Origin of the sequence: Pedobacter cryoconitis (genome assembly GCF_001590605.1) — a bacterium.
GTDB classification, from domain to species: domain Bacteria; phylum Bacteroidota; class Bacteroidia; order Sphingobacteriales; family Sphingobacteriaceae; genus Pedobacter; species Pedobacter cryoconitis_A.
In genome coordinates, this window is sequence record NZ_CP014504.1 from 5304825 (window position 1) to 5362495 (window position 57671).

General features: G+C 40.1%; 43 protein-coding genes and 1 pseudogene (2 of these 44 cut by a window edge). 33 read left to right on the forward strand and 11 right to left on the reverse strand.

The window, feature by feature from the left end; all coding sequences use genetic code 11:
- Window positions 1-435, reverse strand: the start of a protein-coding gene (locus AY601_RS22555; RefSeq protein WP_068405477.1) for a sensor histidine kinase. 738 nt of this gene lie to the left of the window's left edge; 435 of the gene's 1173 nt are visible here — the first part of the coding sequence; its start codon is at window positions 433-435; its stop codon lies beyond the left edge, outside the window.
- 260 nt (window positions 436-695) lie between these two features.
- Here AY601_RS22555 and AY601_RS22560 point away from each other — a divergent pair, with 260 nt between their 5' ends.
- The 6 genes from AY601_RS22560 (at window position 696) to AY601_RS22585 (ending at window position 8502) form a co-directional block, all read left to right on the forward strand.
- The gene (locus AY601_RS22560; RefSeq protein WP_068405480.1) at window positions 696-2204 is read left to right on the forward strand and encodes a sensor histidine kinase; all 1509 of its coding nucleotides are present in this window, start codon (window positions 696-698) and stop codon (window positions 2202-2204) included.
- Window positions 2204-2593 carry a response regulator gene (locus tag AY601_RS22565; protein WP_068405483.1) on the forward strand — a complete coding sequence of 130 codons (390 nt, stop codon included), beginning with the start codon at window positions 2204-2206 and terminating at the stop codon, window positions 2591-2593. The genes AY601_RS22560 and AY601_RS22565 overlap by 1 nt, the downstream gene beginning before the upstream one ends.
- 9 nt (window positions 2594-2602) lie before the next feature.
- Window positions 2603-3772 (forward strand): pyridoxal phosphate-dependent aminotransferase, encoded by a 1170-nt coding sequence (locus AY601_RS22570; RefSeq protein ID WP_068405486.1) that lies wholly within the window; start codon window positions 2603-2605, stop codon window positions 3770-3772.
- Entirely contained in the window at window positions 3769-4872 is a 1104-nt protein-coding gene (locus AY601_RS22575; protein WP_068405489.1) for an FAD-dependent monooxygenase, read from the forward strand. The genes AY601_RS22570 and AY601_RS22575 overlap by 4 nt, the downstream gene beginning before the upstream one ends.
- Window positions 4873-4999: 127 nt before the next feature.
- Window positions 5000-5605: a LuxR C-terminal-related transcriptional regulator gene (locus AY601_RS22580; RefSeq protein WP_068405492.1), complete on the forward strand. Its 606-nt coding sequence runs from the start codon at window positions 5000-5002 to the stop codon at window positions 5603-5605.
- 53 nt (window positions 5606-5658) lie between these two features.
- Entirely contained in the window at window positions 5659-8502 is a 2844-nt protein-coding gene (locus tag AY601_RS22585) for an MSCRAMM family protein (RefSeq protein ID WP_068405495.1), read from the forward strand.
- Here AY601_RS22585 and AY601_RS22590 read toward each other — a convergent pair whose 3' ends face one another.
- The 6 genes from AY601_RS22590 to AY601_RS22615 all read right to left on the reverse strand — a co-directional run bounded on the left by AY601_RS22590 (window position 8503) and on the right by AY601_RS22615 (window position 13621).
- The gene (locus AY601_RS22590) at window positions 8503-9900 is read right to left on the reverse strand and encodes a hypothetical protein (RefSeq protein ID WP_068405498.1); all 1398 of its coding nucleotides are present in this window, start codon (window positions 9898-9900) and stop codon (window positions 8503-8505) included.
- Window positions 9869-10681 carry a hypothetical protein gene (locus AY601_RS22595; RefSeq protein ID WP_157288068.1) on the reverse strand — a complete coding sequence of 271 codons (813 nt, stop codon included), beginning with the start codon at window positions 10679-10681 and terminating at the stop codon, window positions 9869-9871. Before AY601_RS22595 ends, AY601_RS22590 begins: the two co-directional genes overlap by 32 nt.
- 8 nt (window positions 10682-10689) lie before the next feature.
- Window positions 10690-11220: a hypothetical protein gene (locus AY601_RS22600; protein ID WP_068405503.1), complete on the reverse strand. Its 531-nt coding sequence runs from the start codon at window positions 11218-11220 to the stop codon at window positions 10690-10692.
- A gap of 91 nt (window positions 11221-11311) precedes the next feature.
- Entirely contained in the window at window positions 11312-12109 is a 798-nt protein-coding gene (locus tag AY601_RS22605; protein WP_068405506.1) for a sensor histidine kinase, read from the reverse strand.
- A gap of 221 nt (window positions 12110-12330) precedes the next feature.
- Entirely contained in the window at window positions 12331-13026 is a 696-nt protein-coding gene (locus AY601_RS22610; protein WP_068405509.1) for a PRC-barrel domain-containing protein, read from the reverse strand.
- A gap of 283 nt (window positions 13027-13309) precedes the next feature.
- Window positions 13310-13621 (reverse strand): hypothetical protein, encoded by a 312-nt coding sequence (locus AY601_RS22615; protein WP_068405511.1) that lies wholly within the window; start codon window positions 13619-13621, stop codon window positions 13310-13312.
- Window positions 13622-13978: 357 nt separating this feature from the next.
- Between AY601_RS22615 and glmS the strand changes: the two genes are divergently transcribed.
- A complete protein-coding gene (gene glmS / locus AY601_RS22620) occupies window positions 13979-15817 on the forward strand; it encodes a glutamine--fructose-6-phosphate transaminase (isomerizing) (protein WP_068405514.1) in 1839 nt (612 codons plus the stop codon).
- Between the two features lie 71 nt (window positions 15818-15888).
- On the opposite strand, the gene dxs is transcribed toward glmS, so the two are convergent.
- Entirely contained in the window at window positions 15889-17817 is a 1929-nt protein-coding gene (dxs, locus tag AY601_RS22625; protein ID WP_068405517.1) for a 1-deoxy-D-xylulose-5-phosphate synthase, read from the reverse strand.
- A gap of 251 nt (window positions 17818-18068) precedes the next feature.
- Here dxs and glyA point away from each other — a divergent pair, with 251 nt between their 5' ends.
- Both glyA and AY601_RS22635 read left to right on the forward strand, forming a co-directional pair.
- Window positions 18069-19340, forward strand: coding sequence for a serine hydroxymethyltransferase (glyA, locus tag AY601_RS22630; RefSeq protein WP_068405520.1), 1272 nt, complete (start codon window positions 18069-18071; stop codon window positions 19338-19340).
- A gap of 20 nt (window positions 19341-19360) precedes the next feature.
- Window positions 19361-22135, forward strand: coding sequence for a PAS domain S-box protein (locus AY601_RS22635; RefSeq protein WP_068405523.1), 2775 nt, complete (start codon window positions 19361-19363; stop codon window positions 22133-22135).
- 273 nt (window positions 22136-22408) lie between these two features.
- On the opposite strand, the gene AY601_RS22640 is transcribed toward AY601_RS22635, so the two are convergent.
- The 3 genes from AY601_RS22640 to rluF form a co-directional block, all read right to left on the reverse strand.
- A complete protein-coding gene (locus AY601_RS22640; RefSeq protein WP_068405526.1) occupies window positions 22409-23101 on the reverse strand; it encodes a ComF family protein in 693 nt (230 codons plus the stop codon).
- A gap of 28 nt (window positions 23102-23129) precedes the next feature.
- Window positions 23130-24200, reverse strand: a complete 1071-nt coding sequence (gene rlmN / locus AY601_RS22645; RefSeq protein ID WP_068405529.1) for a 23S rRNA (adenine(2503)-C(2))-methyltransferase RlmN — start codon at window positions 24198-24200, stop codon at window positions 23130-23132.
- A gap of 138 nt (window positions 24201-24338) precedes the next feature.
- Window positions 24339-25406, reverse strand: coding sequence for a 23S rRNA pseudouridine(2604) synthase RluF (gene rluF, locus AY601_RS22650; protein WP_068405532.1), 1068 nt, complete (start codon window positions 25404-25406; stop codon window positions 24339-24341).
- A 639-nt stretch (window positions 25407-26045) separates the two neighbouring features.
- On the opposite strand from rluF, the gene AY601_RS22655 reads away from it, so the two are divergent.
- The 24 genes and pseudogenes from AY601_RS22655 to AY601_RS22770 all read left to right on the forward strand — a co-directional run.
- Entirely contained in the window at window positions 26046-26291 is a 246-nt protein-coding gene (locus AY601_RS22655) for a hypothetical protein (RefSeq protein WP_068405535.1), read from the forward strand.
- Window positions 26288-26659: a transposase gene (locus AY601_RS22660; protein WP_068402455.1), complete on the forward strand. Its 372-nt coding sequence runs from the start codon at window positions 26288-26290 to the stop codon at window positions 26657-26659. The genes AY601_RS22655 and AY601_RS22660 overlap by 4 nt, the downstream gene beginning before the upstream one ends.
- Entirely contained in the window at window positions 26656-27081 is a 426-nt protein-coding gene (locus AY601_RS22665; protein ID WP_068405538.1) for a hypothetical protein, read from the forward strand. Before AY601_RS22660 ends, AY601_RS22665 begins: the two co-directional genes overlap by 4 nt.
- Window positions 27082-27140: 59 nt before the next feature.
- On the forward strand, window positions 27141-28397 hold the full coding sequence (locus AY601_RS22670; protein WP_068399459.1) for an IS256 family transposase: 1257 nt from the start codon (window positions 27141-27143) through the stop codon (window positions 28395-28397).
- 53 nt (window positions 28398-28450) lie between these two features.
- A pseudogene (locus AY601_RS22675) lies at window positions 28451-28951 on the forward strand (transposase); the annotation flags it as partial.
- A gap of 302 nt (window positions 28952-29253) precedes the next feature.
- Window positions 29254-30429 carry an amidohydrolase family protein gene (locus AY601_RS22680; RefSeq protein WP_068405541.1) on the forward strand — a complete coding sequence of 392 codons (1176 nt, stop codon included), beginning with the start codon at window positions 29254-29256 and terminating at the stop codon, window positions 30427-30429.
- An 8-nt stretch (window positions 30430-30437) separates the two neighbouring features.
- Window positions 30438-31379 carry an NAD(P)H-dependent flavin oxidoreductase gene (locus AY601_RS22685; RefSeq protein ID WP_068405544.1) on the forward strand — a complete coding sequence of 314 codons (942 nt, stop codon included), beginning with the start codon at window positions 30438-30440 and terminating at the stop codon, window positions 31377-31379.
- 87 nt (window positions 31380-31466) lie between these two features.
- Entirely contained in the window at window positions 31467-31739 is a 273-nt protein-coding gene (locus tag AY601_RS22690; RefSeq protein WP_068405547.1) for an acylphosphatase, read from the forward strand.
- A 30-nt stretch (window positions 31740-31769) separates the two neighbouring features.
- The gene (locus tag AY601_RS22695; protein WP_084359409.1) at window positions 31770-33278 is read left to right on the forward strand and encodes a lipopolysaccharide biosynthesis protein; all 1509 of its coding nucleotides are present in this window, start codon (window positions 31770-31772) and stop codon (window positions 33276-33278) included.
- Window positions 33279-33388: 110 nt separating this feature from the next.
- Window positions 33389-33820 carry a dUTP diphosphatase gene (gene dut / locus AY601_RS22700; protein ID WP_068405550.1) on the forward strand — a complete coding sequence of 144 codons (432 nt, stop codon included), beginning with the start codon at window positions 33389-33391 and terminating at the stop codon, window positions 33818-33820.
- 11 nt (window positions 33821-33831) lie between these two features.
- The gene (locus AY601_RS22705; protein WP_068405553.1) at window positions 33832-35280 is read left to right on the forward strand and encodes a tetratricopeptide repeat protein; all 1449 of its coding nucleotides are present in this window, start codon (window positions 33832-33834) and stop codon (window positions 35278-35280) included.
- Window positions 35255-36046 (forward strand): DUF4292 domain-containing protein, encoded by a 792-nt coding sequence (locus AY601_RS22710; RefSeq protein ID WP_068405556.1) that lies wholly within the window; start codon window positions 35255-35257, stop codon window positions 36044-36046. Before AY601_RS22705 ends, AY601_RS22710 begins: the two co-directional genes overlap by 26 nt.
- Before the next feature lie 22 nt (window positions 36047-36068).
- Window positions 36069-37325 (forward strand): murein hydrolase activator EnvC family protein, encoded by a 1257-nt coding sequence (locus tag AY601_RS22715; RefSeq protein WP_068405559.1) that lies wholly within the window; start codon window positions 36069-36071, stop codon window positions 37323-37325.
- A 133-nt stretch (window positions 37326-37458) separates the two neighbouring features.
- Window positions 37459-37944 carry a twin-arginine translocase TatA/TatE family subunit gene (gene tatA / locus AY601_RS26245; protein WP_269465582.1) on the forward strand — a complete coding sequence of 162 codons (486 nt, stop codon included), beginning with the start codon at window positions 37459-37461 and terminating at the stop codon, window positions 37942-37944.
- Between the two features lie 10 nt (window positions 37945-37954).
- A complete protein-coding gene (locus tag AY601_RS22725) occupies window positions 37955-38152 on the forward strand; it encodes a Sec-independent protein translocase subunit TatA/TatB (RefSeq protein WP_068405561.1) in 198 nt (65 codons plus the stop codon).
- Window positions 38153-38191: 39 nt separating this feature from the next.
- Window positions 38192-39622, forward strand: coding sequence for an Asp-tRNA(Asn)/Glu-tRNA(Gln) amidotransferase subunit GatA (gene gatA, locus AY601_RS22730; RefSeq protein WP_068405563.1), 1431 nt, complete (start codon window positions 38192-38194; stop codon window positions 39620-39622).
- 44 nt (window positions 39623-39666) lie between these two features.
- Window positions 39667-40995, forward strand: coding sequence for a lytic transglycosylase domain-containing protein (locus tag AY601_RS22735; protein WP_084359411.1), 1329 nt, complete (start codon window positions 39667-39669; stop codon window positions 40993-40995).
- A 247-nt stretch (window positions 40996-41242) separates the two neighbouring features.
- On the forward strand, window positions 41243-43552 hold the full coding sequence (locus tag AY601_RS22740; RefSeq protein WP_068405565.1) for an NADP-dependent malic enzyme: 2310 nt from the start codon (window positions 41243-41245) through the stop codon (window positions 43550-43552).
- A 13-nt stretch (window positions 43553-43565) separates the two neighbouring features.
- Window positions 43566-44150: a Holliday junction branch migration protein RuvA gene (gene ruvA, locus AY601_RS22745; protein ID WP_068405567.1), complete on the forward strand. Its 585-nt coding sequence runs from the start codon at window positions 43566-43568 to the stop codon at window positions 44148-44150.
- 30 nt (window positions 44151-44180) lie between these two features.
- Entirely contained in the window at window positions 44181-51347 is a 7167-nt protein-coding gene (sprA, locus tag AY601_RS22750; protein ID WP_068405570.1) for a cell surface protein SprA, read from the forward strand.
- A gap of 147 nt (window positions 51348-51494) precedes the next feature.
- Window positions 51495-51875, forward strand: a complete 381-nt coding sequence (gcvH, locus tag AY601_RS22755) for a glycine cleavage system protein GcvH (RefSeq protein WP_068405573.1) — start codon at window positions 51495-51497, stop codon at window positions 51873-51875.
- Between the two features lie 3 nt (window positions 51876-51878).
- The gene (locus AY601_RS22760) at window positions 51879-52283 is read left to right on the forward strand and encodes a VanZ family protein (RefSeq protein ID WP_068405576.1); all 405 of its coding nucleotides are present in this window, start codon (window positions 51879-51881) and stop codon (window positions 52281-52283) included.
- A 274-nt stretch (window positions 52284-52557) separates the two neighbouring features.
- Entirely contained in the window at window positions 52558-55401 is a 2844-nt protein-coding gene (locus tag AY601_RS22765; RefSeq protein WP_232324651.1) for an outer membrane beta-barrel family protein, read from the forward strand.
- A 408-nt stretch (window positions 55402-55809) separates the two neighbouring features.
- Window positions 55810-57671, forward strand: the 5' portion of a protein-coding gene (locus AY601_RS22770) for a TonB-dependent receptor (RefSeq protein ID WP_068405581.1). 562 nt of this gene lie beyond the right edge of the window; 1862 of the gene's 2424 nt are visible here — the first part of the coding sequence; it begins with the start codon at window positions 55810-55812; its stop codon lies off the right edge, out of view.

A 57671-nucleotide genomic window follows, 5' to 3' on the forward strand; every position in this document is an offset into this window, starting at 1 on the left:
TGCTTGTTCATTTTCACTATTTACCCGATCCGTACTATCATTAAATCTGAACATCAGCGACTGCATACTGTCATCAAGCAAGTTAGTCATTACACCTTCTATCCAGCGGTATTCGCTCTGCTTGGTCCGGCTTCTGAATTTTAGATTGATGTTAGCTCCGGAAGAAGAAACGACCAGTTGAAGTCTTTCTTTGGTGTGATCCAGATCTTCCGGATGTACAGTATCTAAGATGTTGAATCCAAGGTACTCTTCGTTGCTAAAACCAAATAGTTGTTCAGTAGAGGTGGTAACATGAATGAAGTCACCATTTTTTTTTATAAAGAATATTAGTTCGTTGCATTTTTCAATGATCGTGAGAAAGTTTTTATTCTTTTCAGCGTACCCCATCCTATGCGCAGTATTGTGTCTTTCCTGCCACCTAAAGTTTTGTCTCATAACCATTTAAAACACTAAAATATTCAAACATCCTGACAATTTCTCAATTTTTTTAAAGATAATGAACAAAATGAGCGAGCTTTATTCACATAATTATTGAAATGGTGAATAAAAAGAACGGCTGTTTACTTTAGAGCAGGATTGAATGTGGAGAAAAAATTCTATCTTGGATAAATGATCACAAGGCTTTTTCTTTTTAATAAAAGATTCAATCTAATAACTAGCTTTGTATCGTCAAAATTGTTGACTGAAACCTGCATATGATTAATATCCCATCACTTAGGAATGAAGCTGACAGAATTGCTGCGCTTTATGTGTTGGAAATTTTGGATACTGGTGAAGAACAGGAGTTTGATAATATCGTCAAACTTGCTGCTATTATTACACAGGCACCGGTTTCGGCTATCACTTTTGTGGATGAAAACCGGATATGGTATAAAGCAAAACTGGGTATTGACCTGACTGAAACTCCCAGAGACAATTCAATCAGCGACATATTCCCATTTTTGATCGCTATACCAGTAGTCGTGAATAAGAATCTGGTTATTGGACATTTAAGTGTGGCCGGCCCGAAGCAGCTTACACTAAATCAGGAACAGCATAAAGGACTTGCGCTGCTTGCACAGCAGGTGGCTAGTTTGTTACAGCTAAAACTTCCGGTAATCAATAATAGTATTAAAGAATTTTATGAGAGTATTCTCAATAATATCCCACAGGATATTGTCGTATTTGATGCAAACCACAAATATCTTTTCGCTAATCCAATGGCGATTAAGAACGAAGAATACAGGAAATTTATTATAGGAAAAGACGACTTTGAATATGCTGCCTACAGAAACCGTGGTCCTGAGATAGCCAAAGCACGCAGAGCACAGTTTCTGGAAGTAAAGAATACGGGAAAGGCAATAGGCTGGGAAGAAAGTCAAAAGGATCCCAATGGAAATAATATCACCTTTTTAAGAAGGATGTTTCCTATGCATGATGAAAAAGGTAATTTCATTATGGTCATTGGTTTTGGAATAGATATTACTGAGCGTAAACTGCTGGAAGAAAAGCAAACGCTCATTATGGAGCAACTGGCTATTCAGAATACACAATTGATAGATTTCTGTAATGTAGTTTCCCATAATTTACGCGGGCCGTTAATCAATATGGCTATGCTGGCAGAGTTTATACAAGAAGCAGAAGACGCTGAAGAACAAAAAATGCTGGTTTCAAAACTTGAACCTGTTATAGAAAATCTGAAAAGTACATTTAACGAGCTGGTCGAATCTATACAGATCAGGTTAGACAGAGATATTAAACTGGACAGGCTGAACTTTAGTACCTGTCTTCAGGAAGCACTTGACGGGCTCTACGTGGAGATCCAGAAAGCAAAAGCCAAGATCCGGGTTGACTTTGAAGATGCACCAGCAGTATTATATCCGCATAAATATCTGGCAAGCATTTTTTATAACCTGATCAGTAATGCAATTAAATATCAATCGCCAGAAAGACAGCTATCCTTGAATCTCGCCTCTAAAATGAAAGAGGGGAATATTGTGCTGACTGTTCAGGACAATGGATTGGGTATAGACCTTGTTAAACATAAAGATAATATCTTTAAAATTGGAAAGGTATTTCACCGTCACCCTGATGCGAAAGGCCTTGGACTATTTATGACAAAAACCCAGGTGGAAGCGATGGGCGGTAAAATTTGGGTGGAGAGTTTTCCAGACCAGGGTTCTATTTTTTCAATAGAATTTGTAAATCAAAATATGAATTGGTAATGAAAAAAGTGTACCTCATCGATGATGATGATATTTTTGTATTTCTTACAAAAAAAACAATGCTGAAAGTGTCTGAAAATGTTGATGTTGAAGTTTTTTCAGACGGACTCCAAGCGATTACTCATCTAAAAGAAATACAGGATAAGAAGGAATTGTTGCCTGATGTTATTTTTCTGGATCTGAATATGCCAGTCATGGACGGATGGGAATTCTTAGCTGAATATCAGGAATTATATCCTTCTTTTGTGAAGAGAAACGAACTCTATATTGTGTCATCCTCCATCTCTCCGCATGAGATGGAAAGATCAAAAAATATAGAAGAAGTTTGTGAATTTATAATCAAGCCCTTAGTGAAAGAAAAGTTTCTTGAAATTCTAGAAAATTTATAGTTTTAGAGGATGTTTCAATCCCAATCTGTCAATCTGGATATTCTAAAGAAGAGAGCGTTTAACTTAAGATGGGCCACTGTGCCTGAAGGAGTTATTCCGCTTACTGCTGCAGATCCGGACTTTCCAAGTGCGCCCGAAATTGCAGAATCAATTATCCGTTTTACACAAGATAGGTATCTTTCTTACGGCCCTGCTGCAGGATTACCTGAATTTAAAGAAAGTTTAGCTAATTATTATACTGTGAAGCGGAATATTCCAGCGGTTCCCGGATTTATATTTCCAGTAGATAGTGCAGCTTTTGGTATTTATTTAACCTGTAAAGCATTCCTTTCACCAGGTGACGAAGCCATTATTTTTGATCCCGTAGATTTCCTTTTCAGGTACTCAACTGAGGCCGTTGGCGGAGTTGCTGTTCCATTTGCTATTCCTCCAGGGATTGATACTGTTGATTTTGATAATCTTGAACGACTGATTACGCCTAAAACACGTATGATCTGTCTTTGTAATCCATTGAACCCAACAGGAAAGGTCTTTAAAAAAGAAGAATTGCTTCAGCTGGGAGAAATAGCCTGTAAACATGGACTGATTATTTTATCAGATGAAATATGGAGTGATATTGTTTATACACCAAATTTATATACAAGTATAGCTTCCATCAACGAAGAAATCAGGAACCAGACTATAACTGTAACAGGTTTCAGTAAATCTTATGGCCTTGCAGGCCTGCGGATCGGAGCAGTTATGGCATCCAATCAGGTACACTATGACCGTCTGTTTGAAGTTTCCCTTCATGGATCTACTATTCATGGCGCTAATATACTTTCGCAGGTAGCAGCGACCACAGCACTCAATGACTGCGGATATTGGTTAGATGAATTCCTGGTACATCTTCAGAAAATGAGAGATCTGACTGTTAGAGAACTCAACGCGACGCAGGGATTTAAATGTATTTCTCCAGAAGGATGTTATGTCGCATTTACCAATATAACAGGGACGGGGAAAAGCAGTAAAGAAATCCATCAGCTTCTACTCGACAAGGCAAAGGTTGCTGTAGTTCCCGGTGCTAAAGAATGGTTTGGAGAAGGTGCAGAAGGATTTATCAGAATGAGTTTTGCGACTTCAGAAGATATTCTCAACGAAGCATTATACAACATCAAAACTACGGTAAATACTTTATGAAAGTAGTAGTTTTAGGCGGTGGGATCGCTGGGTTGTGCATGGGGATTTATATGCATCAGCATGCCATTGAAGTGTGTGTAAACGAAAGACAAATTTTCTCTGCCGTAGGCGGACATGCCTTTCTGATGCATCATGACGGAATTGCTGTATTGAATGAACTTGCAACTGAAAGTAATTTTTCACTTCCCGGTAAAGCAGTACACACCTTTATGCTGAAGGATTCAACTGGGTTAATTGTGAATGAAAAAGCACTCGAAGACTGGCAATGCTTCAAACGTACAGACCTGCTGGCTTGTTTAAATCGATTCCTGCCTGCATACAGCTTAAAAAACAACCGTGTATTTTCTCATTTTATAACGGAAGAGGATCAGGTTATAGCCGCAGTATTTTTGAATGGAGAGGTGGAGTATGGAGATGTTTTTATTGGTGCAGACGGCGCAAACTCAATGGTCCGGCAGCAGCTATTTGGTGAAGTAAAATTTGAACCGGGTAAAGTAAAAGAAGTAGTTGGCATTGTACAACATGCTGAACTCGCTGGCTCACTACAAGGGAAGTTTACCAAGTTTCAGCAAAAAGACCAGGGTCTTTCCTTCGGTCTTATTCCAACATCAGGAACAGAAATGGTGTGGTTTATGCAATATGACCCATTATTAGCTGACATCCCTGAAGGTATTCATCCGCGTTCTGTTCAATACCACGAACTGTTGCGTGAGTTATGTTTCAAGCTGTTGAAAGACTTTCCCATTGAAGTACAGGAGGTTTTAGGAAGCAATGATTTTAAGACCAGTTATATCTGGAATACCAGGGATTTTGACCTTTTGCCAAGCTTTCATCATCAAAATGTAGTCTTGATTGGCGATGCAGCGCACGTTGCGCTCCCATTTACAAGCGCAGGAACTACAAATGCCATGCTCGATGCGAAAACACTATCCTATTGTTTACTCCATTACCCAAATTTGAATACAGCATTCTCAGCTTACTATCAATTAAGAGCTGAAAGTATCAATGAACATGTAAACCTGGGCAGAAGCTTAAGAGATTCCTTCCTGAGTTCTACTTCGTTAAGTGTTATTCCGCTCATTAGCAGTGTATTAAAGTAATGTATATTTCATTCAGGCCCCTCCTTGTTGAATGAACGGAATGAATACTTAAGCGCTTAAAGTATTTATTAACTTTATTTCATATCATTTCAAGTTATTTACTGAATGAGATTAAGGAGGGGAAAATATGATAAAAGTTGGAATTATTGATACCAATCAACAGAGCAGAAATAGGATGCGTGTGCTGCTAAATCATCAGCATCAGCATAATCTAAAGGTAACGCTCGACATTGGATCTATGGGGGAATGTAAGAAAGTACAGCCCTCTCAGGAGCCCAATGTTACCCTGCTCGACATTGAGGTTAACGGAATTGAGGTCATCCCTGACATTTATCGGAAATTTCCGAATACAAACGTAGTAGTTTACAGCAATATTCAAGACCATACCAGTGTTCTGGCCTGTGTAAAGGCTGGAGCTATGGGATATCTCACCAAAGATACCTGTGTAGATGATGTGATCTCAACTATTGTAACTACTTATCGCGGAGGTTCTGTTTTCAGTCCCTCTATCTCGCGGAATGTAATTCAGCAAGTACAGTATACCATAGACTATCAATCCAAACTAAGTTATAGAGAACGCCAGATCGTAGAAGGCCTTCAACATGGCCTGAGTTATAAATTGATAGGTTATAAATATGGAATCTCCTTAGATACTGTCCGTCAGTATATTAAAAGAACCTATAAAAAACTGAATATTAACAGTAAAGGTGAGCTGCTTGCTCAATTCAAATAAAGATCAATTGGCTTTTCCTTGTCCAGCAGGGCAGCTACGTTTTATCATGAACTATGATGCATAAAATCGGCTATTTGAAAGTATTTTATTTGATTCTTTGCTTTCTGGCCGGGTTTAATACATCAGCTCAGGTAAAATATGCCTTTACCCGGGATACGCTGGAAATCAAGGGTGGTGAAACCTTCTCCAATCTGCTGAAGATTACAAACTTTGAAAAAGAAACTGTAACGCTGCTGCAAGACAAAAAAGAAAAGTTCCTGACTAAAGGATTAATCTCCCTGCCAGACAGCCTCGTGCTGAAAGCAGGGGAGAGCAAACTTTTCCCATTAAAGTATATCGCAGACCGGCAAACGATTAACAATAACAGCCAGCTCTTTACAGTTCACCTCACCACTTTAAAAGGAAGTGTTGAGGTACAAAAATCTGCGGCATTCATAACCCAGTTAACTGACGTCGGTGGGCTGACAATTGGTACAGAAGAAAATGAAGTTTATCTGGGGCAACTGAGTAATCAGGCCCAGGTAGTGGTACGTTGTTCAAATAATGGCTTTGTTCCCATTACCTTCAGACTACTCCTTTCGGGTATTCCCGACGGACTGGAATTTACAGGACAAACTATGAACCTTACCCTGCAGCCCGGAACCCAGCAATTGTTGCCTTTCTTAGCCAGGAATAAAATAAATAACCGTGTTCCAGCAGATTTTACCGTGACAATTCAGGCAGTAGATGCCGGTAATCATCCATTGGCTGTTAAAATAATCAGGATTATCAATGTAACCAACGCAAGAAGACTAAGCATGAGCGGAGATCAGTACACAGGTACACTGTCTAATACGATTGCCCTGCGCTATGCAAGTCTGAGCAGCAATTCTTCTTTTTATCAATTACAAGCAAATGGAAAAGTTAAGACAGGAGATAACGGATCGCTCGAATACCGGTTAAATGCTGACCAGTACCATCAGCAAAATGTGAATGGAATTAATATTTATAACACCTTTGTAGATTACCAGGCAAAAGGCTGGGGAGTTAAAGTGGGTAATATATACGAAAATATAGACTTTTCTTTAGGTGGCCGGGGAATTAAAGCAAGCTTGAAACTGAAAGACAATGGCGTATTGTCCGTTTATGGCATTCAGAATAATTTTCTGTTGTACGATCAGATCAATACCACAATCCCGGGGGCAAAAATTCTGGCGGTTGATTATAACCTGAGTACTCCCGACACTAAAGGTAACCGGAGGCTGACCTATGTGCACAGCCGCGACCCTTTTACTGGGGTTGATGCCAATCAATTGAGTGTAAAGACAGGATTGAACCTGGGCAAAGGGCAGCTTTTAGACTTTGAAGCGGGCTACTCATTAGAAGCACAGCAAAAAACAAACTCTTCACAACAGCAGGGCGTCTCAGCCGGGATGAATTACGCCTTGAATACCAATACTTATCAATTTGCAGGAAGCGGATATTACAGCAGCCCATATTTTACAGGATTAAGACGCGGTCTGCTACTGACAGACCTTCGTCTGACCCGAAAATTTGAAAACTCCAATAGCCTTGCAGCTCACTTTAGTATGCAGGTTAATAACCCGAAGTATCAATATGAGCTCAATAATCTCTTTAATACCGGGCTCAATAAAAATGCGATATATATTTATGAATTGGGATTCAATACCAGGGCTGGGAATGTTTTTCTTGGTTTCGGGCCTTATTTCATGGATCAGCATCTAATTACTTCTGCCGTTACAACTCAATTTGGAGCTAACGCGGATTGGAGATCCTCAGCAATGCGTTTTAGTGCAAACATGGCTTATAGTGGACGCATACATAGCTTTTCCATAACCGCCGATTACGGTTATACTTATGTGAATACCTCAAAAAGGCCGCTCGCCCCCTTTCATTCCATTAAAATCAATACCAGTTACAACCTGCCGGTTTTTGGATTCAGCAGTTACATTCAATTGAACCCTTTTTATATTTCGGACATACTGTCTTCGAGCGGTACTAACAAATACAGACTATATTCTTTTGGTCCTAACGTTCACTTTGAAGCGTTACAGAATAACCTTACTTTCCGCCTGGGTGGGATGTATAATTATTATGGTTTCACGCACAGTAATAACTACTCCGTGAACAGCAATATAAGATATCTGCTGAAAGGAAACTGGGCGCTCACCAGTGACCTGCAATACACCATAACCAGGCAAAAGCAACCAATCTCACTTTATAATCCTATCCCAAACACAGTAAATAGCCTCGACAATTTATATTTTGAAAACAGACAACTAAGATTTGGTGTAGAAAAGCAATTTGGTGCACAAGGCAAATCAGGATCAAAAAGACTGCTGCTTACCTATTATGAAGACCACAACAGCAATGGGCAGCGCGATCCCGGAGAAGCACCAGTTGCCGGTGTATTAGTTAAAATCAATGGAGACGCCGCCCTGACCAACAGTAAAGGAGCCGTAGAATTCAAGGATATGAAAAAAGAAGCTTATACTGTTTCTGTGACGAATACCAGAGGATGGAGCCTGCAAGATCCGACAGTTGTCTTTTTGGATAAAAGTAAGAAACTGGAAATTCCATTAGTTAAAACACAAGCCCTCAATGGTTGCCTGAAACTGAAAGCTGAAAAATATGGAGATGGGGCCCCAGTACTTGCAGGCATAAGAATTAATGCTGTAGATTTAAATGGCCGTATACATAAGACCTTAACAGATGATCAGGGGAACTTCTGTTTCTACCTGCCAAGAAATAAATATACAGTTTATATTGAGACCACCGGGATGCCATTTTCTATTGAGAATGAAAAAGAAGAAGTTTCTCTTCAGGGAGTTCCGGTTGGCATGCTGACCTTTCTCTACCACGACCAGCGCCGGAAAGTTACCGTAAGCAGATTTTAATTAAGGTGCGACAATCGTATAAGTAATCGTGGTATTATAACTTCCTGCTGTTTTATTCAATAGATTAGAAGTCTGTGCTGAAGGAATGCGATACTGCAGGTTCAGCAGCCTGTCTACGATAGGATTAGCTGAACTAATGATAGTCTGCGGGTTCGCAGAGAGTACCACTGGCGTGATCCCGGTTTGTCCAGTCATCCCTTCAATAGTGATTACCCCAACAGGTATCTGTATGCCGCCAGAAGAGCTTAAAACACTGCTGCTTGCCTTCACCGTTACATTATAAGGAACCGTACTGCTCACTTTAACATGATTTGGCTTTGTTGTAGTTACGCCTTGCTGATAGTTTGCAGTAGTATTGACAGTTAAAGTTACACTAGGATCCTGAACAATCAATTCCATAAGGTTGCTTACATTAACCTGTACAGAACTATTCATCGTTTGTGAAGCCAAAGTTGCAGGGAAGGAAGACGCTGTTTTTGAAACCGTATAAACTACTGGTACCGTATAGGTTCCTGCTTGTACAAAATTGCTTTTAAGATTGGCTCCGCTGATACTTAAAGTAGAAGACAATATACTTTTATTCGTTATAATGACAGGGATCCCGGTAGCAGCCGTCAACAGCTGGTCACTTGCAGAAAGGTTAATCGCAGCGCCTGCATATGTGCCTGAAAGAACTGCACCCATTAAATTTACGCTATTTGCTGCTGGCAATTGATTATAAGGCTGCGTAGTAGTAAAAGCGAAAGTACCACTGCTGGCCCTGAGACTTAATAGAGTAGGGACAGTTGTAAAATAATCGCTGCCAGATACTGCGCTGACACCAGCTACACTTCTGAAAATGGCAAACGAATTGACATTCAATGTCGTTGTAGCCGGAACCAGTGTATTTAAGGTAATATATGCGGGAACATTAAGTGTGAGTGTGGGTGTCGGTGGAGTAATGCTTCCGGTAAAGGTTAATGTTGTCGCATAACTTCCAGCGGCCCAGGCTACGCCTATCGGTGAAACAGTATAATCAACAAGCATAGTACCACTCAATAAACCAACTGCTACATAATAGATATTTTGTGATACACTGGAAAGTATAATCGGATTTGCTCCTGAAAGTATATTTACGCCTCCAATAGAAGTTACCTTCATATTGATCAGGTTTGGGGCGAGCGCAAGCGCAGGTAAAGTAGCGGGGGTTGGTGTTAATGTTGTGCTGGCCGCCTTTACATTTACGGATGACAAAAGGCTTAGCGCGGGAGATGCACCACTATTCAGATTGACTACATAACCCATTTGTCCTGAAATATTGGCTTCGGGCAGATTGATAATCAATTGCGCATTGGCATTCCCGACTGTAAAACAGCAAAAAATAACCCTAAGGGCGGTATATAATCTCTTTTTCAGCAACTTTCAAATCATAAGAAGTACCAGCATCCAATAAAGCAACAGCCAGGAATTTTCCTTTTAAATCTGTTGGTAAATCAACCATCACCCATTGGGTAGCATCCGGCAACATGGCCAGCACTTCAGGTTTAATTTTTATTTCCTCTCCCGTTTCTTTATTTGTTAATTCAAAACGGATAAATGCATCTTTATTCAGGTTTCCCTTATTGTGTATTTTTAAAGCCAGTCTTCTGCTTTTCGCTTTTCCGTTATCATGAATCCCCCGGTCCTCAAAAGATAGAAACTCAAGCTCTCCAGGATTTAATCCCCGCGGCACATAATAAACTTGTATCCCAACCTCCATTAACACATTAATACCAATCTTGGCTGCATTTTTTTGCTGTGCTTCTTGTTCTTTGACCTGCGTAAAAAAGAGCATGCTCGTTGTTAACTTATCCGCATGCGCAGGAATAGTCATCGATACATTGACTTGCTTATTCTCACCAGGCTGCACAGCGATATTATTTGACGAAAGCGTAAGCCAGCTGGAGTTCGATAGAGGCAATGTATTACTATCATAATAGATTTTGATACCGAGCGAATCCCTCTTCCAGTCTTGTATCCTGGTGACAAAAGACAATACACCCGCCGACGTATTCCCAAAGGTAACTATTTGGCTAACCGTCTCTCCCGGATTTCCACTAAAGAAAATCCTGGCTGGTGAAATTGAAAAGCCCTGTCCTTTCGCTAAGTCTGGTAGCGTCATGACAAGGCATAGGATGAATAAACCAGTAAGTACCCTCATCAAGCAGATTAAGGTTGTGTAATCGTGTAAACAACATTTGTGGCATAAGTCCCTACCGCCTTACCAATCAGGCCAGCAGCCGTAGGAATTGTATAATTTATATTATAAGCCGTTGCAAGTGTTGGTGAAGCAGTGGTAACCAGTGCCTGGTTAGTCGTTGTTAAAGCTGGTGCAGCATAAGTAGCGCCGGTAGTTGGTGTACTTGGGTCAATACTTACCTGTACAACACTTAAGGAGACCGGGGTTGCATTACCTGCAATTACATTGAACTCTGTCGCAGCTTTTACAGCAACACTGTAAGGCTTGTTACTCACCACTGTAAAATGGTTTGCTTTCGCGACTGTTTTGCTACCTGCATAATCCGTAGCTAATGCATAATTAAAAACTACATCTGGAGTTGGACCCAGTGTAATAGAGAAGGCATCAGAAAGTACGATGCTAAGCGGTACGTTACCACTTACAGTCTGAGCATTAGCTTTCAGGTTGAAAATGGTGCCAACTACTAATAGTGCGGCGATGATGAGTAAGGTCTTTTTCATGTTCTGTGGAATACGTTAACTACAAAACTAGAAGTAAAGTCGTACTAAATCGCTAAAATAATGACACATATTGATGTCACATAACTCCACATTATTTGAACGTAACAATGAAGGTACAGCCTTTGTCCAGCTCACTTTCAACTGCTATTTTTCCTCCCATAGAAGTAATCTGGGTTTTTGTAATAAACAGCCCTACACCACTTCCGTTAACATGACTGTGAAAGCGTTGATTTAAACCGAAGATCCTGTCTTTGTGTTTGTTCAGATCGATTCCTATGCCGTTATCAGAGAAGATCATGGTGACCTTTCCATCCTCATTGAGCCTGGTTGTGATGTCAATTCTAAGTGGTCTGCTGGCAGAATGGTACTTCATTGAATTCGACATTAAATTCATCAATATACTTTCCAGGTAACTTTTGGGGAAAGGAACCGTTTCACATTGGAAATCAGTGTGTATATAAATTCCCAGTTTGTGGATTTGTTTATTAAAATAATTACATACTTTTTTGAAAATACTGCCAATACTTACATTTTCGATATTCAGTTTTTTATCACTTTTAATACTCAGCATCTGCGTCAGATCATAAATAGTCTCATTCAGTTTAAAAGCCGAGTCTCTGAACATATCTACAATTGTCTTATTATACTCATCCAGTACGTCATAATCCAGGATATCAATTAATCCTATTAAATTCGATAAAGGTGCGCGGAGATTATGAGAAGTGATATAAGCAAATTGATTCAGGTCCTGATTACGTGAAGTTAAATCCTCTATCAGCTGATCTCTTTCTTCTTCGATCTTATTTTGGGTAATATATTCGCGGAAATTAGCAGCCAACGCACTGATGTCAGAGTTTTTAATCATATTATCTTTAAGTTGATTTGACATGAGTATAAATTCATTGGAGATTACTTACATCAGGCAAACACCTTGCCATATTGTAACAAAAAAGCTTATTTGGATACCCATTGTTATTCTTTTCGGGAATAATTAATTCTGATTGTTTAAGATAAGGTGATTTTAATGATTTATTTGGTATAGTACTGATAACTAATATTATATGTGACTTTTTTTTAAGGAATTATACTAAAACAGCTGTTTATTACAAGCTAAATTGTATTATTTAAAAGCTGTTGTGCAAGTACCGCGTCCAGTGCCGAACTGGCTGCCAGACTCAGGATAAATTCATCCCGTGAACCATCACCTAAATACTGAGTGTTTGTATTTCCCTGGAGATCTGTGACACTATTTAGTGGATTGTAAGGCGTGATTTTAATATCGCTTTCTGCGAAGCCCCTTTTAACTAATAATCTAAAAGCATTTTCTGCTTCGCTTTCCTCCTGATATACCCTGGTGATCACCTGAAAAGGGATACGTTCTGTATAACTGCCATGCGCTTCCTTTGCAGCTTTGCTGGTTTCATCAAAATCTTTATGGCCATATATTTCCGAATCTGTTGAAATGACTGGCTGTCCCTGAATATAATCAGGTAAAACTGAAATCTGCTGCGCGGTAATATTGGGGAGGACAATTTCTTCTATATGACTATGCAGTTCTGCGGCACCAATAGGGATTAAAACTTCCCGTTCCTGAATGTTCCATACATTTCCGGCAAGGTTTAAAATCAGATAGCGTGCCTGATGCCGCTCATCAATCAGCAGGTCTCTGATTGTTCCGATGAATTGTCTCGCAGAATTTACGACTGTCCGGGTGGTCAGATCTGGCTGTCCTGCTCTGATTGAATAAGCATTGTGGTTTAATTCTGTTAAATTTTTAAGCCGATGCTCATTTTCTTCTCGTTCCATAACCAGGTAGTTTTAGACTTTTCATCATTAGTGTGTTTATAACTGTCAATAACTTAGTTTGGCGTTAAGATATGCTTAATAATTTTTCTATGCTACATATATATCTGTAATACAGTGCTATGTTGGCTTACTTATCTTCCAGCTATGCCAAATAAAAGCATTAGGTTATCCGGATAATTACCCACGTTTATTGGAGTTATTCACACCTGAGTGTGGATAACTTAAGCATAAAAAAACCTACCTTTTTTCAAAGGCAGGTCCTGTTTTTCATAATGTGTGTTAATTATTGAACTACAACACCATCTTTGCCAATTTTTAAGGAAGCAGTTTCTTCACCCTTTTTAGCATCAACCTGGTAGTATTCGGCTTTACTTGCATCAGTGATTTTGAATGCTGCAATTGGAGCCCAGTCTTTATATTTATCCGATGCTAAAGTTGCTTTCACAGCATCTGGTAATTCTTCAATTTTAACCGGAGTTTTAGTAGTGCTGTCTTGTTGCGCTACCATAGTAACCTGTGTTTTGATATCATTTGCTTTAACGGTTGAGACACTTGCAAATGCTAAGATGGCTGCACCTAAGATTAAATTTTTCATCTGTTATATTTTTAAATATTTTATTTTTTATACTATGATTCTTAATCAGACAGGTTACATAATAATGCCAATCCTAATCATTTTACGTAACTAACTGTTAATGAGTTTATTAGTTTTTAATGCTGAATTATTTAGTGTAGACAAATTCCACACTTTGGCGCCAGTATAAACAGTTGATATGTTTCCGGTTGCTAAAACGTATTAATACAATTTTAATCCTGCAATCCGCTGAAAAAAATCAACGAGCTTTATTCATCCTGCCAAGGGGACTTTTGTCCCAAAAGAAAGCAAGCATATTTTATTTTACTGTAAATAAATCATTAATTGACTAGATTTACACCTTTATACTAGAATAATATGTGTGGAATAGTAGGATATATAGGTTATAGAGAAGCTTGGCCAATTGTGCTGAAAGGCTTGAAAAGATTAGAATACCGTGGGTATGACAGTGCGGGTATTGCATTGATTAATCAAAGTGGATTAAAATTATACAAAAAGGCAGGAAAGGTTCAGGAACTTGAAAATTTCAGTGATGGAAAAGATAAATCGGGAACGATTGGGATGGGGCACACCCGTTGGGCAACCCATGGTGAACCTTCAGACAGGAATTCACACCCGCACACTTCTAACGATGGTAAATTAACTATTATCCACAATGGGATTATAGAGAATTATGCTACCCTGAAAGAAGAGTTGTTATCAAGGGGCCACGTTTTCAATAGTGATACAGATACAGAGGTACTGATCCATTTAGTAGAGGAGATCTACAAAAAAGAGAACACAGACTTATTGGAAGCAGTACGTTTGGCTCTACACCAGGTTAGCGGTGCTTATGCCATCGTGATTATGGACAATGACCACCCAGATCAGTTAATTGCAGCCAGAAAAGGCAGTCCAATGGTTATTGGTGTAGGTGCAGGAGAATACTTTATTGCTTCTGATGCGACGCCAATTATTGAATACACTAAAAACGTAATTTATCTGAATGATAATGAGATTGCATTTTTAAAACGCGATGAGTTATTAATTAAGAGATTAGACAACGTTGTACAAACTCCATATATCCAGGAACTGGAGCTTAAATTGGAAATGCTTGAAAAAGGTGGTTATGAGCATTTCATGCTCAAAGAAATCTTTGAACAAGCAAGGTCGATCAGAGATTGTATGAGAGGCCGTATTTATCCGAATGAAGGAAGAGTACAATTAGGCGGAATTAAAGAGTATGCGGACAAGTTAAAGAACATTGACCGTATTATTATTGTCGCTTGTGGAACTTCCTGGCATGCCGGACTGGTAGGTGAATATTTAATTGAAGAATATGCACGTATACCTGTAGAAGTAGAATATGCTTCAGAATTTCGTTATAGAAATCCAATTATTACAGAGAAAGATGTAGTGATTGCGATCTCTCAATCCGGAGAAACAGCAGATACAATGGCTGCTATTGAGATGGCCAAAGAAAAAGGGGCAACTATTTTCGGGGTTTGTAATGTAGTAGGTTCCTCTATTCCACGTTTAACGCATGCAGGAGTTTATACCCATGCAGGACCTGAAATTGGTGTAGCTTCAACCAAAGCATTTACAGCACAAGTAACGGTATTGACATTGATGGCCTTTTATATGGCACAGCAAAAAGGTACCTTAACACAAGCCAAACTGGTAGAGCTGTTAACTGAACTGGATTGTATCCCGGAAAAGATCACTAAAGCATTAGAGTCCAACGATCTGATTAAAGAGATTGCGCATAAATTTAAAGATTCCAGAAACTGCCTGTTCCTGGGTAGAGGAAGTGGTTTCCCTGTAGCTTTAGAAGGTGCATTGAAATTGAAAGAAATCTCTTATATCCATGCAGAAGGTTATCCGGCAGCAGAAATGAAGCATGGTCCTATTGCACTGATCGATGAAGAGATGCCAGTAGTCGTAATTGCTACTAAAAACTCTTCTTATGAGAAGGTAATCAGTAATATTCAGGAAGTAAAAGCAAGAAAAGGGATTGTACTCGCTATCGTTACCGAAGGTGATACTGAAGTTCGTAAAATGGCCGATTACTGTATAGAAATCCCTGATGCAAGTGAAGCATTCCTTCCATTGCTGGCAACGATACCATTGCAATTACTTTCTTATCATATTGCTTTGTTAAGAGGTTGCAACGTGGACCAGCCAAGAAATCTGGCTAAATCTGTGACTGTAGAGTAAATCGTATAATCAGCATAAAAAAAGCTACTCCGTTGAAATAAATGGAGTAGCTTTTTTTTTTAATAGTTCCTTTAAGAAGCAATAGTCGCAGTAGTTCTGCGCACTGCAATCTTTTTAACAGTTTCTATAATACCAGCTTTATCATAACCGCAAATTGACCACAATTCGCTTTGTTCTCCATGGTCAACAACCTCGTCAGGAATACCTAAACGGATTACATTGGCCTGGTAATTATGATCAGCCATAAATTCCAGCACTGCAGAGCCCATTCCGCCTTGCAGACAGCCATCCTCTACAGTAACTATCTTTTTATAACGTGTAAAGACATCATGCAGTAAAACCTCATCAAGAGGTTTAACAAAGCGCATATCATAATGCGCGGGATGGATGCCTTCCGTATTTAATTCTTTACAAGCCTCAACAGCGAAGTTGCCGACATTTCCAATGGTCAGGATAGCTACTTCTTCACCGTCACAGATCTTTCTGCCTTTTCCGACCTCAATAGCTTTGAAAGGGCGTTTCCAGTCTGTCATGACCCCGTTCCCTCTCGGATAACGAATAGAAAAAGGGCCCATGTTTTCCAGTTGAGCTGTATACATCAGGTTCCTGAGTTCTTCCTCATTCATTGGAGCGGCAACTGTCATATTAGGGATACAGCGCATATAAGCCAGGTCATAAGCACCATGGTGTGTTGCGCCGTCACTGCCGGCAAAACCTGCACGATCCAGACAAAAAACAACATTTAAGTTCTGTATAGCCACATCATGTATCACCTGATCATATGCACGCTGCATAAAACTGGAATAAATATTACAGAAAGGCAGCATACCTTGTGTCGCTAGTCCGGCAGAAAAAGTAACAGCATGCTGCTCAGCAATACCGACATCAAAAGCACGGTCAGGCATCGCTTTCATCATAATGTTCATCGATGATCCTGAAGGCATAGCAGGGGTAATCCCTACAATATTTTTATTAGCCTCAGCAAGCTCAACCAGTGTATGTCCGAAAACATCCTGATATTTTGGTGGCTGTGGTTTATCATTTACTGATTTTTTAATTTCACCTGTAATCTTATCAAAAAGACCAGGGGCATGCCATTTGGTTTGATCCTTCTCTGCCAATGCAAAGCCCTTTCCTTTAACAGTTACACAATGTAATAGCTTAGGGCCAGGAATATCCTTCAGGTCTTTTAATACGGCCGCTAATTTTTTTACATCATGGCCATCCACAGGACCAAAATACCTGAAATTTAAAGATTCAAAAAGGTTACTTTGATTTAATAAAGTGCCTTTAATACTTTTTTCTATCTTTTTGACGAATTTATGTGCATTAGGGCCAAGCTCAGAAAGCTTAATCAATACACTTGAAATATCATCTCTGAACCTGTTATAAGATTTAGAAGTGGTAATATTGGTCAGATATTCTTTAAGTGCACCAACATTCGGATCAATAGACATACAGTTATCATTCAGGATAACCAGCAGGTTTGAATTTTCAATTCCAGCATGGTTAAGTCCCTCAAAGGCAAGTCCGGCAGTCATTGCACCATCACCAATTACGGCAACATGCTGACGATCTTTCTCGCCTTTTAACTGTGAAGCTACAGCCATACCCAATGCCGCAGAAATTGAGGTAGAAGAGTGGCCTACACCCATCGTATCGTATTCACTTTCGCTGATATTCGGGAAGCCACTGATACCATTCAGCAGTCGGTTTGTATGAAAAACAGATTTTCTTCCGGTCAGGATTTTATGGCCATAGGCCTGGTGGCCCACATCCCAGACTAATTTATCGTAAGGGGTATTCATGACGTAATGTAAAGCTACAGTGAGCTCTACAACACCAAGACTAGAAGAAAAATGGCCGCCATTTACACTTACAGTATCAATAATATACTGACGTAATTCCTGGCTGATTTGTTCCAGGTCATCTTCTGTATGCTGCTTTAAATCAGCAGGATAGTTTATGTTAGGTAATAATGGAGTGTTGAAGTTTTCCATGCAGGGTTTAATAGACAACAATATACAAAGTACGGGATTTTAGTTAAGATAACCGCAAAATAATAGTCATTTCAAAAACAAAACAAATACGTGTTCAGGCTTACAACAGTTAAAAAAACAAATATGTTCTGAGAAGGTGTTTAAAATCGTTTGCATGAACTTATATCTGTATGCTTCAGCAAGGTTAAAAAACAATAGTATTCTCTGAAGCTGTTGAAAATGATTATTTTTACAGAAATATACTTTGATAAATGGAACGAGATACTTTAATTTTTGATTTGATTGACAGGGAATTAGACCGTCAGGAAAACGGCCTTGAGCTGATTGCTTCAGAGAATTTTGTAAGCAAACAGGTAATGGAAGCTGCGGGTTCAGTATTAACTAACAAATATGCTGAAGGCTTACCGGGCAAACGTTATTATGGCGGATGTCAGGTGGTTGATGAGGTAGAGAATATTGCCATTGAACGTGCTAAAAAACTATTCGGTGCGGAATGGGTAAATGTTCAACCACATTCTGGCGCACAGGCTAATGCAGCTGTGATGCTGGCTGTAATACAGCCAGGAGACAAAATCCTTGGATTTGATCTGTCTCATGGAGGACACTTAACTCATGGTTCTCCGGTAAATTTTTCAGGTAAATTATACAAACCTTTCTTCTACGGTGTTAAAAAAGAAGATGGACTGATTGATTATGCAAAACTGGAAGAAGTAGCCTTGGCTGAACGTCCAAAATTAATTATCTGTGGTGCATCTGCCTATTCAAGAGAATGGGATTATGCTTTTATCCGTAGCGTAGCTGATAAAATCGGTGCGTTGGTACTTGCCGATATTTCACACCCTGCAGGATTGATCGCAAGAGGATTATTAGCAAACCCGCTTCCTCATTGCCACATCGTGACTACAACTACACACAAAACATTACGCGGACCACGCGGTGGACTGATTATGATGGGTAAAGACTTTGAAAATCCATTTGGTATCAAAACACCTAAAGGCGAAACCAGAATGATGTCATCTGTATTAGATATGGCAGTTTTTCCAGGTACTCAAGGCGGTCCGTTAGAACACATTATTGCAGCAAAAGCAATTGCATTTGGTGAAGCATTAAGCGATGAATACCTGGTTTATATCAAACAAGTACAAGCGAATGCGCAGGCTATGGCAAAAGCTTTTATGAGCAGAGGATACGGTATCATTTCAGGTGGTACAGACAACCACTTAATGCTGATTGACTTACGCAACAAAAATATAACTGGAAAAGTTGCGGAAAATGCGCTTGAAAAAGCAGATATTACCGTGAACAAGAATATGGTACCGTTTGACGATAAATCTCCTTTTGTGACTTCAGGGATCCGCGTAGGGACTGCTGCAATTACAACCAGAGGATTTAAAGAACAAGACATGGAAAAAATTGTTGATTTAATAGATCAGGTTTTGACTAATCCAGAGGATGATGCCCATTTGAGTGAAGTGAGAAAACAAGTGACTGCATTAGTTGCTGGTTTTCCATTATACAAGTAAAAAATACGGGTTAATCAATTATGCCAATAGATACAGGAGTATGGTCACCTAGTGAAAAAGAGAGATTATGTGCGTTATATGCATATCATATCCTTGATACCCCAGTTGAGAAAAGCTTTGATAACCTTGCGAAGCTAGCGACGCAAATATTTAATATACCCATTGCCTTGATTTCTCTGTTAGACAAAGAAAGGCAATGGGTTAAATCATCTATTGGCGTAGCGATAAAGGAATTCCCCCGCAAGCAGTCTTTTTGCGAATATACAATCCAGGGAGATACAGTATTCGAAATCTGTGATACACTGGAAGACAGTCGGTTTACCGATTATCCGGTAGTTGTTTCCGAACCCTACATCAGATATTACGCCGGTGCACCCCTGATTGATGACCAGGGTTTTGTACTGGGCACGCTCTGCCTATTTGACCTGGTTCCCCGTCAATTTACTGACAGCCAAAAAGAAATCCTGAAAGGGATTGCGCAGGAAGTAGTCGTGCACCTCGTCCTGAAAAAAAAAGATCAACAGCTTCGTTCCAGCGTTACCCGCAGCCAGGAACTTTTGGATATAACAGGGATCTCTCCCGAAATTCACTGTATTCTTGACTATAGAGGCAAAGTCTTGTTCATTAACGAAGCAGTGACCCGATTATTAGGCTATACGGTACCACAAGCTATGGAACTTGGCCTTTTAGACGTCTGCTATCCGGAAGATATTCCCAGGGTGATGAAAAGCATAGCAGATGGACTGGAGAATAATTATAAAGAACTTCAAATTGACTTCAGGGTATTGGGCCGGGATCATATTATCCGGTGGATAAGCTGGTCGCTGGTTTCGAAAAACAGGCGTTGGTATACTTATGGAAGAGATATCACAGACAATAAAAAGGTGGAAAGTGAGCTGATGAAATTATCATTTGTGGCCAGCAAAGTAAATAATGCGGTGGTCATTAATGATGCAAATAATCAGGTGACGTGGGTAAATGCAGCTTTTGAGAAGATTACTGGATTCAGCCTGGAAGATGTTAAAGGAAAAAGGCTCGGAGATCTGATCATTGGCCCGAATACGGATCTTGAACTTATCGATGAAGTCAGAAGACTGACCAAACAAAGGCAATCTTTTACCATTGATATGCTGGCTTATCGAAAAGATAAGAAAGAAATCTGGCTTTCCGTTTACAATACAGTGGTATTGGATGACAGCGGGAATGTCGAGATTGAGGTAGAGATCATTATTGATATTACCGATAAAAAAAGAGCAGAAGAAGAATTGCAGGTGCTTTCTATGGTCGCCAGTAAAACAAATACAGGAGTGAATATCCAGGATAATGAAGGCATTACTACCTGGGTCAATCAATCTCTTGAAAAATTAACCGGTTACAAAAAAGAAGAACTCTATGGCCATCATCTGGGAAATATCCTTTCCCCTAATTTTCATGATCAGGAATTAATAGCAACCTCAAGAGATAAAAGCAAAAACAATCAATCTTATACGATAGAAGTACTGGCAGAGAAGAAAAACGGATCTACAGTCTGGCTGTCCGTCTCTAACACGCCCATTATTAACAGCAAAGGAAAAGTAGAGAGACAAATTGATCTGATCTCTGATATTACCCAACGCAAGCAGATTGAGAAAGAGATGATTGAGGCTAAAGAACAGGCCTTAAAGCTCAGTGAAGCAAAGGAAATGTTTCTTTCTGTAATGAGCCATGAAATCCGTACACCTTTGAATGCCGTGATTGGCATGACCCACTTATTATTGGACAATGACCCAAAAATCTCACAGATTGATGATTTAAATATTCTGAAGTTCTCAGGTGAAAACTTATTACATATCATCAATGATATCCTGGATTTTACGAAAATGGAAACTGGTAAGATGGAACTGGAAGTTTTTCCATTCAATCTTAAAACATTGGCAAATGATATTATCAATTCACTGCAAGTCAATGTAAAGAAGAAAGGAAATCAGTTAAATCTTGTGTTTGACCCTTCAATTCCATCGTTAATTTCGGGCGATAAAAACAGGCTGTACCAGATCCTGATGAACTTTCTGGGCAATGCGATTAAATTCACTGAGAATGGGCAGGTGCAGCTTATTCTGACCCTTGCCGGGCAGAATGAAAAGCAGTCGATCATCAGGTTTGAGATTACAGATAATGGCATAGGAATACCTAAGGACAAGCAAAGTTATATTTTTGAAACCTTTACTCAGGCCAAAACAGATATTTCCAGAAAATATGGAGGTACAGGATTGGGGCTGGCAATTACAAAGAAGCTATTGCAAATGTTCAATTCTGATATTATAGTGGATAGTACCGAAGGGGAGGGAACTACCTTTTCTTTTGAAATTGCCTTTAGTAAAACGGCCGAAATATCTGCTTCAACCGGTAATAGCACCGAAATGAGTGTCTTTATTGGTAAAAGGATATTGGTGGTAGATGACAATGAAATTAATATTCTGATTGCCAAGCGTATTCTTAGCAAATGGGGATTGGAGATTGAGGCTGCGGTCAATGGATACGAAGCTATAGAGAAGATTATGACCGAAAGTTTTGATCTGATCTTTATGGATATTAAAATGCCGGGGATAGATGGTTTCGAAACTACAGGTATTGTCAGGGATATCAGCGGTGCATATTATAAGCAAGTACCTATCATTGCATTGACTGCTTCTACACTTAAAAATGACCATTACAAATTTAATGAATGCGGTATGAATGGCCATGTCCTAAAACCGTTTAATCCGGAAGAGATTAAAAAACTGCTTTTCGGTTTCCTTTCCCGCGAAAAGGAATAGAAAAATCCTTTTCTTAACCGGCCACAAAAAAAGAGCCGGAACTCCATTTCTGAAATTCCGACTCCTAAATTAACGCTCTCGTATATATCAACGATTAAGTGCGGCTATTGTTTTTACTAAATTGTTTTTTTATAAAAATAAATTGATTCTGCTCTGAAAAGATAAAGGGCCGATATTTCTATGAAGAAAATATCGACCCTTACCATCTAAATTAACGCTCTCAAATATATAAACGAGCATAAAATATAAATGTTATCCTGAATACCTTTTTTTTTATTCTGCATAAGCCAGCGTTGCAATAGACAGTTTATTTAACCCATTATCCAGCAGGAGCTTGCCACAGGCTTCAAATGTGGCTCCGGTAGTAAGTATGTCATCAACAAGCAGGATATGTTTGTGCTGTAAATCTTGAGTTTTATGCAGCTCAAATGCATCTTTTATGTTTTCAAAACGATTAAACCGGCTCTTTTTGGTTTGTGTGGCTGTATTGATTTTTCTAGTCAGAAGTTTGGTATGGATGGGTATTTGTAAAATACAGGCTATTCCTTCAGCAATAGATTGACTTTGGTTATAGCCTCTGCTGCGTTCCTTTTTCGGATGAAGTGGAATAGGGATAATTAAATCTGGTTTTTGGCCTGATCGTATGATATTTTCACCAATGCGCTTACCCAGGAGGAAGCCGACATCTGTTTGTCCTTTATATTTCAGCTGATGAATCAGCTGTTGAACTCTGTTACCTTTTTTAAAATATAATAAGGCTGTGACCTGATGAACACGTATTCTGCCCCAGAACAATTTGGCGGCAGGGTGGTCATTATATAAATGGAAATCTGTGAAGGGGAGATCATGCAGGCATTTAATGCAGATTGTTTTTTCTCCATAAAATAATGCTGTGCCACAAGCATTGCAATTCCTGGGAAAGAGCAGCTGAAGAAGGTCAGTAAAGATTTGTTGAATCAGGGACATTTTACAATGTACCCCTGATTTGCCGGAATTAGTTAGCTGATATTTCTGTTTCTGGCTGGTTTTTTACAGCAAGCTGTCCACAGGCAGCATCAATATCTTTACCGCGGCTACGTCTGATATTTGTATTCACACCCTGGCTTTTCAGGTAATTCGAGAAAGCGTCAATTTTATCTCCTTCTGCATTGATGAAATCTGCAAACTGAATTGGGTTATATTCAATCAGGTTTACTTTGCAGGGTACGTGTTTACAGAATTTAGCCAGATCTATAGCATCCTGAAGTTCGTCATTAAAGTTATTGAAGACAATATATTCGTAGGTAACGGGGTTCTTTGTTTTGGCGAAATAGTATTTTAAGGCCTCTGCAAGTACTTTTAAAGTATTTTGCTCATTGATAGGCATAATTTCATTTCTCTTTTTGTCGTCAGCAGCATGCAGGGATAGTGCAAGGTTAAATTTAGCCCCGTCGTCTGCCAGTTTCCTGATCATTTTAGCAATACCTGCTGTAGAAACAGTAATTCTCTTGTATGACATGTTTAATCCATCAGGAGCAGTAATCCGCTCTATTGATTTCATCACATTTGCATAGTTTAATAACGGCTCTCCCATACCCATATAAACGATATTGGTCAGTGGGGCATTGTAGTTCTTTTTGGCCTGCTGATCAATCAGTACCACCTGATCATAAATTTCATCGGCGTTTAGGTTACGTTTTCTATCCATATAACCTGTTGCACAGAATTTACAGGATAAGCTGCAACCAACCTGAGAGCTTACGCAGGCAGTCATCCGTTCTTCCATTGGAATCAGTACGCCTTCAACGATGTTTCCATCAAATAAACGGAAGGTATTTTTAATGGTTTGGTCGTTACTGAATTGTGTATTGTTGACCTCAACTGCATTGATGGTATAGTTCTCGTCCAGTTTCTTTCTCAGGTCTTTAGACAGGTTACTCATTTCTTCAAAAGAACGCGCAGATTTTTCCCAAAGCCATTGGTAAACCTGTTTGGCCCGGTATGCGGGTTCTTTCATCTCAGTGAAGTGCTGCTGAAGCTGGATAAGACTCAGAGAACGGATATCAGTTTTAGTTGTTACTAGCATTTGATGCAAAGTTACCTAAAAATAATAAGCCACCCAATTTTTCGTTGGAACTTACTTGTTTTTAGTAAGTTATGAAATTTTCATGACTTTAATTGATTAAGGTCATGAAAATTTATGGACAGGCTAAGTTGTTGTTGTTTAGCGTTTTGGGCTTCTTGTTTTTGCCGGAGCTGATCCTGATCTTCCTTTTGTTGGTTTCACTGATCTTCTGCTTGGGCCATTGCTTTTGTTCCAGTCATTGGTTGCAGCTGGTGCTTTGAATGACGATGATCCTGATGCTGGTTTTGCTCTTGATCCTCTTGGTGGCTTTTCTTCTCTTTCACTTCTTTCTCCGCGTTCGCCTCTTGGGGTAGTTGGTCTTGGTTTTCCTTTAGATGGGCCTGCTGGTCTTGCTCTGAATGCTTTTGCGGGGGTTACATTGGCTTCTTCTGGTGCTGTAGTTGCTTTTGCTTTTTTAACGACTCTTTTTGCAGCAGCGTGTTCTACAGAGCTTGATTTTGCAATCATGTTATGAATTTCTGTCAGTTCTTCTGGAGTGAATTCTCTCCATTCTCCAACTGGAAGACCTTTCAGGTTGATATTCATAATACGGATACGTTCCAGTTTGGTCACTTCAAATCCGAAGTGTTCACACATGCGTCTGATTTGTCTGTTCAATCCCTGGATCAGCGTAATTTTGAAGATGAATGGGCTTTCTTTCGTTACTTTGCATTTTTTGGTCATGACCCCTAGTACGGGTACGCCTTTAGCCATATTGGTAATAAACTGGTCTGTTAATGGTTTATTAACTGTAACCAGGTATTCTTTTTCATGGTTGTTGCCGGCACGAAGGATTTTGTTAACTAAGTCTCCGTTGTTGGTCATGAAGATCAATCCTTGTGAGTCTTTGTCCAGTCTTCCAATTGGGAAGACTCTTTCGCTGTGGTTTACGTAATCAACGATGTTGCTTTTTACGCCAGCTTCTGTTGTACTGGTTACGCCAACGGGTTTGTTAAATGCAAGCAGGATGGAGTTGTCTACTTCTTTGGGTTCAATGGTTTGTCCGTTTACCGTAATCAGGTCACCGAAGTATACCTGGTCGCCAACTTTGGCTTTTCTGCCATTAATAAAGACATTTCCCTGTTCAATGTATCTGTCTGCTGCTCTGCGCGAGCACATGCCGCTTTCACTAATGTATTTATTTAATCGGGTGGTAGAATCGGACATAATAGTATTTCTTTTTACAAAGTAATCAATTTATACCCATATATGCTATGAAAATAATGGGATTTCAAAAAAACAGTTGTTATTTCTTGCTGGATTTCATTCTGCGAATGAAACAGGCTGCGAAATTAACAACTGGTTTTTTTGAAATTTCACAGGTTTCCCCATACTTATAATTTGGATAGGAAAGTAGGATAAATTAATTGCTTTAAAAATTAGATAATACTTATTACAGTCGGTTTGGAGGAAAAGAGTGGAAACGCTGTGGGAAAGATAATTGAAGGAAGGATAGTTGTTTGGTGGAGAAACGTTTTGAAGAAAATAATGGGAGGAAATGTTGTTTTTTGGTGAAGAAACGCTGTGAAGAAGGTAATGGAAGGAAATATTGTTGTTAGGTGCAGAGTTGTTGGTTGGAGAAACGCTGTGAAGAAGCTAATCGAAGGAAAAGATAGTTTGTTGGGTGGAGAGTTGTTGGTTGGAGAAACGCTGTGAAGAAGCTAATGGAAGGAAAAGATAGTTTGTTTGGTGCAGATCTGTTTTGATGGAGAATCGCTTGGAAGATGATAATGGAAGAAAATAATGGGAGGAAATATTGTTGTTTGGTGCGGATCTGTTTAATGGAGAAATGCTTGGAAAATAATAATGGAAGAAAATATTGTTGTTTGGTGCGGATCTGTTTGGTGGAGAAAGGCTTGGAAGATGAAAATTGAAGGAAGTATTGTTGTTGGGAGCAGACTTGTTTGGTGGAGAAATGGGTGCAAAAGGGGGGTAATTTTTTACGTGGCCTTGGCGTATAAAACAGGTGTTGAAACTAGGTTAAATAGTGCCTTGGAATGTCCGTTCCTGAAAAGAGTTTACATAAGAAAGTTTTTCAAAACAGAAAAATGAGTATAAAAGACGAAAAGCCGAACAAAGGCAAAGGGGGTAGAAAAGCTATCCATTCAGACAGCTTTAAGGTTCAGGTAGCCTTAGAATATTTATCAGGATCTTACAGTTATCCACAGGTAGGAAAAAAATATGGCTTAGCAGAACATACTGTGCTGTGGTTCGTATCTTGGTACCGAAAGAATCAAGATGTTATGATAGCTGAAGAACCAATTGAAGCAGAATATGGAGCCTTAAACCCTTCCCAGATCAGAGCACTTGAAAAACGAGTGGCTTTAGCAGAAATGAAGGTAGCAGTTCTTGAAAAAGTAATTGCTATTGCTAATGCAGAATATGGTACAGATCTTAAAAAAAAAGTTGCTACCAAGTGATTGCTGAGCTAAGAGGTACCCGCAAGTATTATAGTATAGCTAATCTTTGTTGGGTAAATGGTTATACCAGGCAAGCTTGGTATAACCATTTAAAAAGTGTTCAGTTACATTTTTTAGAAGAATATATTGTGCTTGAAAAGATTCAGCAAATCAGGAAAGAACTTCCAAAAACGGGATGTGTAAAGCTACACAAGGAGCTCAATAATGGATTTTTACAAGCTCATGGGATTACTATGGGTAGAGACGCTGTATTTGATTTGGTACGTGCACATGGCCTGCTGATTAAGACCAAAAAGAAATGGGTATATACGACTAATTCATTTCATCGCTACAAAATACATCCTGATTTAGTTCAACGAAGGCCTGCAATTCAAGCAGAAGAAATATGGGTTAGTGATATTACTTACCTGCGGAGACTGTAAACTGAACTGTGTCAACTCTTGATAATAAAGAGTAAGAATAAGTAATTTAGTACCAACTTATGGACACAGGAAAAAGTAAAAAACCATTTGATTTTGAACGCTTCAAAGAAGAAGCAATGGAAGGCCTTTATCAAGGCAAAAAGATGGGTGGCACCGACGGTGTATTCGCTCCAATGTTGAAACACCTATTGGAATCGATGCTTGAGGGTGAGCTTGATAATCATCTGGAAGAAAGTAAATCTTCTGGAGAAAGCAACCGCAAAAATGGAAAGACCAAGAAGACTGTACGCAGTCTTCAGTCCGGCCATTTCGAACTGGAAAGCAGTCGGGATCGTAACGGGACTTTTGAGCCTAAGATCGTTCCTAAACGGCAATTAATCATTACCGAAGAACTGGAAGATAACGTGATCGCTATGTATGCCCGTGGCATGAGTACCCGCAATATTTCTGATTATGTGAAAGAAATGTATGCAATGGATATCTCTGCAACCGAGATATCCAACATTACGGACAAGATCATTCCCGCAATGAATGAGTGGAGAAATCGACCATTGGAGGCTGTCTATCCTTTTGTATTTCTGGACTGTATGCATTATAAGGTGCGTGGTAGTGGTGGTGTCGAATCCCGGGCAGTTTACAATATCCTAGGTGTCAACCGCGATGGCAAAAAGGATCTGATCGGTATTTATCTCTCAGAAAATGAGGGTGCTAAATTCTGGCTCTCTGTACTCACCGATCTGAAACAACGCGGTGTGGAAGATATTCTAGTCGCCTGTATTGACGGTCTAAAAGGCTTCCCCGAGGCTATAGAAGCCGTCTTCCCTAAAACCCAGATTCAGTTATGCATTGTGCACCAAATCCGCACTAGTTTACGCTATGTGCCAGAAAAAGACAAAAAGGCGGTAGTAGCTGATCTAAAACCGATCTACAAAGCCAACAACCAAGAACAGGGATATGAAAAACTACTGGAGTTTGAAGATAAATGGGGTAAAAAATATCCGCTATCGGTAAAAGGATGGATGGAAAATTGGACTAATTTATCCACTTATTTCGAGTATTCGGCGGATATCAGAAAAGTGATCTACACTACCAATGCAATCGAAGGAATGCATCGCCAGATCCGCAAAGTCACCAAAACAAAGGGCGCATTTACATCTGACCAGGCGCTACTAAAACTCGTGTATCTGGCCTTTAAAGACCTGTCCAAAAAATGGACAATGCCGATGCATAACTGGGGATTGACAATGTCACAATTGTATATTAAATTTGGGGATCGATTGAAAGCCTTCGGCGACTTCTTCTTAGGTGGGGGCTGAAGAAGCCCCCACCTAAGAAGAAGTGATGTTGACACAATTCGCTTTACACTCCCTACCTGCGTACAGAGAGTTGTTTTGTTTATCTTTCTTTAGTGACTGATGCTTATTCCAGAAAAATTGTGGGCTACCATTTAGCAAGTGATTTAAAGACCATTGGATGTATTAAAGCATTAAAACAAGCTTTAAAAGACAGAAAATATCCTTCACGGCCGCTTATTCATCATTCTGACAGGGGAACTCAATATTGTTGTGATGATTATGTGACTTTATTAAAGGATAGTCATATTCAAATCAGCATGACTCAAACAGGAAGCCCCTATGATAATGCGATTGCTGAAAGAGTGAATGGAATATTAAAAATGGAATTTGATCTTGAAAAAACTTTCAAAAACATGGCGCAGGCAAAAACACAGGTTGATCTGGCTGCTTATAAATATAACAACATCAGGTTACATGCCAGTTGTAATTTCCAGACACCAGAAAACACGCATTTATTAGAGAATGTAAACCCAAAAATCAAAAAAGTAGCCATTTTTGCTCCTATTGTAACCTAAGGGCAGGAAAATGTAATAAACTAGGTAAACATAAATCAGTAATATACTTTCTACTGTAAACTAATCTCAGTACAGGACAGAATGACATTGGAACGAGGTTGGAATGGGGTTGGAATGACCTTGCAATGACCTGGGTCATTCCAACCTCATTCCAATGTCGTTTTAAGGTCTTCTCAATATAGGAGAGTAACTAGGGTTAATAGGTTGTTTACTAGTTGTTTATTTGTTTGGTTTGGCTTTTTGAGATGATAAATTGGCTGGTTTTTTTTAGCGTTTGGGCAGAATAACCGTAATTTGTAATTATGAGTTCTTATTTGTCGGCATCATGGGTTTATTTGGTTAACACTGCACCTTTACGGAATGGAATAGTTGCTGTTAGTGAAGATGGTACTATTACGGGGGTATGGACTGCGGAGGAGGGGGAAGCATTAAATTTAAAAGGGATAAAGTATTATGATGGGGTGTTGGTGCCGGGTTTGGTGAATACGCATTGTCATTTGGAGTTATCGCATCTTGCCGGCAAAATAGCTGAACATACGGGTTTGCCGGGTTTTGTACAGCAGGTGATGCAGCAGAGAGAGGCTGCTGAGGAAGAGATTCAGGAGGCGATGGAGCTTGCTGACCGGGAGATGTATGAGAATGGTATTGTAGCCACTGGTGATATTTCCAACCAGATTTATTCCAAAGGGGTAAAGGTGAGGAGTAAGCTTTACTATCATACTTTTGTGGAGGCAATGGGTTTTAATCCTGGACGGGCTGGTGAAATTATTCAGAGGGCGGTAGTGGTGAGGGATGAGTTTTTGCCTTTGAGGGCCACGGTTGTCCCGCATGCGCCTTATTCGGTTTCGGCAGAGTTGTTTGAAGAGATTAAGAAGGTTTCCGGAGCTGTCCATGAATCGGTTTCTATTCATAATCAGGAAACTTTGGAGGAGAATTTATTTTTTGAATCGAAGCAGGGACATTTTCTGAAGTTATACGAGTTTCTTGGGTTGGATATTGATTTTTTTGAGGCGAAAGGAAGGACTTCTTTGCAGAGTTATTTGCCATTTTTATCCGGGGATGTGAAGACGCTGCTGGTTCATAATACTTTTACGAGCGGGGCGGATGTGGTGTTTGCACAAGGAAAGCATCAACGGCTTTATTGGTGTTTGTGCCCGGGGGCGAATTTATATATTGAAAATAGATTACCGGATGTTGACTTATTAAGGGATGCCGGGGTGACGATTACTTTGGGGACGGATAGTTTAGCGAGCAATCATCAGTTGAGTATTTTAGCGGAGATGAAGGTGCTGCAAGAGCTAAAGCAGGTTCCTTTTGAGGAGTTGTTGTCTTGGGCAACGTTAAACGGGGCGGCTTTCCTGGGAATTGAGGCGCAGTTCGGGAGTTTGGAAAAGGGAAAGAGACCGGGGGTGAATTTAGTGAAGGGTTTGAAAGAGGGGCTGATTACGGCTGAAACCTCTATTGAAAGAATTATATAATATAAATTATGTCTAATCGTATTACCTCTTTATTCAAGATTCAGTATCCAATTATTCAGGCGGGCATGATCTGGTGCAGTGGCTGGAAGCTTGCTGCAGCAGTTTCAAATGCGGGTGGTTTGGGTATTATTGGGGCTGGTTCTATGTATCCTGAAGTTTTAAGGGAACATATCCGGAAAATTAAGCAGGCAACTGTATTTCCTTTTGCAGTGAATGTGCCCATGATTTATCCGGACGTGGAAGAGCTTATGCAGATTTTAGTGGAGGAGGGAGTGAAAATTGTATTTACTTCGGCAGGTAATCCAGCGGTGTGGACAGGTTTTTTGAAGGAAGCACAAATGACGGTGGTGCATGTAGTTTCCAATACGAAATTTGCTTTAAAGGCTGAGGCTAGTGGGGTGGATGCGATTGTCGCGGAAGGGTTTGAAGCTGGTGGGCACAATGGAAGGGAAGAAACAACAACGATGTGTTTGATTCCTATGATTGCTGATGCTGTAGGGATACCGGTTATTGCAGCTGGGGGGATTTCCTCGGGGCGCAGTATGCTGGCGGCCATGGCATTGGGCGCTGATGGGGTACAAATAGGTTCTGCTTTTGCAGTTGCTGAGGAATCTTCGGCACATCTTTCTTTTAAGGAGCGGATTATCGGGGCTGTGGAAGGGGATACCAAATTGAGGTTACAGAAGTTGGTTCCGGTGAGGTTACTGAAGAATTCTTTTGAGTCGGCAGTCGCAACGGCCGAAGCTGAAGGTGCGGATGCGGAAACATTAAGGGGCTTGTTAGGACGTGCAAGAGCAAAATTAGGTATGTTTGAAGGGAATTTAGAAGAGGGTGAATTAGAGATTGGCCAGGTTTCGGCATTACTGAAAGATATCAAGCCTGCTGCGGTTATTTTACAGGAGATTTGGCAAGGGTTTTTAGAGGAGAAGGTTAGGGTGAGCCAGTTTTAAACCGGTATTAAACACAAGCTACACAGGTGGTAAGAAAAAGATAGGATAAAACAACAGGACAAAAAAAGAAGATAATAGCATAAATAAATGAAACAAATCATAATCAGGATAACAGGAACAGTGCAGGGGGTGGGGTTTAGATATACCACAAAAGTAGTCGCAGACCAAATGGGGGTTCGCGGGATCATCAAGAATGAGAAGGACGGAAGCTTGTATATTGAGGCCGAAGGGGACGATACTTTGCTGGATATTTTTGAGGAATGGTGCAATGAAGGACCAGACCGTGCCAAGATAGAAAAGGTGGAGATCACACCGGGCGAACTGAAAAACTATCGTAATTTTGAGATCATTAAGAAATAAGTCCGCTTTATTATCCGTTAATCACATCAGGTGTCAGTTTTAAAAAAGTTTTTAGGTCAGACTGCAGTGTATGGGGTAAGTACCATACTATCCAGACTACTCAATTTTATATTAACCCCAATTTATGTCAAGGCTTATCTGCCTGGCACATTTGGTATTTTGACCAAACTTTTCAGCTATGCATCGCTGATCAATGCGGTACTTGCTTTCGGTATGGAAAGTACTTATTTCAGGTATCTCAACAAACATGAGGATAAAAAAGATGCTGTATACAACAATTCCTTTATTTGTATAGCCTTTATTGCTGGGATATTTTTGATTACAGGCTCTGTTTTTGCCGATTCAATTGCTTCCTGGATTAATAACGGAGAGCAGGCCCAAGTACTGGATTATCAAAGATATGTGAAGTATTTTGTCGGGATCTTATTTGTAGATGCCATTTGTGTGATTCCTTTCGCCAAAATCCGCGCTGACAATAAAGCATTCAGATATAGTGTAATTAAGTTCCTGAATATCGGCAGCTTTGTCGGGCTGAACCTGATCTTTATCTTTGTGATCCCTTTGGTTATCAAGCATCAGTGGCCATTGGCATCCTGGTTTGAGAGCTGGTATCATTATCAATGGGTAGGTTATGTTTTTATCTCCAACCTGGCCGCCAGTATCCTTACTTTCTTATTGCTTTTGCCAGAATTTCTTCAGATCAGATTTAAGTTTGATAAAGAGATGTTCCTGAAAATGATCTCTTACAGCTGGCCTATTTTAGTAGCCAACTTGTCTTTCATTATCAATGAGAATCTGGACAAGATTGTACTGAGTAAATTATTGCCGAAAGCTGTGGCTGACATTGATGTCGGGATTTATGGTGCGGTTTGTAAAATTGCAATTTTCTTAAGTATTTTTATTACAGCTTTCAGGTTGGGGGCCGAACCGTTCTTTTTCAGCCATGCGAAACATGAAAATGCCAGGAAAACTTATGCAACGATCCTGCATTATTTTGTGATTGCACTTTCGTTGTTGTTCGTTGCCTTAGTCGCAAATATTGAGATTCTGAAATACTTCATCAAAGGGGATGCCGCACATACTGCACAATACTGGTCAGGACTGCCAGCGGTGCCTTACTTATTGTTTGGTTATGTCTGCCTGGGTATTTATATGAATCTTTCGATCTGGTACAGATTGTCGGATCAGACCCGCTTTGGTCTGTACCTTTCTGTAATTGGGGCAATTATTACGATTGTATTTAACTTTATACTGATCCCAAAATATAGTTACATGGGCTCTGCCTGGGTTTCGATGCTGGCTTATTTTGTAATGATGGTCATGTCTTATATACTGGGACAGAAATATTATCCGATCCCTTATAAACTGAAACGGATTTTAGCTTACCTGATTACCTCGATCGTCATTGTCATTTTGTCTTTCTGGGTATTTAACAGGAATATCTATATTGGGAATGGATTGTTAGTGCTGTTCTTCGCAGGTATCCTTTATGTAGAAAAGGACGAATTAAAAGTGCTTTTAGCAAGAGGCAAACCATAAGAAAGCAAACCATAAGAAAAAGGTAATTCACCTGATTTTTGGTGAATACCACTATTAAAAATAACATAAGCCTGCTTAACAAGGCTTTACTACTAAATAAATACACTAAGATGAAGATTAATATTATCAACAAATCAGGATTGGCATTGCCTCAATATGAAACAGCTCATGCAGCAGGAATGGACATGAGGGCTTTTGTAACGGAAGAGATTGTAATCAAACCTATGCAGCGTGTACTTGTACCTACAGGCTTGCATATTGAATTGCCGGTAGGCTATGAAGCACAGATCCGTCCGCGCAGTGGTTTGGCTTACAAGCATGGGATCAGCATCGTAAATTCTCCGGGAACTATTGATGCAGATTACCGCGGAGAGATCAAAGTATTGCTGATCAACCTTTCTGATACTGATTTTGTAGTTAACAATGGAGATAGAATTGCACAAATGGTGATTTCAAAACATGAAACGATTACCTGGGAAAGTGCAGAAGAGCTAAGTGATACTGCACGTGGCGAAGGTGGTTACGGACATACAGGTAAATAGACCTTAAATAAATGAACAGGATCGTTGTTTTATGCGGTATACTATTCCTGGCTTTACAGTCAGTTGCCCAGCGGCTGCCCATTTCGGCCACGGATAGTATACGCATTAAACAACTTTTTTTTGCAGGTTTGAGTAGTAAGCTTAAAGAGAATTACGTAAAGAGCAATGAAGACTTTACGAAAATAACAGCTATTGATGCCGGCAATGCTGCGGCCTGGTATGAGATAGCCTTGTTAAACTTCAGACAGAATAAAATGCCTGAAGCCGAAACAGCCATCACAAAAGCAGTTAATATTGATAAAAATAATCCGTGGTACTGGAAATTACTAGCCGAACTTTACAAGAGTACCGGAAGTATGGACCGCCTGATCCCGGTTTTTGATCAGTTGATCCGCCTGGATCCAGACCAGCAAAACTATCAGTTTGACCGTGCCAGTGCGATCGCAATCTCCGGTAGAAAGCAAGAGGCTCTGGAAGCCTACGCACTGGTAGAAAAGAAATTTGGTCCCTCCGAGGCGCTTACCAGAGCGCGTCAGCGAATTACAGGAGGCCCGCAGGAAGTTGTTGCGCCTGCAAATGCAACAGAGGCAATGGCTGCAGCTACGCTGTTCCTTTCCCAAAAGAAATTTATGGCAGCCGCTAAAGTTTTGGAGAACATTGCCAGTACACATCAGGATGATCCGCTGTTCCTTGCACTTTATGGAGACGTTTTATATGAAACAGGGAATCTGCCAGCTGCCCTGAAACACTACAAAAAAGCATTGAAACTAACTGATCAGTTGTATGGAGTTTGGGAAAAAGTACTCAATATCTCTATTCTGATGGGGCAGTATAAGCAAATGATTGTGATCGGAGATGCTGCTTTGGCGGTTTATCCCAATCAGGCTATTTTGTATTATTACATGGCCTTCGCCCTGCATCGTGAGGACCAGAATAAGGAAGCGCTGGCGCATATTAAGTCTGCAATGCTGCTGGATGGGGAAAATAAAGAGCTTCAGGCATTGATTTCTGCGTTGCAGGCAGAGATACTGATTGATCAGGGTAAAGTAGCTGCAGCAGATCAGGCTTTTGAGAAAGCAGTTGGGCTGGATCCGCAGAATTTCCTGATTATGAACAATTATGCGTATTACCTGGCGTTAAGGAATGAAAACCTGGATAAAGCAGAGACCTTGATCACAGTTGCCGCTAAAGCACTCCCAAGGGATGCTTCGATAGCGGATACTTACGCATTGATTTTGCTGAAAAAAGAAAAGTATGAGCTGGCGAAATCATGGATAGAGAAAGCTTTGCAGCATAACGAAGCTGAAAACAGTGTTTATCTGGAGCACTATGGCGATATTTTATTCCATACCGGACCGCCGGAAGAGGCGTTGGTGCAATGGAAAAAATCATGGGATGCAGGCAATGATTCGCCGCTTTTAAAACGAAAAATAAATGAGAAAAAGTACCTTACAAAATAGTCTGCTGGTCCTTTTGCTGTTAAGCACTGTACTGGCCTGCAAGACCAAAAAAACTATTGTTAAAACTCCGGATGTTGCTGTGGTGCCTGAAGTTAACCGCAAGAAAGCAGAGAACCTGGTGCTGTTGAAAAGAAAAGATATTCCTTTCAATACGCTTTCCATGAAAGGAAAAGTAAGTTTGGATATGAATGGGAATGTCAACAATGTAAACATTACCATCAGAATTCAGAAAGATCAGAAAATCTGGGCCAGTATAACTGCCATTGCAGGAATTGAAGTCGCAAGGGCTTTGATTACACCGGATAGCGTTCTTTTACGGAACAATTTACAGTCGCTTGCCGTTAAAAAGCCTTTCAGCTATTTGAATAGTTTTACCAACAAACAGGTTACTTTCAAGATGCTGCAGTCTATTCTTACCGGAAACACGATTGCTGAGTTTACCAACGATCAGGCCGAACTGAATTCAAATGCGGGCGTGTTTACTGCTAGTGGGACGCAAGGGGAACTGGCCTTCAGGGTTTTGTTTAATACGCTGCTGAAAACCGGTGAGCTGAATATGAATGAGGTAAGGGCAGCGAAAGCACTAAAGGTTGTTTATTCAGATTATCAGCAGGTAACAGACGCTTTGTTTCCTTCGGTGATTAAAATTAATTCTGTGTCAGGGACTAAGAAAACTAATCTGGCATTTGACTTTTCAAAAATAGAACGCAATGTTCAACTGGATTATCCGTTCACTCTTCCTAAAAGGTTTGAGATAATAAACTAATTTTTTTTATACTTTTGATGCAATGAAGCTACACAAATTACTTTTATTTCTTCTGTTAATCGCGTTTGCGCCGGCGGCTTTTGCCCAAAGCAGCTCTCAGTTAAAGCGGAAGAAGGAAGCCATCCAGCGTGAGATTGAACTTTTACAGAAAAACCTGAATAAGGCAGCTCAGGGTAAGAAGCTTACTTTAAGTGAGATACGTGCATTAAGTACTAAGATTAGCTTGATGCAGAGTAAAATCACGGTCATCAATTCAGAAATAAAAAATCTGGACAATGAGATCCATGAGAATAAAAACACCGTACATTCATTGCAGGGTCAGCTGGCACAGCTTAAAAAAGAATATGCCGGAATGATCAGGTTTGCACAGCGCAATAAAAATTCATACGATAAGATGATGTTTATTTTTGCTGCACGTGACTTTAACCAGGCTTATAAAAGAATAAAATATTTACAGCAATTTGGGCAGTACCGTAAAAAACAAGCGGACTATATCCAGGGAACTGAGAAGAACCTGAACTATAAAATTGTAGTACTGGATAAAAGCTTAAAAGCAAAAAGCAGTTTATTGAAAGAGCAGGAAACTGAACAGGGTAAACTGGCTAAGAACAAAAATGAACAGGCTACGGTATTGAACCAGTTCAGCAAGCAGGAAAAACAATTTGGCCGCGATATCGCCAAAAGAAAGAAACAACAGGCAGCGATTGACCGTGAGATCAGAAATGCGATTAACAGGGAGATTGCTTTGGCCAGAAAAAGAGCGGAAGAAGAAGCCAGGATTGCTGCAGCGAAAGCAAAAGCGGAAAGTAAACCTGCTCCGGCAGAGAAACCAAAACCAAAAAGCGGTAACTATCTGACGGCAACGCCGGAGGCAGCCAGGTTATCAGCAGGATTTGAAACCAACAGAGGACGTTTACCTTGGCCAGTGGCTTCGGGATCGATCACTGAAGGTTTTGGAAGGCATACGGAAGGTCAGGCTGGTTATACCAATGATGGGGTAAATATCATGACCAGTGAAGGCGCAACAGTACGTGCTGTATTTGGTGGAGAGGTGTTATTTGTAACGGTGATCCAGGGTATTTATGTCGTTGCGATACGCCATGGGGAGTATTTCACGATTTATCAGAATCTGAAATCGCCAAGTGTATCTAAAGGGGAAAAAGTAGAAACCCGCCAGAGTATCGGTACGGTTGCCACAACTTCTGATGGAGCAGTACTGCATTTTGAAATTATGAGGGGACAGTCAAAACTGAACCCTGAGGCATGGATTGCGAAATAAATTAACTGGACATTTTCACCCGGATCCTTAGTGTATCAGTTTAATGACATTAGAAAGCCATTAGAACTGTAATAAAATGCAAAAGGTGCGCCTGAAAAATGTTTATATTTGTTAGTCTAATAATTTAATTGATATGTATACTGGAGTAGTATTAGAATTTTTAAATATGGGTGGCAGCGAAATCATGCTGATCCTGGCCGTAGTCCTGTTGTTATTCGGAGGTAAAAAATTACCTGAACTGGCAAGAGGATTAGGAAAAGGGATCAGGGATTTTAAAGATGCTTCTGAAGGAGTGAAACGCGAAATTCACCGCAATATCAATGCGATGGATATCGATGATGAGATTAAAGCAACAGATGCTGCTTACCCGGCAACTGGTACAGCTGCATATGATGCAAATAATGCAGTTCATGTTGATCCGTCAGCGCCAACAGAAACCGTTGCAGAAACACCTGTAGTGGCAGCGGCAGAAACGCACGTAAAACCAGCGGCAGAACCACACGTTACGCCGGTGACAGCAGCAAACGTAACACCAGCTGCAGAAACACATGCAGCAGTACATGCCACAGCAACACCTGCTGAGGAAGTACCATCAGCAATAGAAAAAAACAAAATTTAACTCAATAATCATGTTAAACACAACAATATTAGCAGCACTGGGTACACCAGAGATCATTATTATTTTGGTAGTTGTTTTGCTGCTTTTTGGCGGTAAGAAAATTCCTGAACTGATGCGTGGGCTTGGTAAAGGCGTTAAAGAATTCAAAGACGGTAAAGAAGGAGCAGACGAGCATGTTGATCCTAACAGTACCCATAAACCACAATAGGTTTAATTGAATTTTTAATCCTTATAGACTTTAGTATAATTGAAGAAGTATAACTCTCTATCAGAGATACAAGCACTTATTGCGCAAAAAAAGCTTGATCTCCCTGATTTACTCGACTATTATTTTTCGCAGATAGCAACACAACAGCACCTCAATGTATTCAATGAGGTGTTTGTCGATTCTGCGAAAAAGCAAGCAGTCAGCGTTCAGCAAAAAATAGACAATGGTACTGCTGGTAAGCTGGCAGGAATGGTGATTGGCATAAAGGATAATATCCTGTATAAAGACCATATCACGACTGCTTCTTCAAAAATGCTTGAAGGATTTATTTCTCCTTATTCTTCTACGGTCGTTACACGATTGATCCGGGAAGATGCAATTATCATCGGCAGAACAAACTGTGATGAATTTGCTATGGGAGGTTCTAATGAAACATCTTATTACGGCACAGTACGGAATGCCGCAGATACGGAAAGAGTAGCCGGTGGCTCTTCAGGAGGTTCTGCCGTAGCTGTACAAGCCGATATGTGCCTTTCTGCGCTGGGTACGGATACTGGTGGTTCAGTTCGTCAGCCTGCTGCATTTTGTGGCTGCTATGGATTAAAACCAACCTATGGACGTATTTCCAGGTATGGGGTAATTGCTTATGCCTCTTCTTTTGATCAGGTAGGGCCTATTACTTCCTCTGTCAGCGATGCCGCCTTACTTTTAGAAGTATTGGCCGGTGCTGATGAAAATGACAGCACTGTATCCCGCTTACCCGTTCCGGATTATCTGGCCGCACTTGAGACTACTTCTCCAAAGAAGATCGCTGTGCTGAAAGAAACGCTGGAAAGTGAAGCACTTGATCCGGATATTAAAGCTGCCATCCTGCAAGCGATTGCTCAGTTTAAAGCAGAGGGCCATACCATCGAGTATGTATCTTTTGACTTACTGGATTACCTCGTTCCTGCTTATTATGTCCTGACAGCTGCAGAAGCTTCTTCTAACCTGTCCAGATATGATGGGGTTCATTATGGTCACCGTAATTTACAGGCAGAAAATCTGAATAGCTTATACAAGAAATCCAGAGCTGAAGGTTTTGGGGAAGAAGTGAAGCGGAGGATTTTGCTGGGTACCTTTGTACTGAGTGCAGGATATTACGATGCTTACTATCAGAAAGCACAACAGGTAAGACGTTTGATCAGAGATAAAATCGAAGCCTTGCTGGTTGATTTTGATGTGATCCTGACACCTGTTGCACCTACACCGCCATTTAAAATAGGCGAAAATATACAAGATCCGCTAGTGATGTATATGGCTGATATTTTTACAGTACTGGCTTCGTTGACAGGGGTTCCGGCAATAGCTATCCCTCTGGGCAATAATAAGCTAGGTTTACCGTTAAGTCTTCAGTTAATGGGTAAACACTTTGAAGAAGGGGCGTTACTTTCCCTGTCCAAAAGTTTTACTTACTTAAGCTCCACCTAAATCATAAACCAAAGATTATAATTGCATAATTGCAAGGACCGCCTATGAAAAGAAATGTACTTATCCTCTCATTTTGTGTATTTATCCTTGCAGCTTTCAACAGCAGCGCACAACAAAAAATCAACAAGCTGGATTCAATTTCTCCAATCAGCTTTCTTTCTACTACTTATACTGGTGATACTACTGCAGTACCCGAAGTTTTAGAAAACCCGCTGTTTTACAATTATAATTTCACCTATAAAAAACGGCTGGATTCTATTCAAAAGCAGATCCCACTGCCATATAATGAATCAGTACAACGTTATATCGACATCTACAGCTCCAGAAAAGACATGATGGGCAAGATGCTGGGCCTTTCTGAATATTACTTCCCGATTTTTGAAAATGCACTGAAAGCTTATGATGTTCCTATGGAACTTAAGTTTTTGCCAATTATTGAATCTTCGATGAATTCTCATGCGATCTCCAGGGTTGGCGCAACCGGTTTATGGCAGTTTATGTTCTCTACAGCTAAAGATTACGGACTGGGCATGGATAATTTTGTAGATGAGCGTAAGGATCCCATTCAGGCGAGTTATGCTGCGGCAGCTTACTTTAAGGATGCCTACAAGAACTTAGGAGACTGGTTGCTGGCTATCGCTGCCTATAATTGTGGAACAGGCAATGTAAACAGGGCCATTGCAAAAGCACACTCAAGAGATTTCTGGGCAATCAGACCCTTTTTGCCACAAGAAACACGCAATTATGTACCCGCTTTTATTGCAGCGATTTACGTGATGAACTGCCCGGATAAACATCAGATTAAAGCGCAGAAATCATTATTTGCCATTAAAACTGATACGATCCAGGTGAACCGTTTTGTTTCGCTGACAGAGCTGGCAGAAGCATTGGCGATGGAAGAAGGTGATCTGTGTACCTTGAATCCTTCGTATAAGAAGAAAATCGTTAACGGGTCGGAAGATGAGCCTAAAAGAATTATTATACCCAAAGTAAGCCTGGCGAACTTTGCGGAAATTTATGAAGTACTTAACAATCATACAGTAGAAACCAGTACGCGTGTTATTATGGCCTCAAATGATGACAGGAGGCTGCATAAAAAACGCAAAGAAGTTAGTCAGCGCAGTGCTCAGGTCAGATATCATAAAGTTGGTGCCGGCCAGAACTTAATTGCAATTGCTAATCAGTACAATGTAGAAGTCCAGGATTTACGCGTATGGAATAATTTGAAGGGAAGTACTATCGTTCCCGGACAACGGTTAATCGTCTCTCAAAAATCAGGTCGCGCCCGTGAAACTGAAGCCAAATCCGGCGAAAAATACATTTCTTATAAAGCGAAGGGGAAATCCGGATCAAGGATAACAGACAGGCTGTAAAAACGGCCTTGTTCTTTTTGTTCATTCCTGCTTGAAATATCTTTTTACTAAAAGATTTCTCCATATTCGTTTTGTGCATTTTTTCTAAAAGTCACTGTTAACCCTATTTAATTTTGCTATTTAAGTGGTTTAAATGGCCTGTAGGCTAGTTTTAAATCTGCGTTAAATTTTATATAGACCGATGTGTTTTTATTTTAGTGCGTATTAAAAGAATTGTAACTTTAAATCTTTTATCCAAATCAAACGTATGAGCAAAATTAACAGGAAACAAGATGCATTAGATTACCATTCCCAAGGCAGGCCGGGCAAAATAGAAGTCATTCCAACCAAACCGACCAATTCACAAAGAGACTTAGCATTGGCTTATTCCCCAGGGGTAGCCGAACCTTGCTTAAGAATTGCTGAAAATACTGAAGATGTCTACAAATACACTGCTAAAGGTAACCTGGTCGCAGTAATTAGTAATGGGACAGCCGTTCTGGGACTTGGTAATATTGGTCCGGAAGCCTCTAAACCAGTGATGGAAGGTAAAGGCTTGCTGTTTAAAATATTTGCAGATATTGATGTTTTTGATCTGGAACTCGACACAACCAATGTGGACGATTTTGTGAAGATTGTGAAGGCGCTGGAGCCGACTTTCGGGGGTGTTAACCTGGAAGATATTAAAGCACCAGAATGTTTTGAAATTGAGCGCCGCCTCAAAGAGGTCATGAATATTCCGGTGATGCACGACGATCAGCATGGAACAGCAATTATTTCTGCTGCTGCATTATTGAATGCCTGCGAACTGCAAAAGAAAAAAATAGAAAAGATTAAGATTGTCGTTAACGGTGCGGGTGCAGCTGCTATATCCTGCAGCCGGCTGTATATTTCGTTAGGGGCTAAAAAAGAAAACCTGGTGATGTGTGACCGGTCGGGCGTAATCCGCAATACACGCGAAAACCTTGATCCGACAAAAGCTGAATTTGCAACTGCAAGAAACCTGTCTACATTGGCAGAAGCATTGAAAGATGCAGATGTATTCATTGGTTTATCGTCTGCTGACTGTGTAACCGTAGAAATGTTAAAGTCAATGGCACGCAATCCGATTGTTTTCGCCATGGCTAACCCTAATCCGGAAATCGCTTACGAACTGGCTATCGGCTCCCGCAAGGACTTAATTATGGCTACCGGCCGTTCCGATTATCCTAACCAGGTGAACAATGTATTGGGTTTCCCTTATATATTCAGAGGTGCATTAGACGTCAGGGCTACAGGGATCAATGAGCCAATGAAAATTGCAGCAGTACGTGCAATTGCTGAACTGGCTAAAAAATCTGTTCCTGAGGCCGTTAATATGGCTTACAACGAAAGAAATATCAAATTTGGTAAAGATTATATCATTCCAAAACCAATGGACTCCCGTTTAATTACCAATGTTTCAATGGCAGTCGCAAAAGCAGCGATTGATTCTGGTATTGCCCGTAAAATCATTACAGACTGGGATGCCTATGCAGAGGAATTAAAACAAAGAATTGGCGGAGATGATGCGATTATGCGTGCCATTACCAATAAGGCTAAATCTGATCCTAAACGTGTTGTTTTTGCAGAAGCTGATAATTATAAAATCTTAAAGGCTGCGCAAATTGTGAAAGATGAAAACATCGCTATTCCGATTTTACTAGGCAATAAAGAGGTGATTCAGCAGATCATTGCAGAAACCGCATTGGATTTGGAAGGTGTATTGATTATCGATCCTCTTCAGGATCCTGAGCGCATGGCCAAATATTCAGAATCACTTTATCAGAAAAGACAGCGTAAAGGGGTTACGCTTTTTGAAGCCACTAAATTAATGCGGAACAGGAACTACTTTGGTTCTTCGATGGTAGAATTCGGAGAAGCAGATGCGATGATTTCCGGACTGACAAGAAATTACGCTTCAACCATTAAACCGGCGTTACAGATTATAGGAACGGCAGAAGGGGTAAACAGAGTTGCAGGGATGTACATGATGATGACCAAAAAAGGGCCTGTTTTCTTTGGCGACACCACAGTCAACGTTGATCCGACGGTACAAGAACTGGTCGATCTGACCTTATTATTAGAGCGTGCGGTAGCTAAATTTAATATACAGCCAAGAATTGCTTTACTTTCTTATTCTAACTTTGGTTCTAATGACGGTGAAGTTCCTCAAAAAGTTAGACAGGCGGTAAAAATATTACATGATAAGCATCCTGAGATTTTAGTAGATGGAGAAATGCAGGCTAATTTTGCAATTAGCAATTCTTTGTTAAAAGATAACTTTCCTTTTAGTAGATTAGCGGAAAGCCCGGCAAATACGCTCATCTTCCCAAACTTGGAGTCGGGAAATATTGCTTATAAATTGTTGCAGGAATTAGGTGAAACAGAGGCTGTAGGCCCAATATTATTAGGATTAAAAAAGCCTGTACATATTGTACAGTTAGGAAGTTCTGTACGCGAAATTGTGAATATGGTCACGATCGCAGTATTGGATGTACAGGGAAAACAAGCAGGCGAAAAGCCTAAAAGAACAGGGTTACTAAAGAAAACGAAATAAAGTATAAAATATTATGTTTGATTATATTGATGGCAGGTTAACGTTTAAATGTCCTGCTTATATTGTGGTAGAGGCGGGTGGTATTGGATATCACATCAATATATCATTGAATACCTATAGCAGTTTAGGGACTGCCGAGCGCTGTAAAATCTATTTATGGCTGCATGTTAAAGAAGATGCACATACTTTATACGGATTTATAGATGAAGGAGAACGCCGGTTATTTTTACACCTGATTTCAGTATCTGGTATCGGGCCGAATACCGGGCGTATGATGCTCTCTTCTATTACGCCGGCCGAAATTCAAACTGCTATAGTCAACGCTGATTTACCTTTGATACAACGTATCAAAGGTATTGGTGCGAAAGGTGCACAGCGGATAGTTTTAGAGCTGCAGGATAAATTGAAAAAAGAAGGTACCGGGTCGTTAATTGCCGCTCCTTTAAATCATACGGTCAGAGAAGAGGCATTATCAGCATTAACGATGCTTGGATTTGCAAAAGCGCCTGCGGAGAAAGCGATAGATAATGCAATCAAGAATGGCGGACTGGATTTAACTGTTGAACAGATGATTAAAATAGCTTTAAAGAACTTATAATAAAGAATACCTACAATAAACTTCCAGCCTTTGAGAAACACTTTTACTTTAATCATTTTATTGATTTTTTCCTTTTGGGGACAACAAGCTTTCTCGCAAGTAAACCAGGAGGGCCGTTATCAGGACACCACCAGGAATAACTTTGGGCTGAAAGAAAAACAGCGTCTGGGTATCCGTCAGCCATTTAATTCATTTACACCGCAGCCAGATAATATCAAAAGAGAGGTAGAATTTGATGCGGCTAATAAACGTTATATCATCAGAGAAAGGATAGGGGGAAGATTTTTTGGCCCTCCTCAATATCTGACTATAGAAGAATACCAGCGCCTGGTCAATTCTGAAATGAAAAGAGATAACTGGCGCGTAATTTCCAATGCAGAAGCAGATGAAATCAGAAAGACAGGTGTTATTCCGAGCCTGACAGTGAATAATCAGGCATTCGGGAAAATATTTGGCGGTAATCAAATTAGTATCCAACCCAGGGGGGAAGCCGAGCTTACCTTTTTAGGGCGTGTAAACAAGAATGAAAACCCGCTGTTCAATGAGCAGCAAAGGGTACAAAGCAATTTCGATTTCAACCAGCGCATCCAGATGGATCTGGTCGGTAATATCGGGACCAAGCTGAAGCTGAACATGAACTATAATACCGAAGCACAATTTGATTTTGAAAATCAGATTAAGCTGGATTATACAGGCGGAGAAGATGATATCATCAAAAAAATAGAAGCAGGTAACGTAAGTTTACCTTTAAGTACATCGCTGATTACAGGTACACAAGCGCTATTCGGGATCAAGACCCAATTGCAATTCGGTAAACTAAATGTAACTACTGTGTTTACACAGCAAAAATCACAGTCCAGAGAACTGCAAATCAGTAATGGAGCACAGCGCAATGATTTCCGGATAACTGGTGATACCTATGAGGCCAACAAACATTATTTCCTGGCAAAATTCTTCAGGGACAATTACAATAAGGCGATGGCCAATGCACCTAACCTGTTATCGGGTGTAAATATTACTAAAGTTGAGGTTTGGATTACCAATAAAACAGGTAATACACAAGATTCAAGGGACGTTTTAGGTCTGATCGATCTTGGGGAGAATCAACCTTATAATGCAGGGTTCACCGGTGGATCGGCTTTTTCACTGGCGCCATCAGGGTTCGCGCTTCAGGGCATCAGGCAATCCAATGATATCTTGTCTAAATTGCCTCCGGGTGCAAGGTTCACGAATTCGAATGATGTCATTTCTTATTTCCAGGCGAATCAAGGAACAGATAACTATGCCAAGCTAACTTACGCGCGTAAGCTTGCGGAAAGAGAATATACTTTCCACTCTCAATTGGGTTATATCTCTTTGAACAATGCCTTGAACTCGGATGAGGTACTGGCTGTAGTTTTCCGTTATACCTACAATGGGGTAGAATACCAGGTCGGTGAGTTTTCTACAGATGTACCCTTTGATCCGGGTACACCAAAAGTATTATTCGCCAAGTTACTTAAGAACGAAACCACTAAAACCAATCTTCCAACATGGAAGCTGATGATGAAAAACATCTATTCTATTGGTGGTTATCAGATTAGCCGGCAGAACTTTAAATTGGATATCCTCCGTTTAGATAATGATAGTGGCATTGAAAGACCAGTGATGACTGAGGGGGTCAATACAACAAATAAATTATGGATTAACTTAACCGGTCTGGACAGGTTAAATCAGCAAAATGACCGTAAGCCAGATGGGGTGTTTGACTTTCTGGCTGAGGATAAACCTTTTTCAAACCCGGCTAACTCTTCCATGCCTCCTCCTATAGGTAATATTGGGGGAACTGGCGGAACAGGCAGTAACAACGGCCTGGGCGCATTTGCCACGAATATGAATAAAGGGTATATCACAATTGATCCTTTGAACGGACGTATTATATTTCCGGTAGTAGAGCCTTTTGGCAGGGATCTGGCCGCTCAGTTTAACCCTGGGGAGCAGAATTTGATTGACAAATATACTTATACGGCACTGTACGATTCTACGAAAGTAGTAGCACAGCAGCTTTTCACTAAACAAAACAGGTACATCATTAAAGGGGGCTATCAGTCTCAGGTAGCTTCAGAATTCAGTCTGAACTCTATCAACGTTCCGGAAGGATCTGTAAAAGTATTTTCTGGTACTATTCCATTACAGGAAGGGGTCGATTTTACGGTTGATTACCAGGGTGGAAGAGTGAGCATCATTAATACTGGTGTATTGCTTTCTGGTCAGGCGATCAGGATTACTACCGAGAACAATGAATTATTCGGCTTACAACAGCGTTCATTGTTTGGTACCAGGCTGGACTATAGGGTGAATAATAAACTGAATTTAGGAGCAACTTACATGAACCTTTCGGAGAAGCCGCTTACACCAAAAGTCAACATTGGAGAAGAGCCAATCTCAAATACGATCTGGGGAATGGATTTGAATTATAGTACGTCTTCCAGGTTCTTAACAAAAATGGTAGACAAGCTGCCTTTTATTTCTACGAAAGCACTTTCAAAGTTTTCTTTTTCTGGTGAATTCGCTCAGCTGGTGCCGGGACACCCAAAAGCAATCAATAGTTTAGGGGATAAAGGCGGAACAAGTTACCTGGATGATTTTGAAGCTTCACGGTCAGTTATTGATTTAAAAAGTGCGATTGCATGGCAGATTTCTGGTACGCCGCAACTTTTCCAGGAAGCAGGATTAACAAATGACCTGGCTTATGGATACAATAGAGCCAGACTTGCTTTCTATAATATTGACCCAACATTTTACAACAGGACTGCCTCTAATATTCCTGCAAACTTAAGGAACAACAAAACAGAGTTGTCTAATCACTATGTGAGGGAAATTATTGAACAGGAGGTTTTTCCTTTTAAGGAAACTCCAACCGGACAAGCAGTTTCTTTGCCAACACTGAATGTGGCCTTTTATCCTAATAAGCGTGGACCTTACAATTATTCACCGAGTGGTTTCAACAGTAATGGCGATCTGATGAATCCTAAATCACGTTGGGGCGGAATGTTCAGAAAGATTGAGACCAATGATTTCCAGGCACTAAATATTGAATATATAGAGCTTTGGGTGATGGACCCGAATATTTATAACACTAATTCTGCTGGTGGAGATTTATATTTTAACATTGGTAATATCTCTGAAGATATTCTGAAAGATGGTAGAAAGTCATTGGAGAATGGATTACCTCCTGATGGGGATCCGGCTAAGTTCGATGAAACGAACTGGGGAAGAGTACCTAAATTACAACCGGTAGTTCAGGCATTTGACAATGATCCTGCTGCACGTAAAGCACAGGATGTTGGATTGGATGGATTAGGGGATAACGATGAGAAAACCAAGTTTGCCCCTGTTTTAAGTCAGATCGTTCCGCAATTAAGTCCTTCAGCAGCCAGTGAACTTCAGGGCGACCCGAGTTCAGATAACTACACTTACTTCAGAGGGCCGCAGTTAGATCAGGAAAATGCAGGGATCTTGAAGCGTTACGAAAAATACAATGGAACAGACGGGAACTCGAAAACTTCTCAGCAGTCATTAGAAGATTTAGGAATTGACAATTCTGCCTCTACTTCTTTACCGGATGGGGAGGATGTAAACAGGGATAATAACATGACCCAGTCGGATGAGTATTTCCAATATAAGGTGTCGATGCGTAAAGGGGATCTGGAAGTTGGAAAGAACTATGTAACAGATGCCGTGACTTCACAAGTCAAATTGGCTAATGGGCAAACGCAGCCGGTTACCTGGTATCAGATTCGTATCCCTCTGGCCGATTATCAGCAAAAAGTAGGGAACATTCAGGATTTTAAATCGATCAGGTTCTTCAGGATGTTCCTGACAAACTTTACAGATACAACAATCTTAAGGTTCGCTAAAATTCAATTGGTAAGAGGAGACTGGAGAAAATATAATGATTTGAATATCGGGACACAGTTAATTACTGACCCCGGATTGAACAATACGGTTACGCCCGATAATTCAACAATTGAAGTGAGTACAGTAAACATTGAGGAGAATGGAAAACGTACACCTATTCCTTATGTAGTACCACCTGGGATTCAAAGAGAACTTGATTTCAATAACTATAGGACCAATACCAGGCTAAACGAACAATCACTCTCTTTTATTGTAAGGAACCTGCGTGATGGATATGGCCGTGCAACTTTCAAGACTGCACTGAATGATTTCAGGTCTTACAAAAGACTGGAAATGTTTGTCCATCTGGAAGCTTTAGGAAATACAGTTATTAACAATGGAGACCTGAATGCATTTATCAGGATTGGAACAGATAATCAGGACAATTATTATGAATATTCACAACCATTAACCGTTACGCAGCCAAATACAAGCGATCCTTATAAGATCTGGCCTGATGCGAATAAGCTTGATATTGAATTATCGTTGTTCCAGGATATTAAACTGGCACGTAACCGGGCAACGATGGCTAATGGGGCAATGTGGGATATTACCAAACCCTTCTCTTATATGGTGGATGGTAAAACGGTAACCATTAAAGGACAACCAGACATGGGTCAGGTTAAGGTTTATATGCTTGGGGTGAAGAACCCATTAAAGCTGGCGTCGAATCCGCGTGCGGATGATGGGCTGGAAAAAAGCGGACAAATCTGGTTCAATGAGCTCAGGTTAACTGAATTTGATGAACGCGGTGGATGGGCAGCAGCAGCGAGAATGAATGCACAACTGGCTGATTTTGCAGAAGTCAATGTTTCGGGAAGTAAGTCAACTATTGGTTTTGGTTCAATTGACAAAAGGGTGAGTGAGCGGAACAGGTCTGACAATGCCTCGTTTGATATTTCATCCAGTATGGAATTGGGTAAGTTTTTCCCAAAGAAATCGGGGATCAAGATCCCAACTTATATCAGTTACTCTAAGCAGGTGAGTACACCTCAGTATGATCCGAAAATGCCGGATATTGAATTGAAGACTTCCTTAAAAGGAGCATCTGCAGAAGAGCGAAAAATTATCCTGGATTATTCACAGGATTATACCACACGTAACAGTATTAACTTTACAAATGTCCACAAAGAACGGACAGATTTAAACAAAGCACCTAAGCTTTGGGACATAGAAAATTTTAGTGGGACCTATTCTTTTACTAAAATCCTGCACCACGATTTTATCAATCAAAGTTCGATACAGAAAACCTATTTCGGTTCTCTTGCTTATAATTACTCAGGACAGTCAAAGAACTACAGGCCATTTGATAAACTGATTAAGTCAAACTTGCTGTCAATTTTAAAAGATATTAACATTAGTCCGCTGCCAACAGCGATCAATTTCAGGATTGATGTGAACCGCTATTATTCTGAGAATAGCTTGAGAAACAATGATCCGGGGAACTCTATACCAATTAATACTACTTTCAATAAGAATTTCCTGATCACCCGGGTATATGCGATTTCATGGAACCTGACTAAATCTCTGACATTGGATTTTGATGCGACAAATTATTCCATCATTGACGAACCAGAAGGCAGGATCAATGGCTTGAAACGTGATACCGTATGGCAGAACATGCTTAGACTTGGCCGTACCACAGACTACAGCCACAACATGAATATTACCTATGCTTTGCCGATCAACAAGATTCCTGGCCTGGACTGGATTAATGTAGCAACCAGGTATGGTACCAACTTCACCTGGAATACAGAGCCGCTTTCTACTTTGAGAGATCCGCTGATCAACCTTGGGAATACTATTCAGAATGCAAGGACCATTCAGCTTAATCCAACCTTTAACTTCACGAGTTTATACAATAAGTTCGGTTTGTTAAAGAGAGCGAAGAATAATGATGGTGGTCCTGGGGTCCTTTTAGGTTTGCTGACCAGTATTAAGAATATAAATGCGGCTTATACGCAGACTAAGGGGATATTCCTGCCTGGTTATACGCCAACTACAGATTACTTTGGAATTGATAAGTTCTCCGGAGCACCGGGATGGGGATTCGTATTCGGTAGTCAGCGTGATATCAGGGATATGGCGATGAGAAACAACTGGCTTACACACGATACACTTCAGACCCAATTGTACATCAATACGATGAGAGAAGATTTGAGTATTACGAGTGTGATTGAGCCTTTCCGTGATTTCAGGATTACGCTGACAGCCAATAAAAACAGGACAATGAATTACTCTAGTAATTTCAGATATGACAATACGAGCCAGGCTTTCCGTAACCTGAGTCCATCTACCACTGGTGATTACAGCATTTCATTTATTTCGCTGGGAACTGCATTTTCTGAAAATCCGGGAAGTACTGTTTCAAAGCTGTTCAATCAGTTTATGGCCAACAGATCGGTTATTTCCGGACGTTTAGGTGGGATCAATACCAATTCCCGCGGTATCTCCGGTGGCTTTGCTGATGGTTATGATAAAAACTCACAAGACGTATTGATTGCTGCATTTATGGCTGCCTATACTGGAAAGGACGCTTCTAAAGTAAGTTTGAATTCTTTCCCTAAAATACCTTTGCCAAACTGGCGGATCAATTACGGTGGATTAACCAGATGGGACTTTTTGGGTGATTACTTTAAGTCGATTGATTTAAGGCATTCTTACCGCTCTATTTATAGTGTGAATGGATTTAACACGCTGGCCCGTTATCAGGAAACTGACGGGTATGTAAGCAGCAGAGATGATAACCAGAACTTCCTTCCTTTCTATCAATATTCACAGGTGACGATTGCGGAACAGTTTGCACCGCTGATTGGAATTGATACACGTTTAAAAAATAACCTGACTGCTAATTTCGAGCTGGGCAGAACACGCTTGTTAGGTTTGAGTTTAGCGAATAGTCAGCTGGCCCAATTATCAGAGAATAATATGGTATTTGGTTTAGGCTACCGGACCACTAAATTCAGGTTCCCTTTTGGTTTGTTCAAACAACTGAAAATGGATAACAATATGGACTTCAAGCTGGACATTTCCATCAGGGACAACAAAACTGTGATTTACAGGGCTGATGTGTCTACGGCAGAAATCTCTTCGGGTGCTAAAAACATTACTTACCGGCCAAGCGTTGACTACATCTTGAATCAGCGTTTTAACGTTAAGGTTTTCTATGATTCGAATATTACCAAGCCTTATACTTCACAATCGTTCAATACTTCATTCAGTAATTTTGGATTTAGTTTGAGGATCACACTGAATTAGCAGAAGTATGAGCATGTTTAAATCCATCTGATAAGCTATAAACAATCTTATCATCTAAATTTAAACAAGCGCTAACGTTTTGTATGAAAGTAACGTTTTGTATAAAGTATATATTAATTACCTTTGGGCAATCAAATCGAATAAAAAATGAATTTTCCATCAGAACTAAAGTACACTAAAGACCACGAATGGGTTAGAGTTGAAGGTAATGAAGCCTTTATTGGTATAACTGATTTCGCACAACGTGAATTAGGTGATATCGTTTATATCGATATCAATACCGTAGGTGAGGAAGTAAGTAAGGATGATGTTTTCGGTAGTGTTGAAGCCGTTAAAACTGTATCTGACTTATTTATGCCGGTTACTGCTACTGTATTAGAAATTAATGCTGCATTGAACGATAGCCCGGAATTAGTGAATTCTGATCCTTACGGAGAAGGCTGGATGGTTAAAGTAACCTTAAGTGATGCTGCACAGGTAGCTGAATTATTGGATGCTGCTGCATACCAGGCTTTAGTTGGTGCTTAATAAATGAATAAATTCAAAGTACTCTTGCATCAACGCTTAGCTCTTATCTGGACAGTGTTTATCTTGATTCTTTGTACCATGAAAATGCCTGATTCCGTTGGTGAATCAGGCTTTTTCTTTACAGGGTTTGACAAGATAGTACATCTGGGTTTTTTTTATGTCCTTACTATTTTACTGTTTTACGGTGAAACAAAAGGTCAGCGCAGAGATAATTTCGGAATCTTAACTATCTTTAAGATCCTGATGCTCACTTTTGCTTTAGGTGGTTTTATTGAGCTGATCCAATATCAGTTCTTCACTTACCGTTCTGCGGAGTGGTGGGATCTGGGTTGTGACATGATCGGTGTATTTATGGCTATATTTGCTTATGTGTGTTTAAATAAATCTAACTATGAAAAGGAAAGCTAGTATTTTGTTTTTGTTAGCGATAGGGCTGTTGAGCAGCTGTCGTATTTTTAAACCGGGTTGCCATTGCCCGAAAGTGAGCTATTCAGTGCCTGCAGCGCAGAAAAACAAGCTAAATTCTTAGTTGTTCTCTCCTTTGTTAAAACATTTTATCAGCCTCTTAAGCTGAATAAACGGGTGTATTTAAAATGTTACCCATATTTTAACAGCTAAAAACAAACCATTTACCTTTCTTAGAGTCAGACAAGGATATAATTGAAAATATCTAGCTTCTCCCATGATGACTTTTACAAAAAATCTCCTGCTGATTGCATTCCTCCTGATCAGTTTTTCTTCGTATGCCCAGTTAAAAAACGGCTCCGTTAGCGGAAAGGTCGTTAATGCAAAAGACCGTTTACCCGTAGACTATGCTTCGGTAGCAGTCAAAAGTCTTAAAGATTCAAGTGTTGCGGGTGTGATCAATACAGAAGCCGATGGCTCTTTTGCACTCAAAGGACTTGCTCCGGGGCTTTACAGGCTTACAGTGGCCTATCTCGGTTTAAATAATGTCAATAAAGAATTTACGGTATCTGCTGCAACGCCATCAATCAATTTAGGCACGCTGGCGATGGAGAATACCGGGCTGAATTTAAATACAGTAGTGATTAAAGGAGTAGTTACTCCGGTAGTGGTTAAAACTGATACAGTAGAGTACAGTGCTGGTGCTTATAAGGTAAGAGAAAATGCTGTAGTAGAAGATGTACTGAAGAAACTGCCTGGTGTTGATGTGGCTAAGGATGGGTCTATAAAGGCTCAGGGAGAAACGGTAACACGTGTTCGTGTGGATGGTAAAGATTTCTTCGGAAATGATCCTTTGTTGGCTACAAAGAATTTACCGGCTGATATGATTGATAAGATCCAGGTGATTGATTTGCTTTCGGATCAGGCCCAGTTTACTGGTGTGGATGATGGGAACAGGGAAAAGATTATTAATATCACGACCAAGAAAGATAAGAAGAATGGTTATTTCGGAAATTCAAGTGTTGGTTACGGTACAGATGACCGTTATGATGTGAATCTGAATGTCAATAAGTTTAATAAGGAGCAACAGTTTTCTGTGATCGGTCAGTTTAACAATGTCAACAAACAGAACTTTGGTGGCGGTGGCGGCCTGGGTAATGGTGGCGGCGGCGGCGGTGGTGGTGGCGGTGGCCGTTTTAGTGCGGCATCAGGTGCTCCACCGCAAGGGATTACCAATACCAATGCTTTCGGTATTAACTTTGCCGATGTTTATACAGACCAGACTAAAATTACCGCTAGTTATTTCTTCAATAAGACTTCTTTGTTCAATGAGCAGACCAGTTTGAGGGAAAACTTGTTGGGCGATAGCAGAACTCTTTTTAATCAGGATCTGACAAGCAATACGGAGAGTAAAAATCACCGTTTCAACTTCTTAATTGATACTAAGATTGACTCAACGATGTCTATTCGTGTACAGCCAAATATTTCTTATACGGAAACGGGGTTGGCTCAGAATACCAATTATGTGAATACTTATGATAAGTATCAGACGGTGGGTACACAGGGGTATAATACCAATTCTACTTCGCCGGTAATCGGCAATAATATTCTCTTAAGGAAGAAATTTGCTAAAAAGGGACGTACTTTATCTTTAAATATCAATACAAGTATCAATGATAATGATTCTAAAATCTATAATGATATTAGCAATGTAACTACGCAAGGTGATTCGGTAAGCAATTCGGTAATTAACCAGCTGAACAACCAGAATTCGCATTCCATTTCGAATACTTCAAGATTGGTTTATACAGAGCCAATTTCCAAAACGCTGAACCTGGAGCTGAACTATCAGAATACTTATAGTTTTAACAATAGTGAGCGTTTCAATTATAACTTTAACCCGATAACTTCTCAGTATGATATACCTGATCTGACTTATACCAATACTTATGAAAATAAGACGCTGACGAATGCGGTTGGGGCAAGTTTGAATAAGAATACGGAGAAGTTAAATTGGAATATAGGGGTCGGCGTACAGAATACGGACAGAAGAAATGACAACCTGACAACTGGTAATGTGATCACTCAGAATTTTTATAATATCGTTCCTACAGCACAGTTGCGTTATAAATTCAGCAAGAGCAAAAGGTTAGTGATCAGGTACCGTGGAAATACGCAACAGCCTTCAATTAATCAGATTCAGCCTATTCCTGACAATACCAATGCGCAGAGTATTCCGATTGGTAATCCTGGCTTGAAACCTTCTTTCACGAATAATCTGACTGTGTTGTATAATAATTTCGACTTCGCGAAGTTTCGTTCATTGTTCATCTTTGCAAACATCAGCCAGACTTTTAATGCTTTTGGAAATGATAGCAGGTTAATTGATGCGCCAAATGATCCTAATTTTGGAAAGCTTGCGGTTGTTCCTGTAAATGTGAATGGGGTTTATCAGGGTACTTTAGGTTCTTCACTGGGTTTGCCTATTATCAAGGAGAATAAACTGAATTTGAATATAGATTTAGGTGGTACTTATGCCAGAGGGGTCAATTTCACGAATTCTCTGCAAAATGTGACGAATGATCTTTCGATCACCAATAAATACAGGTTAGTTTCTTCTATGGATAAACTGGATCTGACTGCAAGTGTGGCAGGGTCAATTAACCGTGCTACTTATTCTGCTCAGTCAGCGGCAAATACTACTTATTATACCCTGAATCCGGCCATTGATGTGAGTTATATGTTCCCTGGAAATATCCGTCTTGCTGTAAATGTGGATTATTTCCAGAATACGGGAAGAGGGCCGGAGTACAATACAAACTTCACGATCATGAATGGGTATATCAGTAAACAGTTTTTCAAGAACAGGGGAACGTTTAAGGTTGCTGTGAATGATGCGCTGAATCAGAATCAGGGGATTTCAAGAACTTCAAGTAATAACACGATTACAGATTTAAGGTATAATGTGTTGAAAAGATATTATATGTTCTCGTTTACTTATTCTTTAAGCAGAATGGGTGGCAAGACTATGCAGAATGATGTGCCAATGCCGGGTATGGGTGGTGGTGGTCGCAGTGGTGGTTTTGGTGGGGGTGGTGGAAGAAGAGGTGGGGATATGTAATATAAAAAAAACAACCCTGCTATGTTCGGCCGACATTAGAAATGAATGTCCTCACATTAGCAGGTTTGTTTTTTTTAATTCCAATCCTTAATGGGGATTTAATGGATTGCTTCACAGATGTTGGTTTATTGGATGGGTAAATAGGGTTGACTGCTTGCAGGATTGCTACGATAGATAATAATTGATAGGTGATACTTTTTTAATAATTTATTGACGTGTGATAGCGCTATTTGCAGGATTATAATTGGGGATTTACTACGTAAGTGTTCAGCTAAAACAATTTATTTAATGAACTGACAATATTCTGCGCTAAAAGCTATTATTTAGACTGATTTAAAATAATTTTGAATACTTGGTAAAATTGCACTTACTTTGCGCCAAAATTATATATAATCAATCTAAATAATTATGGTAAAACAATTACTTTCATTAATTTTCATCTTATTTTTAAGTACTAGCCTTTACGCGCAGCATACTGGAAACATCAAAGGTAGAATCACTACTTCGGATGGAACTGTGGCCGATGGGGTAACTGTAAAATTAAAGGGTACTACTTTTGGTGCAATTACTGAAGAGAATGGTTCTTATTCAATCAGGAAAGTACCAGCAGGGCAATATACGCTTGTTGTTTCTGCTATTGGCCTATATCCTAAAGAAAAACAAATTACAGTGACTAAGGAAACTGTAATCGCTGACTTCTCTTTGAATGAGAACAAGTCACAGTTGAAGGATGTTCAGATTTCTACCAATAAAAAATATAAAGTAGAAAAGGTCTCTTCTTCTTTACGTTTACAAACAAAGTTATTAGAGTTACCTCAAAATATTAAAGTTGTTACCAGTCAGCTGATGGCAGACCAAATGGCTTTTGATATTGTTGACGGTGTAACCAGAAACGTAAGTGGTGCCGTAAGGGTTGGCCACTGGGATGCGCAGTATGCAAACATTTATATGCGTGGTTTCTCTATTCCGGGATTCCGTAATGGGATGAATTTAAAAACCCCATGGGGCCCGCTTGCAGATGATGCAGCTACAATTGACCGGATTGAATTCGTGAAGGGCCCTGCCGGTTTTATGATGGCAAATGGTGAGCCGGGTGGTCTTTACAATATCGTTACTAAAAAACCTACGGGTACGAATCAAAGTTCTGTTAGCCTGAGTGCTGGTGGATATAACCTTGCACGTGCTGCGGTAGATTTGGATACCAAGCTTTCTGCTGATGGTAAATTGTTGTTTCGCTTAAACGTAGCTGCGCAAACTAAAGGCAGTTTCAATAAGTTCAACTACAATGATAAGTATGTAATTGCACCTGTAATCAGCTATCAGATTGATAGCAATACCAAAGTTACTGCTGAATATACACACCAGCATGTAGAGGCATTAGCATTGGGTAACTACGGATTCTCTCCGAAAGGATTTGGTGATACCGATCCTGGCTTCTTTGTTGGAGATCCTTCATTAGATCCGAATAAGCTGAATGACCATAACGTTACCCTTTATTTAAATCATAAATTCAATAAAGACTGGACATTTAACGCACAGGCAGCCTACCTGAATTACTCCTTATTAGGAGGTACACCATGGCCATCTACGATCGCTGCTAACGGTGATATGAGAAGAGGCTTAAGCATCAGTGAAGAATTAGCAATCAATAAAAATATCCAGTTAAGCTTACAAGGCCAGTTCAAAACAGGTGAAGTTGTACACACAGTTTTAGGTGGTATTGATATGGGTAACTTAAAAACCTGGGGTGACTTTTCGAGTGTTTCACAACCAGATCTTCAGTTGGCTGGTAATGCTACTTTTAATATTTACAATCCTGTTTATGGGATTCCAACTGCTAACATTCCATTATTTGACAGGTCAAGAAGTATTCAGGTAAGATCGGGTGCAAATACTTATGCAACCAATTCAACTTATACCGGAGCCTATTTACAAGATGAATTGCGTTTCCTGGATGAGAAATTGCGTTTGACATTAGCAGGCCGTTTTACCCATGCAGAAACAGTTGGTAAAACCAATGCGACACAAATGTCAGACAATGCCTTTACCCCGAGAGTGGGCTTAAGTTATTCCATCACTAAAGATTTCTCTGCTTATACCTTATACGACCAAAGCTTTATCCCTCAATCTCAAGCTTCGAGATCAGCAACCGGAGACGTCTTTAAACCCGTAACAGGTAATAATATTGAATTTGGATTGAAAAAAGACTGGTTTGGCGGAAAATGGAACTCCACATTCTCTATGTATAAAATCACAAAGAAAAATGTCTT

What these genes read in the sequence shown, in the direction of transcription:
- AY601_RS22560 (WP_068405480.1), top strand. Translation starts at nt 696, where the DNA reads ATGATTAATATCCCATCACTTAGGAATGAAGCTGACAGAATTGCTGCG.
- AY601_RS22565 (WP_068405483.1), top strand. Translation starts at nt 2,204, where the DNA reads ATGAAAAAAGTGTACCTCATCGATGATGATGATATTTTTGTATTTCTT.
- AY601_RS22570 (WP_068405486.1), top strand. Translation starts at nt 2,603, where the DNA reads ATGTTTCAATCCCAATCTGTCAATCTGGATATTCTAAAGAAGAGAGCG.
- AY601_RS22575 (WP_068405489.1), top strand. Translation starts at nt 3,769, where the DNA reads ATGAAAGTAGTAGTTTTAGGCGGTGGGATCGCTGGGTTGTGCATGGGG.
- AY601_RS22580 (WP_068405492.1), top strand. Translation starts at nt 5,000, where the DNA reads ATGATAAAAGTTGGAATTATTGATACCAATCAACAGAGCAGAAATAGG.
- AY601_RS22585 (WP_068405495.1), top strand. Translation starts at nt 5,659, where the DNA reads ATGATGCATAAAATCGGCTATTTGAAAGTATTTTATTTGATTCTTTGC.
- AY601_RS22595 (WP_157288068.1), bottom strand. Translation starts at nt 10,681, where the DNA reads ATGAGGGTACTTACTGGTTTATTCATCCTATGCCTTGTCATGACGCTA.
- AY601_RS22600 (WP_068405503.1), bottom strand. Translation starts at nt 11,220, where the DNA reads ATGAAAAAGACCTTACTCATCATCGCCGCACTATTAGTAGTTGGCACC.
- AY601_RS22605 (WP_068405506.1), bottom strand. Translation starts at nt 12,109, where the DNA reads ATGTCAAATCAACTTAAAGATAATATGATTAAAAACTCTGACATCAGT.
- AY601_RS22610 (WP_068405509.1), bottom strand. Translation starts at nt 13,026, where the DNA reads ATGGAACGAGAAGAAAATGAGCATCGGCTTAAAAATTTAACAGAATTA.
- AY601_RS22615 (WP_068405511.1), bottom strand. Translation starts at nt 13,621, where the DNA reads ATGAAAAATTTAATCTTAGGTGCAGCCATCTTAGCATTTGCAAGTGTC.
- glmS (WP_068405514.1), top strand. Translation starts at nt 13,979, where the DNA reads ATGTGTGGAATAGTAGGATATATAGGTTATAGAGAAGCTTGGCCAATT.
- dxs (WP_068405517.1), bottom strand. Translation starts at nt 17,817, where the DNA reads ATGGAAAACTTCAACACTCCATTATTACCTAACATAAACTATCCTGCT.
- glyA (WP_068405520.1), top strand. Translation starts at nt 18,069, where the DNA reads ATGGAACGAGATACTTTAATTTTTGATTTGATTGACAGGGAATTAGAC.
- AY601_RS22635 (WP_068405523.1), top strand. Translation starts at nt 19,361, where the DNA reads ATGCCAATAGATACAGGAGTATGGTCACCTAGTGAAAAAGAGAGATTA.
- AY601_RS22640 (WP_068405526.1), bottom strand. Translation starts at nt 23,101, where the DNA reads ATGTCCCTGATTCAACAAATCTTTACTGACCTTCTTCAGCTGCTCTTT.
- rlmN (WP_068405529.1), bottom strand. Translation starts at nt 24,200, where the DNA reads ATGCTAGTAACAACTAAAACTGATATCCGTTCTCTGAGTCTTATCCAG.
- rluF (WP_068405532.1), bottom strand. Translation starts at nt 25,406, where the DNA reads ATGTCCGATTCTACCACCCGATTAAATAAATACATTAGTGAAAGCGGC.
- AY601_RS22655 (WP_068405535.1), top strand. Translation starts at nt 26,046, where the DNA reads ATGGAAGAAAATATTGTTGTTTGGTGCGGATCTGTTTGGTGGAGAAAG.
- AY601_RS22660 (WP_068402455.1), top strand. Translation starts at nt 26,288, where the DNA reads ATGAGTATAAAAGACGAAAAGCCGAACAAAGGCAAAGGGGGTAGAAAA.
- AY601_RS22670 (WP_068399459.1), top strand. Translation starts at nt 27,141, where the DNA reads ATGGACACAGGAAAAAGTAAAAAACCATTTGATTTTGAACGCTTCAAA.
- AY601_RS22680 (WP_068405541.1), top strand. Translation starts at nt 29,254, where the DNA reads ATGAGTTCTTATTTGTCGGCATCATGGGTTTATTTGGTTAACACTGCA.
- AY601_RS22685 (WP_068405544.1), top strand. Translation starts at nt 30,438, where the DNA reads ATGTCTAATCGTATTACCTCTTTATTCAAGATTCAGTATCCAATTATT.
- AY601_RS22690 (WP_068405547.1), top strand. Translation starts at nt 31,467, where the DNA reads ATGAAACAAATCATAATCAGGATAACAGGAACAGTGCAGGGGGTGGGG.
- dut (WP_068405550.1), top strand. Translation starts at nt 33,389, where the DNA reads ATGAAGATTAATATTATCAACAAATCAGGATTGGCATTGCCTCAATAT.
- AY601_RS22705 (WP_068405553.1), top strand. Translation starts at nt 33,832, where the DNA reads ATGAACAGGATCGTTGTTTTATGCGGTATACTATTCCTGGCTTTACAG.
- AY601_RS22710 (WP_068405556.1), top strand. Translation starts at nt 35,255, where the DNA reads ATGAGAAAAAGTACCTTACAAAATAGTCTGCTGGTCCTTTTGCTGTTA.
- AY601_RS22715 (WP_068405559.1), top strand. Translation starts at nt 36,069, where the DNA reads ATGAAGCTACACAAATTACTTTTATTTCTTCTGTTAATCGCGTTTGCG.
- tatA (WP_269465582.1), top strand. Translation starts at nt 37,459, where the DNA reads ATGTATACTGGAGTAGTATTAGAATTTTTAAATATGGGTGGCAGCGAA.
- AY601_RS22725 (WP_068405561.1), top strand. Translation starts at nt 37,955, where the DNA reads ATGTTAAACACAACAATATTAGCAGCACTGGGTACACCAGAGATCATT.
- AY601_RS22735 (WP_084359411.1), top strand. Translation starts at nt 39,667, where the DNA reads ATGAAAAGAAATGTACTTATCCTCTCATTTTGTGTATTTATCCTTGCA.
- AY601_RS22740 (WP_068405565.1), top strand. Translation starts at nt 41,243, where the DNA reads ATGAGCAAAATTAACAGGAAACAAGATGCATTAGATTACCATTCCCAA.
- ruvA (WP_068405567.1), top strand. Translation starts at nt 43,566, where the DNA reads ATGTTTGATTATATTGATGGCAGGTTAACGTTTAAATGTCCTGCTTAT.
- gcvH (WP_068405573.1), top strand. Translation starts at nt 51,495, where the DNA reads ATGAATTTTCCATCAGAACTAAAGTACACTAAAGACCACGAATGGGTT.
- AY601_RS22760 (WP_068405576.1), top strand. Translation starts at nt 51,879, where the DNA reads ATGAATAAATTCAAAGTACTCTTGCATCAACGCTTAGCTCTTATCTGG.
- AY601_RS22765 (WP_232324651.1), top strand. Translation starts at nt 52,558, where the DNA reads ATGATGACTTTTACAAAAAATCTCCTGCTGATTGCATTCCTCCTGATC.